This window comes from Protofrankia symbiont of Coriaria ruscifolia, from assembly GCF_900634745.1.
GTDB classification, from domain to species: Bacteria; Actinomycetota; Actinomycetes; order Frankiales; family Frankiaceae; genus Protofrankia; species Protofrankia californiensis.
Genome location: NZ_CAAAFR010000162.1, coordinates 1 through 57671 on the forward strand (window position 1 = coordinate 1; position 57671 = coordinate 57671).

Sequence of the window (57671 nt, forward strand, 5' to 3'; positions counted from 1 at the left end):
CCGACGTGCGGTCGCCGAGGCGGTTGCCCGGGGCCATCAGGTCACTGCGGTCGTGCGTGATCCGGCCAGGTACCGGGAACTGGCCGGTGACGGGGTGACGCTGGTCGCAGGCGATGTCACCCAGGCCGGCAGCGTGGCCACGGTCGCCGCCGGGCACGACGTCGCGATCAACGCCGCGGCCCGGATGGACGTGCCATCGCAGGCGTTCTTCGTGGGCGCGGCACATGCCCTGCTCGAAGGCCTGGCCCAGGCCGGCGTCGGCCGGCTGCTGGTGATCGGCATCGGCACCATATTGGAGACCGCGCCCGGGGTGCTGGTTCATGACGCTCCCGGTTTCCCGGCGCAGTGGCGCACGTTCTCGTTGGGGCACGCGGAGGAACTCGACGTGCTGCGCACGGCGGACACCGGGATCGACTGGCTGATGGTGGCGCCACCGCCGACCGTCCTCGACAGCGAAGCGACACGGACCGGCCGGTACCGGATCGGCGGCGAGCAGGTGTTGCCCACCGACGAGGACGCGGCGCCATTCTCCTACGCCGACCTCGCGGTCGCGCTGATCGACGAGATCGAGGCCCCGAAACACCATCGGACGCTGGTCGCCGTAGCGTCCTGACGGGCAGCAACGACGGACGTCCCATCAAGCGCTGGCGGTCCACGCGCGAACCGTTTCCTCCGGGCGGATCGAGCCGCCTGATATCTCACCGAGTTTGCCAGGCTCCGCCTCGACGACCGGATAACTATCGTTGTTCGCCTTGAATTTTCACGGTCACGACAGGACGGGGGCCTCACGACAGAAACGGGCTGAGGAAAGGGCTCGCGTGGCCCGACCAGGAGACCGTGAGCAGTTCACGAGCCCGGGTACAGGCGACGTACAGCAGGCATCGCTCACGCAAGGTGTCCTGCTCGTGTGCCTTCGGATCCGCATCCACCGGTGTGACAGCCCAGCGCAGGGGCACGGATGCCGCGGAGACGTCGATGACCGCCATCGCGCGGTACTCCAGCCCCTTCATGCGGTGCATGGTGCCGACCTCGACCCCGCCACGGGATTTGCGTTCCAGGTCACAGGCGTCGAGACCCGCGTCACGCAGGGTGCTGATCGCCGCGAGCACCGACTTCTTCATGCGGGCGGCAACACCGATCGCGACGGTGGTGACCTCGATATTGCCGTAGCCGTGCGAACCCGCGAGCGACCCCAGGCTTGATCGCAGGTTGTCCGCGAGTGTGCGGACGAACGTCGTGACAAGGACCGGCCGCGTCGAGCCGGCGGGAAGCCGGCCTGCCAGGTAGTACGCCCGGTGCACGGCCACCACGGTCTTCCCGGTACCCGCGCCGCCGGTGACCCGCACCGGCCCGCTGTAGGTCTCCCGGTAGGCGATCCGCCGCTGGGAAGGGTGAAGGAAGATCCTCCACAGATCCAGTGGACGGTTGAGGGCCTCCTGGAGCTCGGAAGCCCCACGAGGGAAGAAGACCGACGGCGAAGCCAGCAACGCCTGCACGCCGGACATCGCCTCGCGACGGGCCGTCCCGACGATCCCGAGTTCGGCCCGGGCCTCGCGGACGGAGTAGCCGGCGGCGAGCATCTGCAGCGCGTCCGCCTGGCTGGCCGCAAGCACGCCCGCCAACGCGGTGAGGTCGGCCTCGAAGCGGATCTGCCGGATGCTCTCGAGATGTTCTGCATCGACACCGAGAGAGAGGATGTCGAGATCGCTGAAAGCAGCGAACAGCGCCGCGCCAGTCTCCGGCGAGCCAGGCCCTCCATCGCTTCCGGCGAGCGCATCCTTGACGGCCCGCACCGCGCCGACGTCCACCACCTCGACGGCGTTGGTGGCCGTGTTCATGACGAATGTGTGGCACTCGCACCAGGTGTAGGCGTCGTCGTGCGGGAGGACGTCGAAGAGCACGTAGGTGTCCCCGTCGGTCGGCGCCATCACGACGCCCCGCCAGAAGTTGTTGATTCTGATCGTGCGTGCACGCGGGTCGGCGATCGTCTTCGGCTTCTCGAGATGGATTCCGGCGAGGGTACTCGCCTCGAACTTCGCCATCAGGCCGGGAATCTTCTTCTGGACATCCTTGGGAAGATCCGGATAGTGGGTGAAGAAACTGGGGGCGAATCCGAGCGAGGGCATGAAGAGGCGCTCCGTAGCGGGTCAGGTAACGGTCGGTGCGACGGGTTCGAGAATGCCTGTCACCGGGCGCGTCAGGGCGGTGCTGCCGGGCATGGCCGCCTGTTCGTCGGCGACGACGAGCTTGGCGTGCAGAGCGGGACGCCCCGACCGGACCGCCGGCCCGCTCATGCGGCGAAGAAGCCGGCTCCGCTGCCGTCGATCGTGTCGACCAGCAGGGCACGGTCCAGATAATGGTTGCCACGTTCGCAGGACGTTTCCGCCGCGAACAGGCATGCGTGGCAGGCCGCGGCGGAAAGCCGGCCATGTGTCCGCGGGTCGTGCTCGGCGCAGAGTGGGTCGGAGCTGCACAGCCGTGCCGTCTCCAGCGCCTGGTCCACCAGCGCGCCCAACCGGTCGCGGTCACCGAGCGAGACAAGACCGCCGAGGGTGCCCTCGCTGTCGGGCGCGGCGGTGTAGAGCAACACCCCGGCCATCGCATCCCGGCCGTCCGCGGCGGCCCTGGCGTAGACGTGTTCCGCGATGCCGGCAGCGTTGTAACCGCATTCGAGCGCAAACTGGCGGATCAGCACGTGAGCGAAGGTGTGCAGCAGGACGTACCTGATGCCGGGCCACTGGTCGGGTGGGAGTTTGTGTTGCGCCCGCCATGCGGCATGCGCTGCGAACAGGCGCCTTGCACGGTCGACAACAGGTGCTCTGGCCTCCCACGCGGCCACCTGCTCTTCGGTCAGTCGCAGGAACAGGCCCTCGCCGCGCATCTCGGCGCATGGCACCCAGCTCGGCGGCTCACCGCGCAGTGGTACCCGCTGCCGTTCGTCGGTCGTGACCACCTCCCATTCGGGCGCATCGATGCGGGTGAAGCCGTACAGCGCGGCGACCTCACGCAGCCGGGGGACGAGCACGACCTGACCGAGCCAGCTCCCTTTGCCGCGGGGAACCCTGCCGTTGCGGGTGGTGAAGGGCGGCTCCTCGATCGGGTCGTCCCCTTCACGTCGCAGCAGCAGCCGGATACCGGGCTCGACGTCCCGCAGCGACGTGGGGCAGGTCATCATCCGCCAGGGGCCGTCGTCGGGGCGGCGCAGGAGACCGGCGATGTTGTCGCTGTGCGCCGGCTGCTCGTAGGCCAGCTGGCGGGCGGGCTGGGCCCGTTCCCGCGCCCACAGGCCGAGCCGTTCGTCGAGCGCACGCTCCACATGATCACCCATACGGTTCTCACCGGCGACGTCGGCGGCCCGCCGTTTGAGGAAACGGACGACGTGGTCGGCGAGCTGGGAATGCCGGTCGACGTCCTGGGCACGCAGGTTGGCGTTGTAGGCGGGTTCAAGGTTGCGCAGCAGCGCGACGAGCACGCCGGTGAGGCCGCGGTCGACGGCGCGGTCCGCGAACGGGGTGACCGACAATGCCTCGATCTGACGGTAGAACGTGGCGTGGAAGTGATCGAACGTCTCGTAGTGCGACAGGTCGCGGGCTCTGGCCCAGTTGAAGACCGTGAAGACGAGCCTCGGGTCGTTGCGACCGACCCGGCTGGTGGCCTGGATGTACTCGGCGGTGGACTTGGGCTGCCCGGCGACGACCATGATCCCGAGCCGGGACACGTCCACCCCGACCGAGATCATGTTGGTGGCGAGCAGGACGTCGATCGGCCGCCGGTCGCCTTTCCCCCGGCTGGCCGTGAACGGGACCGCAAGCTGGTCGAGTACCGCGGGAATGTCCCCGGACGACAGCCGGGACGTCAGCTCGGTGACCAGTGGGTCGTACCGGCGCGCCAGACCCCGCTCCTGGGCACGGGTCAACCGGGTGGAGCGGATGCGGGTCCCGTGGGCGCAGATGCCGACGTAGCGGCGGCCCGGCCGGGCGTTCGGCGCATCGCGGGTGGGCCGCGCCCGGGCGAAGAAGCTGTCGTCGGCGTCGAGCCCGGACGGCGGGAACCCCTCGGTACGGCGGTAGAAGAGCGCCTCGATCTGGCGGGGGGCACGGCGGACCGTCGCGGTCGAGGCGATGACCTTCGGGCGGTCCTGGCGACCGGAACCGTTCTCCCAGGTGGCCAGCCGGTCGACCGCGGTCTTGTACAGCCCGGTGAGCGACCCGAGCGGTCCGGAGATCAGGTGCAGCTCGTCCTGGATAATCAGATCTGGTGGGCGAAGAGCGGTCACCCCTACGGTCCTGGCAGCGGGGGCGCCGGTCTTGCGGTCCGCCGGGTGGGAGGTGTTCTCCCAGTCGGTCTCGGCGAGGTCGTCGGTGACGTACCCGTGCCGCTCGCAGCGCCGGCTGACCCGCCCGAACAGGGCGAGCGTCTCCCCCTTCCAGGGGAGCTGGGCGAACTTGTCCACCGTCCCGATGATCATCGATGGGAGTAGCCGGTAGATCTCCTCGTCGACGACGACGACCGGCAGCCCCTCGCCGTCGCCGGCAACGGCGCCGAACGCGCAATCGAGGTCAGGGCAGATGATCATGGTGCGCCGGGCGACCGGGTCGACGGTGATGTCACGGCCGGGCTCGACGGTCGTCCCACACCACGGTCAGGACGTGAGCTGGTGCGAGGAGCCCCCGCCTCCTGCCCGCAGGCCGGTACCCCGTCGGCGTTCGGACAGCCAGACTTCGGCGCCGTCGGTGCGGTTCGGGGTGACCCGGCCGCCGACCCACAGGCCGATACGGAAGGGGGTGGCGCCCCAGCGGGAAGGGCCGGCCTGCCGCAGGGTCTCGCAGGCGCAGATCAGCGCCGTAGCCCGCTGGAACTGCTGGATGGTCAGCAGCCGCAGTGTGTAGCGCATGAGTACGGCAACGCCGGCCGTGGGGTCGAGCCCGCCGGATGCGGGCGCAAGACGGCAGACGGCGAGGGTGAACGCGGTCAGCCCGAGATACACCTTGGTCTTACCACCACCGGTCGGGAACCACAGCAGGTCCGCGACGGCGCTCCGGCGGTCGTCGGAGCGTTCGGGATGATCAGGGTCGGCGAGCGCCGGCAGGCACAGCAGGATGAACGCGAGCTGGAACGGCCGCCAGCTCCGGTTCGCCGGGACGTCGACCTCGGAGAGGACGTCGTCGAGCAGGCGGTCGGCCGCATTGTGGCGGCCCGCGGCGGCCTTGGTGTGGACACGCTGGAGGTGCATTGCACGGTTGGCGAAACCGAACGCGGCACGGGCCACCGGGTCGGTGGCGAGCCGGGAGATACCGGCGGAGATCCGGTCGGCGGCGTCGCGGGCCTTGCCGAGCGCGTCCGCCGCATCCAGCCGGTAGGGCCCCAGGTGGCTCGCCGGGTCGTCGACCGCGGCCTCCCGGCGGGCGATCCACGCCCGGTAGCCGTCGACCAGCGGCGCCAGCGCGGCGGTGAGCCGCTCCGGGGCGCCGTCGGCGAGTTTCGGCCAGCCGCCGCATGTCGGTGACGAGCCCGGCGAGTTCCGGCAGGTCGGGGTCGTCGTCGGCGTTCGGGACGTCGGTGGCGGGCACCTCGTGGGACGGGACAACGGTGGTACGGACGGTGACGGCACGCATCGGGTCGCCGGGAGCCCGGTCGGCGAGGACGCCGGTGGCGTGCCCGACGGCGAACTCGGGGCGGTAGCGGTACCCCATGGCCAGCCGGCGCTGTTCGGCCCGGTCGGACGGGTCACCACCGCCGTCGGACTCCGGCCGTGGCAGGAACACCGCGGCCGAGTCGTCCCTCCCGCCGGGACCAACCAGGGCCAGTTCGACCTGGAAGAGCCATGCGGACGCGGATCTCACCGGTGGCCGGGGCTGCGCGTTGAGGAGGAAGAGGGAGACGAGCCAGTCGCCCTGGTAGCGCCGTGCCCTCCCCCGGAGCACGACCTGCGGCTGGTCGGGGCGGATCCTGACCGGGCCGAGAAGCCCGTCGACGAGCGTGAGCGGAACGGCTCCCGAGAGCGGGACCCGCGACCACACCAGCCCGGAAGCGTCGCCGGCGGGAACCCGATTGTAGCGGGCCCACGACGCGCGGACGGTCAGGGCGCTCACCGACCCGTCGACCCGGCAGGTCAGCCCGAGCGAGGACGGCGCGAGACTCGGCACGTTCGGCGCGACGGGCTCGCCGGCTTCGGACGGGTCGTCGGATACCTCGACATCGGCGATGACGTCCTGCTCGGACGGATCAAGTACCGTTCCGCTCGGGGCAAGCCGGCCCAGCAGGTACCGGTCCACCGGGTCCTCGTCGAATTTCTCCTCGTCGCCAGCGAGCGGCCCGAGCAGGTCGGCGAGGACAAGCTGGTGCAGCTCGTCGCGGACCCGCGCCGGGTCCGGCGGAGCCAGGACCGTCGTATCCCCCAGTTCGGTCATGAAAAGGAGACTACGACCCGCTCCGAAGCGTTTCGTCCGGGCCCGTGCAGAGACGGATGCCAGTGGTCGAATCAATGGTTCAGGAAGAGGGTCGGCCCGTTCCGGTCTCGGCGGACGCTGCCGGTCTGCGGGGGCTGTTTCGGCGGTCGGAGCTGGTGGCCGCCGGGCCGAGGAGCCGCCGCTCTGGACAACCTTTCGTCGGACAGGCCCAGCTCCACGGGAAGCCCTTCTTCGCTGACGAGGAGCGCCGGGCCTCCATTACAGTGACATGCTGCTCGCACGATGGCGGTCGGGCAAGCTCCTCGGCGCGCTCATGCTGGAGCAACTGTTCGGCAAAACGCCGTCCCCGGTAACGCACCATGATTTCCCGCCGGTCGCGGCTGGAAAGAGTGTTGTAGCTTCCCAGGAACATGACCTCGCGATCGATGATAACGATCTTCTGATGCATCTGCCGTACCCGGGTGAGACGTGTCGCGACACCACGTAGTTCCGCCAGCCGGCGGTCCAGATCCGGCCCACGTGTCCGCTGGCTACGGACTACACTGTCGGAGTCGTCGACGATAAAAACGGTGATCTCGACGCCTCTGTCCCGCGCCAGCGCGAGTGTGGGCAGGATTTCGTCCTGCCTGGCACCGAACCATGGCGACCAGAGCCAGACAGACGACGTGGCGCGAGTGATCGCCTCTAATACCGCGGGGATATAGCCGAATTCGTCAAAGACCGCTTCGGCAACAACATGGCCGGCAAACGCTTCCCACAACTCACCAAGCAGCGGGTCTGGTGTCCATTTCTCGTTCAGTTCGCCTGCCGGCAATCCGAGCAGATCAGCTGCCCGGACCACGCGGATGGCGCCCTCGTCGACCAATGCCGCGAGCTGGCTGAACGTGGAGTCGGGCCGGGCTGAACGCACAGCATGTCCGCTCGTCAACAGGTACACACGGTGGCGCGCACGGGTGACCATGACGTTGATGAGTCGTGCGCCGTTGCGTTCGAAGGATGACGCCGACCGCATCGACGCCTTCGCTGACCAACCGGGAACCTCGCCATCCTCGACCAGGTCCGCGACGACTATGTCGAACTCCCGGCCCTGGAAGGTGTGGGCCGTCCCACCTTCGACTGGCGGATCACCGCCCAGGGACCCGAGGTCGTCGAGATGGTCGATCGTGGCGAGTGACTGGGCCCTGTACGGCGTGATGATTCCGACGCTCTCGCCCTGCTCGCGATGATGTTCGGCCAGTGCGCGGGAGAGCACGCTGCCGGCCAGCCACCACCGTCCGCCGTCCGCGGCCGGGGCTCGCACCCGGCCGAGGTCGCCGAGTCCGTCCGTGTCCAACAGGACGATCTGCGGGTCGTCGGCACTCGGGGGCCGGTCGGCCGGCGGTGCTGTGAGTAACCCGCCATAGGCGATCCGGTTGGCCAACGTCACCACGTGCGGTCCGAACCGTCGGGTGACCCGCAAGGTCACGCAACCCTCCCGGGCCAGCGCGTCTGCAGGGGTCGTAACCCCGACCAGGTCGAAGCAGTTTCGCAGAAGCCAGCGTGCGTGCGGGCCGGCAGGGTGGATCTTCCTCTCGTCGCGCACCGGCCCGAGTTGACAGAAGTCGCCAAGCAGAACGACGGTCTGTCTGGCTTTTGCGGCGGCGAGGAGAACTTCCGGTAGCTGCGCAGCCGCTGCCTCGTCGACGAACACAGCGTCGTACGGCGTGCCGTAGACGGTCGCATCGAGCCGGAAACGGGTGAGTGTCGCCGCGACCAGACGCGCCTGACTGATAATCGTTGGCTCGGCGCCGGCCCGCGCCCGGTCGATGTCCGCAAGGAGCTTCTCGTAGTGCTGTTCCAACGTCTGCCGGCGGGTGAGCAGCGGTGCGGCTTCCTGGGCCAGGCGGTCCCGCTCAGCCGCGAGCGGGGGAAGGCCGGCGCGGTCGGCGTCGTCGACGGTTGTCCGGTCCTCATCCGTCGCGCCCGAATTCGCGATCGCCTCGTCCAACGCAGCCCGGATGCGAGCGACCTTCTGCCCGGACGATCTGAGTACCCCGTCCGCTTCGCCGACCACGTTCCGCGCTGCGCCGACGGCCTTTTCCCGGCGAGTAACCTCCTCGGCCGTGACCGGTGCGGCGGCCTGCTCATGCTCGGTGATCAGCGGTGTGGCGAGTGTGCGGTGCTGTTCGGCCAGACGTTGGGCTTCGTCCCTGGCGGCGACCACGGGAGCGACGTCCGCCTGCCGGGCGGATACGGCTTTGTCAAGGCGTGACCGTTCCGCGCGGTACTGCAGCCAGGTGCGCGGGGAACCGCCTGGAACGGCCTCGCGTTCCTGTCGGGCTTTCCGTAGCCGCTGCTCGGCGGACAGCACCTCGCCCGCGGCTGCTGCGGCCAGGGCATCGAGCCGGTCGGATTCGGCGCGAAGCCGGCTGGCCGAGGCAAGTTCGGCGCGTGCCGTACTGATCGCGGCAAGCTCGGAAGCCGCGTTGTGGTAGGCGGACCGACGGCTGTCGCGGGCCTGCTCGACGTCTCCGTACCGGTGTTCGGCGCGCGAGAGGTCGGCGGTGAGCGCTTCGACGTGACGGTCTCGTTGGACGCGCGTGTAGGCAGCCCGGTAGCCAGCGGCGTCGAAGCCGTCGAGACGGCGGTCCAGTTCGCCGAGCCGCCGTATCTCGGGCGAAGTTGCCAGCTCCAAGAGCTGCCGCCCAACATCGTCCCGCTGCTCGGTCAGCGTCCGCAGGCGCGCTTGTACCAGCCGTGGAAGCGCAACACGGTCATCCTGGGCAATCTGCGTGAGGGCGGGTGCGCCGACCCGCACCAGCTCTCCGGCTGGAGGGCGGCGCATCTGTACGACAGCTGACAGGGCGTTGTCGACCGCGATGTTGGTAGCGGAGACCAGCAGGATCCGCTTCCCCCTGGCGAGTAGATCATCGATGGCCCGGGCGAGAACCGTCGTCTTGCCGGTGCCCGGTGGTCCCCAGACCAGCCGCACACCCGGGGTGGTACAGGCATAGTGGGCACGGGCTTGATCGCCGTGCAGGGCCCCGGCTTCGGGCACCATCGCGGGCACCGGATCCAACCGGCCATCCACCAGCCGTGCGGCCAGGCCGGGGTCGGTCAGGCCCTGCCATGCTTCGAGCAGACTGCGTTCGAGCGCCCCCGCGGCGCGTCCGGTGCCCCACAGCCACAGCCCACCCTCCGGAGCATGCGGACCGACGTGGACCCGCAACTCGCCGTGCCCTTCCTCGACCGCGATCACCCGGTAAGTTGCCCGATCGGGCCCATTGGAGCTCCGGTCAGCAAGGTGGAGCTCGACCATCGAATCGACCGAGATCTGCTCCCGCGCGGTGGACACGGCATACACTCCGGCGGCCACCTTGCGTGCCTGGCCCAGGGGACGTGGCCGTGAACGTGCTGCGCGCTCCCGGGGAACCAGCGTCTTCACTGCGTCAGTGACCTGCTCGATCCACTCCAGCGCCATGAGCGTCCCCAGTGTCAGCGGAGCAGCGTCGACTCACGATCACCAAACCGTACCCGACTATGACAGTACGAATCAATAATTTTACTCAAAGTAATATCTACTCGTGCCTGTATATACCCTTAGCGACCCGTTGACAGCTACAAACATCAGCGTAAACATCCCATATCGACCATTTGGTTACGGAGACAAATGAATATCCGCGATCTCGCCCGCCTCCGGGTCGTCGAGAAGGTTCACTGCCATCCGGTGGCGCAACGATGGGAGCGGCATGGCAGCCCCAAAACGACGAGGTCGGCCGCGATCACGCCGGTCACAGACGCGAACCCGTCGCACGACCGGGATGAGACGGCGTTCTGGACGGCCGATGAACCGCCGGGATCTCAAGAATGCCTACCGAATCTCGTTCGCCGTATCCCTGGTTATCGGCGTATGGCTCGCTTCCAGCGGCCTGTGGATCGCGGTGCCGCTGGCTGTCGCATGGATCGCTTTCTGCCTGGGATTCCTCTGGCCGACACGCTGCGGCGCCTATCGTACTAATGGCGTGGAATGTGAGGCGACTGTAAAGGGCTGGTTCGTCGGCTGTGGGAACCATGACCCTAACAAATGGCGCGACCTACGGGCAGTGGCAAATCCGCGTAACACCGTTTCGCCCTTCCACACGGCCGGACAGGCGCTGCGCATTCCTGCTCGTGATGTGACTCAACAGCCATTACTCGAAGGCGCCCCTCGCGAAGTCACCATCCGCAGCCTCAGGACAGCGGTGCTGCTCGCCCTCGCGATCTGTACTACCCTTGCCTGGCTCCTTGTCGCCTAAATAATCGTTCTGTGATGAGGCTGACGAATCGTCAGAACTCTTCCTCTCGCTCCGGCCAATCCGCCTCAATGCCACACGATTTGATCAATGTCAGATCGAAATTTCACGCCCGCCGCTGGTGCCCGCGCGCCGACATCGCCGCGGCGAGGAATTCCTCATACTCTTCGGCGGACAACGGCTCGGACAGTGCCAACTCATCCAGGCTTGTCAGTGGAGTGACACCTTGTTCCTCGGCGAGCTCATCGAGCGTCCGATGGGCAGTGCCATGCGGCATACCGTCCGTCATCGGTTCGCCTCCGTCTCTTGATGTCCGCCGCTTCTTAACCGAAAGTAACTGACCTCAGTATAATCTGTTGTCGGCGGTGACAGGGGCGAATCGGATGAAGCGGTCGGGTCAGGATCCCGGGTAGCGAGTGAACCACTCGGCAGGAGCCGCACCAAAGTCGTCAGAGATCTCCGCGGTACAGGCGATCTCCTTCACCAGGTCGTCGGCAACCTGGCCGACGAGGTCGTAGCCTTCGAGATCCTTGACCCAGTCGGCGGGCAAAGCATTCTCACCCAGCGAAACACCGACAAGGTTCCCGCAGATCGCGCCCGTGGAGTCACTGTCCCCGGAATGGTTCACCGCCGCGAGCAGCGCCGCCCGCGGGTCCTGCGGTGCTGCCGCGGCGCAGTAGACCGCGATGGCCAGTGCCTCCTCGGCCACCCACCCGGCACCGAGGGACTCCACCCGTTCGGGGGTCGGCACGCCGTCCGCCGCCGCGCCAAGGGCGGCCTGCAGAGTGGCCACGACCTCGCTACCCTCCCGTTCGGACGAAAGGCGGCCAAGTGCCGACTCCGCTGCCTCGATAACGGTGTGACCGTTCACCACCGCGTTGATGATCCAGGCGAATGCCGCCGCGGCGAGGTAGCCGGAAGGGTGTCCGTGGGTGAGCACGGCGCATTCGGCGGCGAGCGCCCACGCGGCTTCCGGCCCCTGTAATAGGAGCCCGAACGGCGCCGAACGCATCACCGCACCACACCCCTTGCTGGTCGGGTTCGCGGGATGTTCGGGGGTTCCCATCTCGGGCCGCCGCAGACCGGAGAGGCACGCGTTGCCGGGGGCACGTTGCGCGTAGAGCAATGGCTGGGCGGCAAGCCATCCGTCCGGATCCACCGGCGGCCCAGCCTGCTCCTGCGTCGCCAGCCAGCGCAGGTACGCCCGCCACACCACCGACGGCGGATGGCAGATTCCCCTGGAGCGGCTGCGTACCGACGCCCGGATGAGACCATCGGCCGTGAACAGCGTCATCTGTGTGTCGTCGGTGATCGGCGCGTGTACTCCGTAGGCAGAGGTCAGACTCGTCACCCCGGCCGGCCCGTGGACGCGCCGGATCTCGTCCAATGACAGGAATTCGATACCGGCCCCGAGCGCGTCCCCCAGCGCCCCGCCGAGAAGGCAGCCACGAACCCGGTCGCGGTAGGAAAGCTCGCTGCCTTGGTCCAGGGTCAGCACGGGTGCAATCTCCTCGACTGGCGGGTCGGCCTCGGATGCGGACCTGTAGGTAGAGACAGGCGCTGGGACGACGGAACCAACCTACGCGTTCCACCCATAGAGTTCGGGCAGGCCAACAGTCAACACTCGGTCACCATTGGCCGAGGTCTGTAGATCATGATCGAAACCGGCGCCACTGTAGCAGGCGATCACCGTCTCTCGGGTGTCGAATCCCTTGCCCGCCAACAGGTCGCGGGCTCGGCGGAGGCGTTCGACATGCCGGATGCCCATGACCTCGCCCCACTTCGCCTCACCCAGGGACAACACGCGGCGAGGTTCGCCCGGCTCCGCCGGTGCGAGCACGGCGACATCGACTTCTATCTGGCTCTTACGTGCCGGGTCCGCGACGACCCCGGCTCCGACCTCCGCAGGCAGGCCGCCGAACGTGTCGGACGGTGCCGCGACCGCGAACTCGCGGCAGATTTGTTCGAAGTGCGGCCCGACGACCTGAGCGGAGAACCGGGGCCTGGCATCCAGCCAGACGTTTGCCGCACGGCCGCTCTCCAACAGCCCCCATCGGGGGCGCATGACCACCTGGTAAAAGACGATCAGTGGTTCGGCGATCCGGTAGACCGAACGGCTCTGGCGGAACAGGTCGGGTTCCCGGCGGAGCAGTCCACAGTCCTCGAGCACGTTGAGGTGATGGCCGATGTCCGCGGCCTTGCGTCCGATGTAGCCGGCGATTCCGCCCCGGGTGTTGTTGCCGCCGGCCACCGCCGCGAGGACCGAATGGTACAAGGCCGTATCTCGGACGTCAGCCTCCTCCTCGAGGAGGTAGCGGGCTTCCCGGAACAGGGGGGTCGCCGGGTTGAGCACCGTTCGCAGCACCCAGTCGTTGAAGTCGTCCGGGTTCTCGGGGGAGTCGCCGTTGACGAACCTGCGATAGGCCGGCGTGCCGCCGACGACCGCGTGGTGCCGGACGGCCAGCCCGGGGTCGTCGATGTTCCAGAAACGCGCGGCCAAAGGGTAGTCGAACGGGCGTACCACCAGCTCAAGACTGGCTCTCGCCCGAAGCGGAGCATTGCCGGCCAGGATTTTTCCCATCACCGACATGGCCGAGCCGCACAGTAGTAGGCAGATGCTGTTCGCTCGCGCGACCGCCCGGTCGATCTCCCGCTGAAGAATCGATGGAAGCGCCGGCGACACCGCGCTCAGATAGGGGAACTCGTCGATGACGACTGGTCCAGGCCTGGTCCCGGCCACTGAGAACAGGTAGGTGACCGCTTCGTCCCAACTCACGAAACGAGGTGGCACGGGCGCTTCCAGATAATCGGCGAGGGCCTCGGTGAAGAGGTGGAGCGACTCCGCCTCCGTCGCCTGGGTCGCCCCGAAGTACATTCCTCCCGTCTCCCGGGCCAATGCCTCGGCCAGGAAGGTCTTCCCCTGGCGGCGCCGCCCGCTGACCACTCCCAGTCGCGGCTGTCCTCCATCGCGTGCGGCAAAGGCCGCCAGATGCCGCCACTCGAAGTCACGATCAAAGATGCGGTCCGGCTTGATCATTAATGACTCCAGGAGCGAGGAGCGTACTTCGTCGAAGTATACTCCTCGCTCTGGGGAACGGATCTGGTGTTGGTCCCTGACCGCTGTCGCATGCTCCCGTCGACCGTCAGGGGTCTGGCACGATCGGGCCCGCGGTACAGCCAGAGTCGGTAGAACAGCTTCAGGATGTCGCCGCCGCGCTGATCCGCCTCTTGTGTTCTCGTTCTGGTCCAGATCGGATCAGTCGATCGGCCAGCCGGCCTCGCGGCTGAGCTGGCGAAAAAAGGCGCGCTGGGTACGGCCGTTGCCCTCGCGGAACGGGTGGATCGCGTTGACCTCGGCGAAGTAGTACGTCAGCCGCTCGCGGAAGTCTTCTCGCGACAGTCCACGTAGGTACCGCTCCTTCGCCAAGGCTCCGAACACCTCGGCAGAGTACGTCTCTATGTGTTGCGGCAGGCAGAACGGGTCGGACTCGGCGATACCCACCACTCTGATTTCACCGGCCCACGGATAGATATCGCCGAAGATCTCCCGATGGAATGACCGCAGATGATCCAGGTCGTACCCACCCGACAGGATCCGGATACCAAGATCGGCCAACGCCGCCAGCGTCAAACCCGCCTCCACCTCCCGCAGACGCCAAGGATCAGCGATGCCGAGTCGGTTACGCAGCACACCGCTGTGAGCGTCGACGTACGGATCAACGGTCACGACGCATACAGCTGCCGAATCAGCTCGCGCATCCGCACCGTACTGATCTCGCCACGCACCCACCGCTCAGTGATCGCCTCGGCGTCGGCGCCCGCGGCGAGACCTTCGGCTCGCACCGACGCCACCGCCTGCGCCAGCGACTACGCTCGCTCGGCGGTCGTCACGGTCATGGCCGAACTCGGCATCGACCTGTCGCGGGCGGTCATGAGGCGACGGCCTTCGTGCCAAGCAGGCTCTTGAGGTCGCCCCAGAAGGCGGAGGACGCGTCGACCTCGGGTCCCAGACGCAGCAGGAGGTGAGTGCGGCGGGGGCTTTCCAGCCGTATGTGTACGGGGGTGCTCCCAGGATGGGTGGTGAGGATCAGACGCAGTTCGTCAATGAGGCCCGGAGTCACCTTGTGAGTGGGTAGGGAAATCAGCACGGGCGGTCCGGCGTCCGGATTCACGCTCACGTCGAGGGCTGTCAGCTCGTGGGCGAAGATACTGACGGATCCGTCGCGTTCGTTGACGCGTCCCCGTACGGAGACCACGGTGTCAGGCGTGAGCTGATCAGCATATACCTCGTAGCTTTTCGGGAAGAAGAGAACTTCGACTGCCGCGTCCAGGTCCTCGATGGTGACGATGGCCCAGAGGTTGCCGTTGTTCTTGTTGACCCGCCGATCGATCTTTGCGATCACACCGGCGATCTGTACATCGCCCTCGCTACGGCCGCTGTCGAGAAGGTCGATAATTCTCGTGTCCCGGTTGCGGTCCAGAATCCGCTGGGTGCCCTCCAGCGGATGGCTGGACACGTACAGGCCGAGCATCTCGCGTTCCTGTGCGAGAAGTTCCGGCCGCGGCCATTCGGCGGCGCTCAGATCCAGACCGAGCCCGATCTTGATCGATTCACCCTGCTCGTCGCTGTTGTCTCCGCCGAAAAGATCGAACTGACCGAAAGCCTCGTTGCGTTTCGTGCCGACGACAGCGTCGATCGCGGACTCGTGGACCTGCGCCAGTGCGCGGCGGTTGTGGCCGAGGGAGTCGAACGCACCCGCCTTGATCAGGGAGTCGACGACGCGTTTGTTGCAGACGCCGATCTCAACCTTCTCCAGGAAATCGGGGAACGACCCGTAAGCACCTTTCTGCTCGCGGGTGACGGCGATCGAGGCGACGACGTTTGTTCCCACGTTGCGGATCGCACCGAGACCGAAGCGGATGTCGCCGCCCACCGGGGTAAAGTAGAGCGTCGACTCGTTCACGTCGGGCGGCAGCACCCGGATACCCATTTTGCGGCACTCGGCGAGATACACGGCCATCTTGTCCTTGTCGTCCCCGACCGATGTCAGCAGCGCCGCCATGTACTCGGCCGGGAAGTTCGCCTTCAGGTAGGCGGTCCAGAACGAGACGACGCCGTAGCCGGCCGTGTGGGACTTGTTGAATCCGTATCCGGAGAAGGGAACCAGCACGTCCCACAGCGCCTGGGAGGCTTCGGTGGAGTAGTCCTTTTCCGCCATGCCGGCCATGAACTCCGCGTGGTTGGCATCCAGGACCTCCTTCTTCTTCTTGCCCATGGCGCGGCGCAGCAGGTCGGCCTTGCCCAGGCTGTAGCCGGCGAGCTCCCGCGCAATGGTCATGACCTGCTCCTGGTACACCACCAGGTGGTAGGTCTCGCCGAGGATTTCTTCCAGCGGATCCGCGAGATCGGCGTGGATAGGGGCGATGGGCTTGCGGCCGTTCTTACGGTCGGCGTACTCGATGTGGGAGTTGGCGGCCATCGGCCCCGGCCGGTACAACGCGAGGACGGCGGCGATGTCCTCGAACTTTGTCGGGGCCATGAGACGCAACAGGCTGCGCATGGGACCACCGTCGAGCTGGAAGACACCGAGGGTGTCCCCGCGGGCCATCAACTGGAAGGTCGGGGTGTCCAAAAGCGGAAGCTTCTGCAGGTCGATGTCGATGCCACGGTTCTTCCGCACGTTGACAATCGCATCGTCGATCACGGTGAGGTTCCGCAGGCCGAGGAAGTCCATCTTCAACAGGCCCATGTCCTCGCACTGGGGGAATGGAAAACCTGTGATGATGGCGCCGTCTGCGTCCCGCCGGTGGATCGGCAGGACGTCCAGGAGCGGCTCGGCGCACAGGATCACCCCGGCCGCGTGCACCCCGGTTCCGCGGGTGAGACCTTCCAGCCCCCGCGCGGTGTCGACGATCTTGCGGACGTCCTGATCGGTTTCGTAGAGGCCGCGCACCTCGGCGGCTTCGCTGTACCGCTCGTGGTCGGGGTCGAGGATGCCGGACAGCGGAATACCCTTGCCGAACACGTCCGGGGGCATCGCCTTCGTGATTTTGTCGCCGAGGGCGTAGGGGTAGCCCAGCACGCGGCATGAGTCCTTGACCGCAGCTTTTGCTTTGATTGTTCCGAAGGTGAGGATCTGACACACCCGGTCCTCGCCGTACCGCTCGGTGACATAGCGGATCATGTCGCCGCGGCGACGTTCGTCGAAGTCGAGGTCGATGTCCGGCGGCGTGACGCGTTCGGGGTTCAGGAACCGCTCGAAAATCAGCCGGTGCTCGATCGGGTCGAGTTCGGTGACGCCGAGGACGTAGGAGACCATTGAACCGGTTGCCGAACCACGTCCCGGGCCGACCCTAATACCCTTTTCCCGGGCGTACCGGCAAATGTCGGCGACGACAAGGAAGTAGGCCGGGAAACCCATGTTGGCGATGACACCGATCTCGTACTCGACTCGGTCGAGAACCTCTTGTGGCGGGTTCGCGCCGAACCGGTGCTCGACCCCGCGGGCCACCTCCTTACGCAGCCACGAAAGCTGGTCCTCCCCCTCCGGAACGGGGAAACGGGGCATACGGTCGACATATGCGAAGACGTCGTCGTACGGCTGGACCCGTTCGGCGATCAGCAGCGAGCTGTCGCATGCGCCGGGAACCTGGTCGTCCCACAGGACACGCATCTCGTCGGCGCTCTTCAAATAGTAGCCGTCGCCGTCGAACTTGAATCGCTTCGGGTCGTCGAGCCGCTTTCCGGTGCCGACGCACAGCAGGGCGCTGTGCGACTCGGCCTGGTCCTTGGTGACGTAGTGGCTGTCGTTTGTGGCCAGGGGCCGCAGATTGAGCCGGCGGGAAATATCGAGCAGCCCGTCCCGGACCTTCCGCTCGATCGCGAGCCCGTGGTCCATCAGCTCCAGGAAGTAGTTGTCCGGACCGAAGATGTCCTGATAGGTGGCCGCAGCCTGGAGCGCCTTGTCGAACTGGTTGAGCCGTAGCCGGGTCTGGACCACGCCGGACGGGCAGCCGGTCGTGGCAATGATGCCCTCGGCATGCTCGGCGATCAGCTCCTGGTCCATCCGGGGCTTACGATAATAGCCGTCGAGCGAGGCGATACTGCTCAGCCGGAACAAGTTACGCAGACCTGTCGAGTCGGCCGCCAGCATTGTCATGTGGGTGTAGGCGCCACTCCCCGAGACGTCGCCGCCCTCGCCGTCCGGGTCGGCGTCGCGCTGCGCACCATCACCCCAGAAGACGGGTTTCTTGTGGTGGCGGGCTTCCGGTGCAATGTAGGCTTCTATGCCGATGATCGGTTTGACGCCGGCTTTCTTTGCGGCCTGGTGGAACTCATAGGAACCGAACATGTTGCCGTGGTCGGTCATCCCCACCGCGGGCATGCCCAGACGGGCCGCTTCGGCGAACAGCAGGCCGACCTTCGCCGCACCGTCCAACATCGAGTACTCGGTGTGCACGTGAAGGTGGACGAAGGAATCAGCCTTGGACATTGGTCCCCTTTCGCGCCGTACGGCCTCGACGAAGACCTTAACGCCTCCGCGCGGGACCTCTCCACGCCACATGGCGGGCAGCCGCTTCCATTATCATAACTTGGCCGACAGTCGTGAGTCGGGATACTAATCTTACTCATCGTTACGTCCAGCCGGCCAAAGGCCGGAAGGTCAGTGATGGAAACCGACCACGCCGTTCTCGTCCGGCCATGGGCGCCCGCGCGGGCCGGACAGCCGGCTCATCACCCGGCGCAGATCCGCGACCAGCAGGCCGGCCAGGTCACGACTGAAACCGTTGCGCACGACCACCCTCAGCACCGCCAGCTCCTCCAACGCCGGTGGGAACCGATAGGCGGGGACCAGCCAGCCACGGGTACGCAGCAGCTCGGAGATGTCGAAGACCGTGTATCCGCTGATCTCCTCCCGCAACGCGAACGCGAACGCCGGGACGCCGCGTCCATCCGAGACCAGCTCGAACGGCCCCAGCTTCGCCACCTCGTCGGCGAGCCAACAGGCGTTGTCCCGGCAGGTCTGCACCACCCGCCGGTAGCCTTCCCGACCCAGTTGCAGCAGCGTGTAGTACTGCGCGACCACCTGAGCGCCCGGACGGGAGAAGTTCAACGCGAAGGTCGGCATGGTGCCGCCCAGGTAGTCCACCTCGAAGACCAGTTCGGACGGCAACGCCGACGCGTCCCGCCACAGCACCCAGCCGACTCCCGGGTAGACCAGCCCGTACTTGTGGCCGGAGGCGTTGATGGACGCCACCCGCCCCAACGCGAAGTCCCAGACCAGGTCCGGGTCGCAGAACGGGGCGACGAACCCGCCGGAGGCGGCGTCGACGTGCACCGGCACGTCCGGACCACCGTCGGCCGCGAGGCGGTCGAGCGCGGCGGCGATCTCGGCCACCGGCTCGTAGCTGCCGTCGAACGTCGATCCGAGGATCGCGACCACCCCGACCGTGTTCCCGTCACAACGCGCCACCGCCTCGTCCGCGGTCAGGTGGGTGCGTCCCGGCGCGAGCGGCACCAGCCGCGCCTCGACGTCCCAGTAGCGGGCGAACTTCTCCCAGCACACCTGCACGTTGGCGCCCATGACGATGTTCGGCCGGTCCGCCGGCAGGCCGGCCGACCGGCGGCGGGCCCGCCAGCGGCGGGTCAGCGCGAGCCCGGCGAGCATGCACGCCTCCGACGAGCCCGTTGTCGAGCAGCCGACCGCGTTCGCGGCGTCGGGAGCGTGCCACAGGTCGGCGAGGATGCTGACGCACCGCGACTCCAGCTCCGCCGTCTGCGGATACTCATCCTTGTCGATCATGTTCTTGGCGGCGCACTCACCCATCAACCGGTCCGCGTACGGGTCCATCCAGGTGGTCACGAACGTGGCCAGGTTCAGCCGGGCGTTACCGTCGAGCATCAGCTCGTCGTGCACGATCTGGTAGGCGCTCTCCGGCGCGATCGACGCCTGCGGCATCCGGAACCGCGGAACCACGACCTCCTCGCCCGGACGGACCGACTGCGGCCGGACGTCGACCGTCTCCTCCGCACGTTCGCCGCTCGCCTGACCGTGCAGAGCCATCACCGATGCACCTCGTTCTCTGGATTGTCGACGATAGAAGCTGATCGCACGATTGCTCCCTGACGAGTCCAAACCCTGGCCATGGGGTCACTTCTCAGGCCAGTAGGTCGGTGGGGCGCAAGGTGACGGGGAAGGGTTCAGCGATCTCGCAGCGGTCGTCGCCGCGGACGGTGGCGGCGATCTCGTAGACGCCGTGACGGCCGAGCAGGTGGACGGTCACCGACGGGACCTCCGGGTCGACGACCCAGTAGGAACGGATACCGGCGTCCTGGTAGGCGGTGCGCTTCTTCTGCGTGTCGTACGTGCGGCCGTACCGGGACAGGACCTCGACCGCGAGGACGGGCGGGGTCGCCTCCTGGTCGGACAGGACGAGGACGTCCGGCTGGAACTTCTTGTTCACCGACACGGGCACGTCGAACGGTGCGATCAGAGTCCGTGCCGGGCCGACTTCACTCATGCGGAGGGTCATCCCGAGATTGAGCACGACCCGTTGGTGGCGGTAGCTGGGAGCAGGGCTCACGACGACGACGCCGTCGAGGAGTTCCCAGCGCCGCTGGTCGTGAGGTGCGTGCTCGAGGTCGTCGACGGTGTAACCGCCGGAGTCGAGGGCGTGCAGGAACGCCAGGCCCTCGTCGAAGTCGATCCGGCTGACCGGCAGGGGCCAGCCGGCCAGGCCGGTGATGTCCAGCGGCCGGCCCGACGGCCCGCCGGTCGGCTCGTGGGAGACCGGATCATGCCTTACCGCCACAGCTGTCATGGTGCCACTCCTCCGCGGATCCGGACGGCACGTTTGCTGTGAAGCATACGCCATGCTGTGACTTTCTTGTGACGATGCGCCAGCGATGTCCGCCCGGCGGGCCGGACCGAAGGCAGCGCAATCATGCTTCCTTCACACTCGGACTTCCTACAGAAGCCGATCCGGAGAGCGGAATCGTCCTGTTCGCTGACACTTGCGCAGGAACGGTGGAATTCTCACCCGGTGAGCGTCGAGGGGACGGCGGCCATGACGGTTGCCCGCATCGACGGGAGCACGCCCAGACATGGTCCTGCAGGATGCGGCACCGCTACTGGCGCCAGCCGCTCCAACAATGGGTCGAGGAGTTCACCGCTGCGGGCTTCGCCATCGAACACCTCGTGGAACACCGTCCCGCTCCAGGGATGGCCCACCAGCATCCCCTCGAATACGCCAAAAACTGTCCCGCAAGCCCGGATTCATCGCGTTCCGGCTCGCCAAAAACATCATGCCCGCACTCGCCCCCAACTGACCAACGAACGCCATGAACGGATACTTCGCCATGCTGAACTGCGAGAACGCGCTGTGACATCTATCCCCACGCTGGCCGTCGTGAGCGGCGGACCCGGAACCGGCAAGACGACCCTCGCCCACGAACTCGCCCACGAACTCGGGTGCCCCGCGATCATCCGCGACGAGATCAAACAGGGCATGGTCATGGCCACCCCCGGCTACCAGAGCGGCGGCGGCGACCCCCTCAACTACCCGACGCTGGACGCGTTCTTCGGCGTGCTGAAAGTGCTCCTCCAAGCCGGCGTGACGGTCGTCGCCGAGGCCGCCTTCCAGGATCGGCTGTGGCGGCCGAACCTGGAACCACTCACCGACTTCGCACAGATCCGCGTCATCCGCTGCACCACTCCCGCAGCCATCGCCCACGACCGCATCGCCCACCGCGCGCAGGACAGCGCCCACAGGACCGCGCACGCCGACCACGACCTGCTCGAAGCCATCGCCGCGGGAGAGCACTCACTCGACTCCTTCGTGCCGATCTCCCTGGACGTCCCCACGCTGACGGTGGACACCTCGAACGGCTACAGCCCGAGCCTTCGAGACACTACCTCTTTCATCCGAGCATCCGCCCAGGACGGGTCGCCCGCCAGAGCAAGGTAACGACCAGATCGGACCTTCGGTGGTCACCGGCCGCTGAAATGCTCCCGACGTGCGCTCGATCGTCTGGAACTCCATGGAGTCCAAAGAAGATCGGTACGGAAATTAGCGGTGGGATTGGATTTCTGCGAGACGTCGGTGGGGTCGATCGCTACGCGCCTCTGGACCCCGAGCGGCTCCGCGTGGCTGGCACACGGCCGACGTACTTGCCTGTGACAAAGATCGTCACTATGGAGCCCGTACCAGCGCCCATGACGATGGCGCCGTTGATCGGTGAGCCGATGTCGGCGTAGTGATGGCCGTGTGGGCGTGATGGCCGGGCAGGTTGTCCCACACCACCATGATCTTCCCGTTGAGCTGGTGGTGAGCGGCGGTCACCAGCCGGGTGAAGTCGGTGGCGACGAAGCCCTTCTGTTCGCCGCGCCGGGCGCGGCGGATCCCCGGGCGCCGCAACGGGGGAACGGTGGCCGGAGGCTGGCGGCGAGCCGGCAGCGTGCCGAGCAGCCGCTGGACCGCGGCGGTCACGTCGGTTACAGCCGCCTCGAACGCATCCCCGGCTGCCGGTGGCGGCTGGCGCAACCCGCTGACCTTCCGGATGAACTGGAGGGCGGCCGCCTCGATCTCCTCGTCGGTCGCCGGTGGCTCGAGGCCCCGAAGCTCGGTGATGTTGCGACACATATCCTCACCGTCCCTCTTCGGGCTCTTCCTCACTGCCGGGCCGCGCTACGAAAGGGATCGTAGATCCGTCTGTCCGGAAATAAACACTGTTTGATCTGGTCAATTTGCGACGCCGACGGTTTTCTTGATCGAAACAGGACGCGCGGCTACCCGGCCGGCGTCCTGAAGATCATGGACGTGCATGTGAACGCAGCCGCTGCAGCTGCGGGCCGACCGCCGGTCGGCCGCGAGCGTTCCTTCGGCCAGCCCGCGGGATCAGCCCGCGGGATCAGCCCGCGGGATCAGCCCGCGGGATCAGCCCGCGGGTTCGACCTGGCTGGCCTCGCGGATGCCGGCGGACCATTTCTCCTCGATCCGCCCGTACTTCCACACCAGCAGGGCGGCGGCCCAGGTGATGACGAACAGGCCGACGATGAGGTAGCCGACGACGTTCAGGTCCAGGTTCGAGATCCAGTCCCAGAAGCCGCCGGTGAGGTTCGCCTTCTCGGCGAGGATGCCGAGCAGCTCGATACTGCCGATGATGAACGCGACCGCCACTGACAGCCCGGTGATAGTGATGTTGTAGTAGACCTTGCGGACCGGTTTGGACAACGCCCAGCCGTAGGCGAAGTTCATGAACGAGCCGTCGATGGTGTCCAGCAGGCTCATGCCGGCGGCGAACAGCACCGGCAGCACCAGGATGGCGTACCAGGGCAGGCCCGCGCCGGCGGCGCCGGTGGCGATGAACAGCAGGGCGACCTCGGTGGCGGTGTCGAAGCCCAGCCCGAACAGCACGCCGAGCGGGTACATCTGCCATGGCCGTGTGATCGCCCTGCTGAAGCGGCCGAGGAACCGGTTCATCAGCCCCCGGGAGTTCAACTGCTCCTCCAGCCCGGCCTCGTCGTAGGTGCCGCGACGCATGTCCCGGAACACCTTCACGATGCCGATCAGGATGATCAGATTAATCACGGCGATGGCGTAGAGGAAGCCGCCGGAGACGGTGGTGCCGATCCAGCCGGTCACGTCGTGCAGGGTGGAGCCGTCGTCGGCAACCTGCCCGGCCAGCGAGCGCACACCGACGCTGAACAGGAACGCCAGTGCGAACACGATCGTGGAGTGGCCGAGGGAGAAGAAGAAGCCGACCGACAGCGGCCGCTGACCGTCGGTCATCAGCTTGCGGGTGGTGTTGTCGATCGCGGCGATGTGGTCGGCGTCGAACGCATGGCGCAGGCCGAGGGTGTAGGCGGTCAGGCCCAGGCCGACACCGAACACCTGACTGTCGGCGCCGAAACGGTAGTGGTGCGGGGCAATGATCGCGACCAGGGTGAACCAACCGATCACATGGAGCCCGACGATCACTGCGGCCATGCCGGCGACCGTCGCCCACTCCCCCGGCCCGAGCGCCCGGCGGACCCGCTCGTACAGCCCCGTACCGGGCCTGGTGGCGGCGTCGACGGCCACAGCGTCCCCTTTCGATCATTATGTTCCACTTGCGGTCGCAACCCGCCGGCGTCCCCATCCGGCCGGGCTGGTCGGCTGGGACTGGTCGGCCGATGTTCGACGATAAGCGGTACACATACGCTTCTGCAAGAACTTTGCAGTAGCTTGCTTTTCGCAGATTCATGCGCTGCGCACCGCGGACGGTGCACGCCGCCCCGACTTGCGGCGTGCCTGCGATACGCGGCCTGCACATGGCTGACGGCTGGGAGATGGTTGACGGCTGACCAGCAAGATGGCAGGAGAGACAAGGAGCGGACGATGCCCAAGACCACGCCGTGCCTGTGGTTCGACACGCAAGCGGAAGAGGCCGCCCAGTTCTACGCTTCGATCTTCCCCAGTTCCACGATCGTGGACGTCACCCACTACGGCCCGGGCGGACCGCGCCCGGAGGGCATGGTCATGACCGTCACCTTCGTGCTGGACGGGCAGGAGTACGTCGCCCTGAACGGCGGGCCCGAGTTCACCTTCTCCGAGGCGATCTCGTTCCAGGTCAGCTGCACTTCCCAGGCCGAGGTCGACGAGTACTGGAGCAGACTGACCGACGGCGGGGAGGAAGGACCCTGCGGCTGGCTCAAGGACCGGTACGGGCTGTCGTGGCAGATCGTCCCGACCGCATTGCGCGAACTGCTCACCGATCCCGACCCCGGGCGGTCCCAGCGCGCCATGCGGGCGATGCTGCAGATGAAGAAGATCGATGTTACGGAGCTGCGGCGAGCCGCCGACCAGGCATAGCTCCCCCGGGAAAGACCCCCGGAGAAAAGAAAGATCATTCCAGGCGGACGCCGCACCGAACGAGGACGCCATACCGAACAAGATCGCGACCGGACAAGATGGCAGCGCTGCCTGCCTGTCCGACGGTGATGGCATGCCTGTGCGCTGTGCGCGTCGAGCCGGTGGAATCGATCCTGCGGAGGAGCGCCGTGACCATTGTCGACCTGGGCCCGGTTCCGGACGGCTCGACGACGCTGTCGGGGTACCTGGCCCGTCCGGACGGGCCAGGCCCCTGGCCGGGGGTGGTGGCGATCCACGAGGTGTGGGGCCTGGACGACGTGATCCGCCGGCACGCCGACCGGCTGGCACGGGCAGGTTATCTGACCCTGGCACCGGACCTGTTCAGCGACGGCGGCCCGCGCCGGTGCATCGTCAGCACCTTTCGCGCGCTGCGCCGCGGGCAGGGACGCCCCCTGCACGACATCGAGGCCGCGCGGACATACCTGGCCCGGCACCCGGACTGCACCGGCAAGGTAGGTGTGATCGGCTTCTGCATGGGCGGCGGATTCGCGCTGCTCGTCGCCAACCGTGGATTCGACGTCGCCGCCGACAACTACGGCCCGCTGCCCAGGGACCTGCCCGCGGCCGTCACCGACGCCTGCCCGATCGTCGCGAGCTACGGCGGCCGGGGGCCGGAACGGACGTCGGCGCGGACCGTACCGAAGCTGGTCGCCGCGCTGGAGGAAGCGGGCGTCCCGCACGACGTCAGGCGCTACCCCGAGGCGGGGCACTCGTTCCTCAACGACACGGCCGCCGGCCCGAAGCTGCTCCAGCCGCTGCTGAAGGTCACGCGGACGGGCCCGGAACCCGCCTCCGCCGCCGACGCCTGGACCCGTATCGAGACCTTCTTCGGCACGTACCTGCGTGACGCGCGGTAGACCGTGTACGCCACACTGAGCTGACAACGCGTATCCGACCAATGACAACACACATCCCGCCGTCAGGGCACATCCCACCGTCAGGGCACATCCCACCGTCAGGCGACCAGCAGACCCCTCAGCAGCCGGGGGATCCCGGGCTTCCCGGACCTCAGCCGGGCAGGACACCCGATCAGGACGTGCAGCCCGTCGTCGACGTCCCAGTTGAACCCGGCCTGCGCTACACGGAAACGATCGAGTCGGGGGCGGACGGCCATCCGGTGCGCTACTGCCAGCTCGTGGGCGACGAGGACACACCCGTCGGCGAGCTCGAGGTGCATTCCTTCCGCTGGCGGTTCGGCGCCGTCTCCGTGGCCGCCGAGGGTATCGGCGGTGTGGAGATCCAGCCGCGTTTCCGCCGCCGGGGAAACATGGGGAAACTTCTCCGCCGGGCGCTGGACGGAATGTCGCGCAGAGTGGATGTCGCGACCGTCTCCGACGGCATTCAGGGCGTGTACGAGAAATTCGGTTTCGTCACGTCCGTCGCCGAAGGTCACCTTCTGGTGCGGCTTCGCGACATCGAGCGTGCGGCCACCGCCGTGCCGTCGGCGGGTGAAATCACCCGGCCCGGCTCGACCGACGACCTGCCGGCGATAGCGAGTCTGTACAACGCGACGCACGCCCGCCGGCCGTGGACCCACGAGCGTCCCGCGGGCTGGAACCGCCTGGTGCGCCGGACAACATGGCGGCCGGGGTCGGAGGTCCTTGTCGTGGAGTCCGATGGATCCGATGGAAAGGTCACGGGATACGCGATTGTGGCGGCCGGTCTTTCGGTGACAGCCGCTTCTCGCTTATCGTCGAGGAGATGGCGGCCGACAGCGTGGGTGCCGCCCGGCGTCTGCTCTCCGACATCGCCAGGTCCGCCTGGCAGATGCGTATCGGTGAGTTCACGGTGCGGGAACCGCTGGACAGCCTTGTCGGGCGTCTCGCGCGTCACCTGGGCTGTACCTACGAGCAGGAGTTCCCGCCTACCGGCGGGATGATGGCCGCGATCCTGAACCGGCCCGGACTGCTGGCGAAGCTGCAGCCCGAACTTCGACGCAGGGATGGCGGTGACGCGGCCGACCACGGCGAGGGAAACGGCGGTAAGCGCGGCGTGCCGGCGGTACCGGCTGTGGCAGACCACGCCGACGCGGTGTTGGCCGAACTGTCGCGCGGCGAACTCATTTCCGACGACCGGCTCCTGATCCGCCTGCTACTCGGATACTCCTCAGCCGCCGATGCACCGATGCTCGGGACAGTGATTCCGGAGCGCTACCGGAGAATATTCTCGGAATGGTTTCCGGGCGGCGGATCCGCACGCCTACCAGTATCCTATGCGCACACGTTGGACCGGTACTGACCGCCGCAGCGGTCACATATACCACGTCCCACATCCACGTGAACAACGGGACGAGCACGCCGGCGCCGCGCTGTTCCCTGACGACGCGCGTTGCCGGACCCGATAGGCCGTGGAGAGAGGCTGAAGGAGTGACGACCACCCCTGCCCTGCCCTGCGCTGTATAGGGCTGACCAAGCGCTTCGGTGCGCTCACCGCGCTCGACAACCTCGACCTGGAGGTCGCCGCCGGCTCCGTGTACGGCTACCTGGGTCCCAACGGCGCGGGCAAGAGCACCACCATCCGGATGCTGCTCGGGTTGTCCAGGCCCACCGCGGGACACGTGGAGTTGCTCGGTGGCAGCCCCACCGACCCGCTGGTCCAGGCGGAATTCCTGACCATGGTCACCGAGGTGGAGGCGGCGGGCTCGACCGTGTTCCTGTCCTCACACATCCTGTCCGAGGTACAGCACGTCGCCAGCCGGGTGGCCGTGCTCCGCCGCTGCAGGCTGGTCGCGCAGGACACGGTCGACAACCTGCGGCACGACGCCCGCCAGCATTTCGAGGCGTACTTCGACGGCCCCGTGCCGCTCGCCGACCTCAAGGCACTCCCCGGCGTCGCCGACCTGCACGTCAACGACGGCCACGCCCGGTGGACGGCCGTCGGCCCGCTGCAACCGGTGCTGGCCGTGCTGGCGGCCCACCCCGTCCGTACCCTCGTCGGCCCCCGAGGCCGACCCCGAGGCCGACCCCGAGGCCGACCTCGAGGACGCGTTCTTCGCCATCTACCGCCGCGACGTCTCCCACGAGGGAAATCGGTCATGACCGGATCCGTCCGCACACTCCCCTCCCGCGTCCGTCACGTGGCCCCGTCATGACCGAGGCCACCTTCGCGCTGCGGCGGCAGCAACGCGCCGTGCTGTCCTGGGTGGCGACCGTCGCCTTCTACACCGCGCTGCTGATGTCGGTATGGCCGGCAATGCACCGCTCCGGATCCATCCAGGCCTACGTCGACTCGCTGCCCAAGGGTTTGATCAGGGCATTCGGCATCACCGATCTGACTACGGCGGCCGGCTACCTGGGCGGCGAGCTGTTCAGCTTCATCCTGCCGCTGCTGCTGACAGCCGCCGCGGTCACCACCACGGTCACGCTCACCGCGGCCTACGAGGAGGCCGGCTACTTCGAGACCGGGCCCCGAGGCGCTCTGCCCGTGAGACGATCAGGGCCGGGGTTACTCGAAGGCGGCGGCGGCTTCGCGCAACGTGCGGACCAGCGTTTCGGGGTCGTCCGGGGCGGGCGGTCCCGGAATGTAGGTCACGGATCGCAGGCGGCCGGTGTAGCGGAAGCTGCGGTGGCGTTCGTGGATGGGCCAGGAGACCGGGGACTTGCGGTCCACGCCGACGCTGATTCCCTGCAGGGGAGCCATGCCGATCAGCTGGTGCACGTCGGCCAGCCGGCCGGTTTCGGTGCCGTCGACGAGGATCCGCCAGTCCCAGCGCAGACCCGGGATGGCCTGCGCGCGGACGCGGACGGTGTGCCGCCCGGCGGGCAGCGGCCCGGCGTCGGCCTCGTACAGCACGCCGTACTCGTTGTATGCGAAGCGCAGCCGCCCATCCTCCACATACACGCTGTAACCGCCGCCCTGGTCGCCGTGCGACACGAGCACTCCTTCGTCGCCGGCGGCGTGCTCGTCCAGTTCGATGGCGATGTCGAAGGAGCGGAAGGTGATGAGCTTGGCGGAGCGGTAGCGCTCCAGCTCGGGCGTGCCGGCCAGCAGGGTCACCGGCCGCCGCAGCCGTTCCTCCGCGGGATTGCGGATGACCAGCGCGCCGCTACCGTCGACGAGCGGGAAGACGCCGTTGCGCCACGCCGCGTTCTCCCATGCCGCGGCCAGCTCCTTGACCACGTCGGGGTGGGCGGCGGACAGGTCGACGATCTCCGTCGGGTCTCGCGTCACGTCGTAGAGCGCCCATTCGCCGTCGTCGTAGGGGGCACCGGGCCGGTGTAGCGTGACCAGCTTCCAACCGTCCCGGTAGTAGCTGCGGTTGCCGATCATCTCGCAGTACTGCTCGTAGTGGGTGCTGGGTTCGTCCGGGTCCGCGAGGACGGCGGCGAAGCTGAATCCGTCGAGCTCCTGGACCGGCTGCCCGCGGCGCTGTTCCGGCCGCGCCACCCCGGCCAGGTCGAGCAGCGTCGGGGTGATGTCGGTGACGTACTGGTACTGCGTGCGGATGCCGGTGTCCCCGGCGGGTGTGCGCAGGCCGGCCGGCCAGGACAGGACGAGCGGCACCCGCACCCCCCCCGGCGTAGGTCTGGCCCTTGTACAGCCGGAACGGCGTGTTGGAGGCCATCCCCCAGCCACGCGGGTAGTGCACCAGACTGCGCGGGCCGCCGATCAGTTCGGGGTCGCGTTCGACGTCGGGGTCCCAGTCGGCGGGCAGTTCCGGATGTTGGACGAAGCGCTTGAAGTAGCTGCGGGTGCCCTCCGCGCCGCCTTCGCCCGTGCCTCCGTTGTCGGAGGTGAAGACGACGATCGTGTTGTCCAGGTCACCGAGCGCGGCGAGGGTGTCCAGCAGCCGCCCGAGGTTCTGGTCGATGTTGTCGACCATGGCGGCGTAGACCTCCATGTACCGCGCGTACAGCCGCTGCTGCTCCGGGGAGAGCTCCGCCCAGGCGCCCACCTCGTGTCCGGCCTCGAAGTTGCGCCGCGGCAGCCGGGTGTCGGCGGAGAAGAGGCCGGCCGCGAGCTGCCGGCCGAAGCGGGTCTCCCGCAGCGCGTCCCAGCCGCCGTCATAGCGGCCCCGGTAGCGCAGGACGTCCTCGGGCTTGGCCTGCAACGGACCGTGTACGGCGTTGTGCGCGACGTAGAGGAAGAACGGCTTGTCGGCGTCGTGCGCCCGCAGCGACGTCACCATCGAGATCGCCTGGTCGGTGATGTCGTCGGTGTAGTAGTAGCCGTCGGGCAGGTCGTCGATGTCCAGCGGGCTGTTGTCCCGTACCAGCTGATGCGGGTGGAACAGGCTGGTGAGCCCTTCCAGGACGCCGTAGTACTGGTCGAAGCCCTTCTGCAGCGGCCAGTTGCGCCGGTCGTCGGCCGCGTTGGACGCCGAGTCGCGCGCCAGGTGCCACTTGCCGACCGCATAGGTGGCGTATCCGGTGTCGTGCAGCAGTTCGGCCAGGGTGGGGATGTCTTCGGCGATCTCCATCCCGTAGCCGGGAAATCCGGGGTCGGCGTTCGCCACCATGGCGTAGCCGACGCGGTGCGGGTTGAGCCCGGTCAGCAGAGCTGCTCGGGCCGGTGAACACAGCGGCATGGTGTGGTAGTTGGTCAGCCGCAGGCCCTGCTCGGCGAGCCGGTCCAGGGCCGGCGTGGCGATCTCGGCGCCGAACGGGCCGATGTCGCTGTAACCCATGTCGTCGACCAGCACCACGATGATGTTGGGTGCGCGGCCCTCCGGGCGGACGCGGGACGGCCACGCCGGTTCCGACTCGCCGAAGGTGCGCCCGATCCGACCGCCGAAGCCCGCGTACGGGTCGCGCCGCGTACCGGTGGGAGCGGGATGCGGGGCGGGCCGGAGCCCGGGCTCGCGGGACGTCGACATGTGGCTGTTTCCTGCCTCGTCGCTGGTCGGATCGTGGGTCATCTTCGGTCTTCGGCCGTCGGTCATCTACTGTCGACTATCCGCTTTCGGTAATCGTCTTTTTGCTTTTGGTAGCCACCAGTGTCCGTTGTCGGAGTCCCCACCTGTCTCACCGGCCGGGTGCCTCCGGTGCCGCGCTGAAGCGTGCGGTGAAGACGTGGTTGCGATCCATCAGGCTGCCAGGTCGGCGGCCGTGGCCCCAGCCGAGCCAGCGCCGGTACTCCCCGAACCGGTTGTGGGCTTCGAGGAACGCCTCGTCCCGCAGCGACGACCCGGCCGGCGCCGGACCCACCAGCGGCGCCACGAACAGCGCGTCGGCGGGGCAGTGGGCCTCGCACATGAAGCAGGTCTGGCATTCGGGCTGCCGGGCTATCACCGGATGGCCGCCGTCGACCGCGTCGAAGACGTTGGTGGGACACACCTCGACGCAGATGTTGCAGTCTATGCACCGGCTGCCGCTGACCACCTCGATCACGGGACCGGCACCTCCTCGGCGCGACGAAGGCCAGGAATGGTGATGGTCTCGGCGGTCGTCCACACCTGGTCGAGACCACCGACACGGATCCGGTGGGCCAGGGCCGGGTCGGCCTCCGGCCGGTCCTGGCGGACCTGCAGCCCGCGGCTCTCCGGCCGCGACAGCGCGCTGCGATACATCCACCGCGCGTGCGCGAGCATCGCCGCGGCCTCCCGGATGGGGGTGACGGTGTGGCCGTCGCCGCTTGGCGCGAGCCCGTCGACGACGGCCAACCACAGCGAATCGAGGACGGCCAGTGACTCACGCAGGTCCGTCCCGGTCCTGAACCTGTTGTGCCGCAGCGGCAGCACCCGATCCTGGACGGTGGCCACCACCTCCTCGTACCGCAGGTCGCCACGGCCTTCCCGGGCACGCAGCCCCGCGCCCCCGGCGGGTGTGAGGGGCGCTGACGGCCAGCCGACCGGGCGCCCGGCGGCGAACCCGGCTGCCGCCGCACCGGCCCAGCTACCGGAGGAGATCGCCCAGGAGCCGTTGTGGCTGCCACCTCCACTGATCGCGCCGGTGACGAGCTCACGGGACGCGGCGTCACCGGCCACGAACAGTCCGGGGACGGTGGTCGCGCATCCGTCGTCGACCAGGCGTAGCCCGCCCGTCCCGCGGACGGTGCCCTCCATGACGAAACGGATCGGGAAACGCTGGGTGAACGGGTCGATGCCCAGCTTGTCGAACGGCAGGAAGAAGTTCGGCTGCGACCACCGCATCGCCTCCTGAAGGTGCGGCTCGGCCCGCTCGAGCCGGGCGTACACCTGCGTGTGCAGCGCCGCCCGCTGCACGTCGAGGAGACCGCCGGGGAACGCGGCAGTGGCCAGTTCGGTGCCGTCGGCGTCGGTGAACACGGCGAACTGGTACATCAGGCCCTTGGTCTGCGCGCCGAAGGCGGGCGCGATGCCGTACTGGCAGGAGAACTCCATCCCGGAGAGTTCGGCGCCGAGCTCCGCGGCCATCAGCGCGCCGTCACCGGTGTCCACGTTGAGCCCCAGTGCGCCGGAACGGAACGCGCAGCCTCCGGTCGCCAGAACCACGGCACCGGCACGCACCTGCCAGCGTTCGCCGGCCTGCTGGCGCCGGACGCCGGCGGCGCCGGTGACGACACCGTCGGGGTCGGCCAGGAGCTCGAGGGCCGGCGACTGGTCGAGGATGACGACACCGGCGCGCCGGACCTGGCGGCGCATCAACCGCATGTACTCCGGGCCCTGCAGGCTGCCGCGCTGCCGGGTGCCGTCGTCGGCCACCGGGAACGGGTAGCCCCACCCGGCCAGCTGCTCGACCGCCTCCCACGTCCGGTCGAGGACGCGTGCCATCCACTGCCGGTCGGTGAGGTGGCCGCCGGCGATCTCGCGGGCGGCCATGGCCTCCGTCCGGGAGCGCCCGCCCGGTGGCAGGTACCACAGGTTGTTACCGGCCGCTGCCGTCGAGCCGCTGGTGCCGCAGTAGCCCTTGTCCGCGAGCGTCACCCGCCGGCCGCGGCCCGCTGCCGCCAGCGCCGCCCAAGTCCCGGCTGGGCCTCCCCCGAGCACGAGGACGTCGGTCTCGGCGGGGACGGCGACCAGCCGCGGACGGCGTCTCGACACGACGCTCACCGCAGGACGCCGACCCGGCCGGCGCGCGTCAGGAACGCGTCGCGGTGTCGGTGTGGCTGGTGGGGCTGGTCGCTCATCGGATCCCTATTCTTGGCGGCATTCTCGGCGGCCGGCCGGAGCACGGTCAGGACAGGCGGACACAGATGTGCGCCCGGCCGCGGACGTGGGTGACGGCAGTAATCTTCGACAATCCTCGATATCTCGGCCGGGCCGGAAACAAGCACGAAAACCAGCGGAGGAACAGATGGTGCTGCCAGGTCGCCGAGGGCGCGGCAGGGTCACTGTGAAAAGCCCCGTCATTTCATCGACCACCCACAGGTAGATACCACTGCGGATACCACCACGGTACGAACAATGGATCGCCGCTGCTACCGTCGGTGGCAGGAACGACCATCTGCCGGATAACTACGGACGTGCTCACGACCGGTGCTACGAAAATGTCAGGACGGGTCAGCCCCGACACAGGTCGCTGGCAACACGGACATAGTCCACCGCCCGCCGGACCGACAGCCTTCTCCCCGACACGTTGGCGACTATGTCGGTGGGAATGGCCAGTTGTCAACCCGCTGGGAGGGCCTCCGGCAGCGCGATCATGGTTTTCTCGCGCTGCCGGAGGCCCAGGTCCCCGGGTCACCGGGTCACCGGGTCACCGGACGGCCGGTACCGGCTCCTGCGGCGCTGTCCGCCGCGGCGCATCCGCTGCCTGGCGCAGCGACCCCTGCCCCAGGCAGCGGATGCCGGTCGACCACCATGGCTCTCACCCGGGACGCGCCACCAGGCCGGCGAAGACCCGATCATCGGACTCGATCCGAGATTCTGTAACTCGTCCCACCGGTGTTGCGGCTCGTCCCACCGGGCTGTGGCTCATCGTGCCCGCATTGTCTGTCGATACGGACGTCGTCCAATTATTTTCACCGGAGCGCTAAATATTGACCCGATCCGCGGCAAACATGACCATGGCGTCATGAGCCGACGGGAAACCGTCAGCGCCGGTCACCGGACAGTTCTTCCCGGTCAACCGATCAGAAAGCCAAAGGCGGCGCGACCATGCTTCTTCCGCGCCGCCAAAGGCCCACGCCCCGGATCACTAAGGAGCGACATGGCCGTCGTCAGTACGGATCTCGACATCCGCAAGGTAACCGGGCGGATCGGCGCCGAGGTGGTCGGCGTGGACCTTCGCGACGAGCTCGACGACGACACCGTCGCGTCGATCCGGGCCGCGCTCGTCGAACACAAGGCGCTGTTCTTCCGCGGGCAGGAACTCGACGACCAGAGGCAGCAGCGCTTCGCCGCCCGCTTCGGCGAGCTCACCACGGCGCACCCCACCGTCCCGTCCCTGGCCGGCAGCCCGAACGTGCTGCGGGTGGACTCGACCGAGGGCAGGGCCAACAACTGGCACACCGACGTCACGTTCGTCGTCAGTCCGCCGGCCGCGAGCACCCTGCGCAGCATCGTGATCCCCCCGTTCGGCGGGGACACCCTCATCGCCAACGCCGCGACCGCCTATCAGGACCTCCCGGGCGACCTGCGTGAACTGGCCGACCGGATCTGGGCGGAGCACACCAACGACTACGACTACGCGATACCGCCGGCCGAGACAACGCAGACGAAGGCGTACCGCGAGATCTTCGTCTCCCGGAAGTACCGGACCGCCCACCCTGTGGTCCGCGTCCACCCCGAGACGGGCGAACGGGGCCTGTTCATCGGCGGGTTCGCACAGCGCATCGTCGGCCTGTCCGTGACCGAGTCGCGCGACATTCTCCGCCTGTTGCAGACCTATATCACCCGGCCGGAGAACACCGTCCGGTGGCGGTGGGCCCCCGGCGACCTCGCCTTCTTCGACAATCGCATCACCCAGCACTACGGCGTCGACGACTACGGCGACCTCCCACGGCTGCTACACCGGGTCACCGTCGCCGGCGGCGTACCGGTCGGGGTGGACGGCCGGCGCAGCCACGCCATCGAGGGCGACGACGCCTCCCACTACACCCCGATCGCCGCATAGCCCCGGCCGCACAAGCGCGGCGCCGCCGTGGCCGGCAGCGTGGCCACAGCGGCGCCGACCACAGATGCTGCGCAGAGTATGGACACAGCCAGCGACATCCGCGTCCGCCGGCCCGCGCCGGCCCGGCACCCGGAGGACTGATGGCCCAGCCCGGCGCCCAGACGGGCGGATGACCCGGCCTCGGTAGCCGGACTGGTGGATGGCCGGGAGACGATCCGCTGGACCAGCCGGACGGGATCAGTAGTAGATCGGCCCGCGGCTCCCGCCGCCGCAGGCGATCGTCTCGCCCGTGATCGACACGCTCAGCGGGGACGCGAGGAACGTCACCAGCGTGGCCACCTCCTCGGCGGTGATCACCCGACCGATCGTCAGCGTCGCGGTGATGGCGTCCAGCCGGCCGGGCTCGTTGCCGACCAGGTCGGCGAACCGTTCGGTGACGGTGGGGCCGGGGTGAACGGCGACGACGTTGATCCCGTGCGGACCGAGCTCGTCCGCGAGGTTCTTGGTGAGCGCGGTGACGCTGGCGTTGCGGATGGACGCGGCCACCCGCCCGGTCGAACGGGCCGCGAGACCGCCGATGTTGATGATGCGGCCCCAGCCGGCCCGGACGAGATGCGGTGCGACCGCCTGGGCGGTGCGCAGATAACCGATGACCTTCACGTCGATGTCGTCGGCGAGATCGACGGTGTCCAGCTCGGGGAATCCACCGGGACCGCCGGCGCCGCCCGGCTGGGCGGCGTTGTTGACCAGGATGTCGACCCCGCCGAACTCCGCGACCGTCCGCTCGGCCAGCCGCGCCACGGCAGCCCCGTCGCGGGTGTCGGCGACGACCGGCAGCACGGTGCCGCCGGTCTCGGCCTCGAGCTGCTTGACGGCCACCTCCAGGGTGTCGACGTCACGCGCGGCAATCGCGACCTTGACCCCCTCGGCGGCCAGCGACCTCGCGATGGCCCGGCCGATGCCGCGACTACCGCCGGTCACGATCGCCCGCCGCCCGTCCAGCTGTAGATCCACGTGTCGCTCCGTCAGCTCTCGATGAATCTCGGTTCTCGGTGTTCTCGATGGATGTTGAGCGCCAGGACGGCACTGGGCCGCCCAAGTCGACGATCTTCTGGGGGTCGCGGTCACGCTCACGCGGCCGACCATCGCCCGACGCCCGGCGACACGTACGGTGCGGGCGAAAATCCAGCGGTGATCGGCGTCCGGCAAAGCCGGGATGAAACGGCGCAGTCAGGCAGGCGGACGTTGTCAGCTGGGCGAACAGAGCACGCTCGCCACCCCGCTGACGTGGACGTGGACGTGGACGCGGAAAGCCGGATAACGGCAAACCAGGTGGTAGGTATGCCGGCTCATGCAGGCGACATTAGGTACACCCACAAGGCTTGTCAACCGAGCCGGTGGAAAAGGGAAACTGGCAGGTCGGGCCGGGAGGACGCGCTGAAGCGCCTTTCGCGGGGAGCCCGACTTGCCGGTCCTGACTTGGCGGGCCCGGTTCGGCGGACCCGCGGCGGCCCCGGTTCGGCGGACCCGCTCGGCTCTGGAACACCCACGTCGGTTCTGGACCAAAGGCCACCGTGGAGTTACATTCAGGCTGTGCGCACAGGGCGTCGACTGCCAGCGGTGATTCTCGACCCGTTCTGGATCTCCCGTCGTGCGCACCACTTCGACCAGATCTGTTACTGATCCTGAAAATCCGGTGAGCGCGCCGGTATCACGGCGGCTACCCGCCGGGACGGTTTCACGTCGACGGTCGCCGGGCCGGTATCCATATCCGTTACCGGCGACGGCTCGCGAACCCAGGTCCGGCCGGCGCGGCGGTGGTCCTCCCGCACGGTGAGGCAGCCGACCTCGCGCCAGCCGACCCGCACCCGATCCGCTGACATCCGACCCGGTCACAGCCCGCAACTACAGCCACCAACGTCCGCCCTGTCGCACCGGCTCCGGGCGACGCTGAGCGGCCCCGGCGGTGTTGCCGGCTGTGGCCTGTGGCTGTGGCCGAAGGCTTTCCAGGAGAAGGCAGTTGATGAAGATCAGATCGCTCACCGGCGCGGTGGCCCTGGCGGGAATGGTGCTCACAGCCTGCGGTTCGGGCGGTTCCGGCGGCACGGCAGCGAACGCGGCGGGTGGCACGGCCGGCGCGGCCGGCAAGGCCAACCCGGACGCCACCGTGACCATCGGACTCGTTCTCGAGCCGGGCAGCCTCGACATCACCAAGGCCTCCGGCGCCGCCATCGGCCAGGTCCTGCTCAACAACGTCTACCAGGGGCTGCTCCAGCGGGACGACAAGGGCGCCGTCACCCCGGCGCTGGCCACGTCCTACCAGGTCTCCCACGACGGGAAGACCTACACCTTCACCCTGCGCGACAACGTGACCTTCCAGGACGGTTCGCCGCTGCGCGCCGCCGACGTGGTGGCGTCCCTGAACAAGGTCATCGCGCCGGGATCGGTGAATCCCAACGCCTCCGACCTAGCCTCGGTGGCCTCGGTGGCCGCACCCGACGCGAAAACCGTCGTGCTCACCCTGAAGGAGCGCGACACCAACCTGACTTACCGTCTCACCGGAGCCGCCGGCGCCGTCATCCGGGAGGGCGCCACCGACCTGGACACCAGACCGGTCGGCACCGGCCCGTTCCGGTTCGACAGCTGGCGGCGCGGCGACAGCATCACGCTCGTCCGCAACGACCAGTACTGGGGGACGAAGGCCGGTGTCACCAAGGTCGTCTTCCGCTACATCACCGACCCGAACGCGCAGAACAACGCGGTGAAGACCGGGCAGGTCGACATCGGCACCATCGCCGAGAGCGAGCTGGTCAACTCCTACCAGGGCAACCCGAACTTCGTCGTCGTCACGGGCACCAGCACCGACAAGTTCATCCTCGGGGTCAACCATGCGCGCACACCGCTGTCCGACGCCCGGGTCCGGCACGCGATCCGGCAGGGCATCAACAAGGACGGTCTGATCAAGATACTCGGTGGCGGTACCCGGATCGGCAGCTCCGTCCCACCGTTGGACCCCTGGTACGAGGACCTCACCGGAATCGACAGGTACGACCCGGCGAACGCCCGGAAGCTGCTCGCCGACGCCGGCTACGCCGGCGGGCTGAACCTCACCCTGACGGTTGCGAACATCTACCCGCCGAGCGTCTCCGAATACGTCCGCTCCCAGCTTCAGGACGTCGGGATCACCGTGAAGATAACCAGTGTCGAGTTCCCCACCTGGCTCACCCAGGTGTACAAGAACGCCGACTACGACCTGAGCATCGTCGACCACGCCGAACCACGAGATCTGGGTAACTACGCGAAGCCGGGCTACTACTGGCGTTACGACAGCCCGGCGGCCCAGCAGGACTATCGAGCCGCGGTGACGGCGTCCTCCGACGCCGAGCGTGACCAGAACCTGCGCAAGCTCGCCCGGCAGATCTCCGAGGACGCGGCCAGCGACTGGTTGCTCCTCGGCCCGGCCCGGCAGGTCGCCCGGGTCGGCGTCACCGGGTTCCCGACCAACAACCTGTCGTCCCTCTACGACGCTTCGAAGATCGAGGCCAGGAAGTCTTGACCCCGCCGCCCGCCGTCGTGTTCGGCGCACCGCCGGTGCGGGGGGCGGGAACATGGCGATGATCCTGCTGCGGCGCCTCGTTCTCCTGGCCCTGTCGCTGGTTGTCGCGAGCCTGCTCGTCTTCCTGCTGCTGCGGCTGCTGCCCGGCAACGTGGCCGACGTGATCGCGGGGACCACGGCCACCCCGGACCAGGTTGCCAGGATCAGCCATCAGCTCGGCACCGACCGGCCGCTGGCCGCCCAGTACGCCAGCTGGGTCGGCGGTGTCCTCACCGGTGACTTCGGCGTCTCGGCGGTGAACGGGGTGTCGGTGTCAGCGGAACTCGGCGAGAAGCTGACGGTGACCGCGCCGCTGGTGGCCGGCGCGACCATCCTGGCCGTCGCGGTCGCGCTGCCGCTGGGGATCATCGCGGCGGCCCGCCACCGGCAGGCCGGCGGACTGGCCCTGTCCGTACTCGGCCAGCTCGGCATAGCGGTACCCAGCTTCTGGGTGGGGCTGATGCTCACCTCCCTGTTCGCGGTCGAGTGGGGCGTGCTGCCCGCCGGCGGCTTCCCGACGGACGGCTGGGACGATCCGGCGGCGGCCGTCCGCAGCCTGGTGCTGCCCGTGGTCACATTGGCGCTGGTGGAGGGCGCGGTGCTGATGCGGTTCACCCGGTCGGCGACGCTGGAGGTGCTGCACGCGGACTTCATCCGCACCGCCCGGGCGAAGGGGCTGACCCGCGGCCGGGCGTTGCTGCGGCACGGGGTCCGCAACGCGGCCCTGCCGGTCCTGTCCGTGCTGGGCCTGGAGTTCGCGACCCTGCTCGCCGGTACGGTCGTGATCGAGAACGTGTTCGCGCTGCCCGGCGTCGGGCAGATGCTGGTCGTCGACATCGGCAACCGCGATCTGGTCAAGGTCCAGGGCACGGTCCTGCTGATCACCGCTGTCGTGCTGGCCATCGGCTTCCTCGTCGACGTCGGCCATCGGCTGCTGGACCCGAGGCTGCTGGACCCGAGACTGCGAGGCCTTCGATGACGGCTCTGCTGCGCAGCCGTCCGGGCCGGTTCGGCGCCGCCCTGTCCTCGATCGTCGTCGCCGCCGCGGCGGTGTCCCTGGTCTGGACGCCGTACGACCCGACCCGGGTGGATCCGGACGCGTCCTGGCTGCCGATCAGCGGGCAGCACTGGTTCGGCACCGACAAGCTCGGCCGGGACCTGTTCAGTCAGATCCTGGTCGGAGCCCGGGTCACGGTGTTCGCCGCGGTGGCGGCCACGGCCGTCGCCGCGGTACTGGGGGTGGGGCTGGCGCTGCTCGCCACCGTCACACCGCGGCTGGTCGGCGAGTCCTTCGCCCACCTGGTCGACATCCTGGTCGCCTTCCCGACCCTGCTGCTCGCGATGGTGCTCGCCGCCGTGTTCGGCGGTTCGACCTGGATCGCTGTCACCGCGATAGGCGTCGGGACCGGCGTCCAGGTCGGCCGGGTGACACGGGGGGAGATCGCCTGGGTGCTGGCGTCCGACTACGTCCTGGCCGCGCATGCGGCCGGCGCCGGCACCAGGCGGATCATCCGGCGGCACATCCTGCCGAACATCACGCCCACCCTGTACGTCCAGCTGTCCCTGGCGCTCGGGATCGCCGTGCTCGCCGAATCGGCACTGTCGTACCTGGGCCTGGGAACCCCGCCGCCGACGCCGTCGTGGGGCCGGATGCTGCAGGAGCTGCAGCCGTACATCACGCTGCGGCCGCTGGTGCTGCTCTGGCCGGGTCTCGCCGTGGTGCTGACGGTGCTCGGGTTCAACCTGCTCGGCGACGGGATCCGCGAGGCGACCGATCCGCGGCTGTCGGGCGGCCGGGCAGCGCCGGGAGGCTCACGGAAAGGTTCCCGGGGAGCCCGGCCGGCGGCACCGGACGGCGATCCGGCCACCACGCCGTCCGCCGCGAGCTGGTCGCAGCCCGATGCCGCGGGGACGCCACGGTGAGCGCGCCGACACCACCGTTGACACCAGCGCCGGGCGGACCGCCGTCCAGGCTTCTCGAGGTCACCGAGCTCAACGTCCGCTTCGGCGACACCGTGGTCGTCGAGCGGGTCGGCTTCGGCCTCGACGCCGGCGGGCGGCTCGGCCTCATCGGCGAGTCCGGGTCCGGCAAATCGATCACTGCGCTGGCCGTCCTCGGGCTGCTGCCCGACGGCGCGACCGCCAGCGGAAGCATCCGCTTCGACGGGCAGGAGCTGCTCGGCCGGTCCGACCGGGAGTTGTCCCGCATCCGCGGCGACAAGATTGCCATGGTCTTCCAGGAGCCGCTCACCGCGCTGAATCCACTGTGGCGGGTGGGCCGCCAGATCGGCGAGCCGCTGCGCCTGCACCGCGGGCTGTCCCGCCGGGCGGCGGGCGCGGCCGCGGTCGAGCTCGCCGCGAAGGTCGGGCTGCCCGACCCGGAAAGGCTCGTCCGCGCATATCCGCACCAACTCTCCGGCGGTCAACGCCAGCGGGTCGGCATCGCCATCGCGCTCGCCTGCCGTCCCGCGCTTCTCATCGCGGACGAGCCGACCACCGCGCTCGACGTCAGCGTCCAGGCGGACGTGCTGGCCCTGCTCGACCGGCTTGTCGACGAGGCCGGCACCGCCCTGCTGTACATCACCCACGACCTCGCGGTGGTGGCCTCGGTCGCCCGAAAGCTCGCGGTCATGCACGGCGGGCGGCTGGTGGAGACCGGGCCGACCGGGGCCGTCCTGCGGGATCCGCAGCATCCCTATACCCGGCGGCTGCTGGCGGCGGCGCGCCGCACGAGCTGGACCGGCCCCGCGGCCGACCCCGCCGCCGATCCCACAGCTGACCCGGCAGCTGATCCGGCAGCTGATCCCACCAGCGACCCGGCTACCGACCCCGCAGCCAGCCCGGCTCCCGGCCCCGCGGGCGGTCCGGCCGGGCCCGCGGGCGGACGGCCGGACCGGATGTCGAAGGCGGGCACATGACGCTGTTCGAGGCCAGCGGACTGACCCGCGGCTACCGGCTGCCGCGCACGTCGCTGTTCGGCCCTGCCGGGGTCCGGCACGCCGTCCACAACGTCGATCTTTCCCTGCCCGACGGTCACAACCTCGGCATCGTCGGTGAGTCCGGGTCAGGCAAGTCGACCCTGGTACGGCTGCTGCTCGGGCTGGACCGTCCGGACGCGGGGACGGTGCACTACCGGGGCCGGCAGGTCCGGCCCGGACGCCCCCGCGACCTGCGCTGGCTGCGCCGCGAGGTGCAGGTCGTCCTGCAGGATCCGCTCAGCTCGCTGAACCCCCGGATGCCCGTCGGCGCGATCGTCGCCGAACCGCTGGAATGCCTCGGCGTCGACGGCGACCACCACGCCCGCGCCGACGAGGTGCTGCACGCGGTCGGCCTCGACCCGGACGTCCGCACGCGCTACCCGCACGAGTTCTCCGGCGGGCAGCGGCAGCGCATCGCCATCGCCCGGGCGCTCGCGCCCCGCCCGCGGGTGCTGGTCGGCGACGAACCGGTGAGCGCGCTGGACGTGTCGGTCCGGGCGCAGATCCTGGACCTGCTGCAGGAGCTCGCCACGAGCTACCGGCTCAGCCTGGTCGTCGTCTCCCACGACATCGGCGTCGTCGCCCGGCTGTGCGACCAGGTGATCGTCATGCACGGCGGCGAGGTGGTGGAGCGGGGCGCCACCGAGACGGTGCTGTCCGGGCCGGCCCATGCCTACACCCGGACGCTGGTGGCGGCGGTACCACGGCTGCCGCCGACCGGGTAAGCCGCAGGCCCGGCAAACCGGAAAGCCAGGAAAGACGGGCAAACCCAGAAAACCGGTAACCCGGTAACCCTGAAAACCTGGCAAGGAGGATGCGGATGACGACAGGCCCGGCTGACGGCCACCCGTTCAAGGACGACCGTCCGTCCAGGGAGGACCGCCCGTTCAAGCTGGGCTTTCTGACCCACGTGTTCGGCCGGGAGGAGCCGGCGGAGCTGTTGCGCCGGCTCGTGGAGCTGTTCGTCGCGGGCGAGGAGCTCGGGTTCGACGGTGGCTGGATCTCCCAGCACCATTTCTCCCCCCGGTACGGCCGGCTGCCTTCACCGCTGGTGCTGCTCGCCGCAGCCGCGCAGGCGACCCGGCGGATCGAGCTCGGCACAGCGGTGGTGGTGCTGCCGCTGGAGAACCCGATCAGGGTCGCCGAGGACGCGGCCGTCGTCGACGCTCTCAGCGGCGGACGGCTGCAGCTCGGGTTGGGAACGGGCGGGCCGAGCTCACCGGCCTTCGCCGCCTTCGGCCGGGACGCCGACGCGCGCCGGGAGTCGTTCACGCAGGCCATCGGCCTGCTGCGGGACCTGCTGCGCGGCGGCGACGTCCCGGGCACCGACGGGTTGCGGCTGCAGCCGCCGGCTCCGGCGCTGGCCAGCCGACTGTGGGACTCCACCTCCAACGCCGCGGGCGCGGCGGCCGCGGCGCTCGCCGGGGACGGGTTGCTGCTCGGTGTCGGGCCCGCCGGGTCGGCGCAGCGTCCACTGGCCGACATGTACCTGCGCGCACACGCCGCGGCCCACTCGGCCGCGACCACCAAGTCGGACGATACGGCCTTCTCGGCCGAGACGGCTCACCCGGGCAACCGTCCGGCGGCCCGGATCGCCGTCGCGCACGGTGTGTTCCCCGGGCCCGGCCGGCTCACCGCGCAGCGGGACCTGGCTGCCGACATCGCCTGCTACCGGCCGTATCTGGCCCACTTCGGGCTGCCCGACACCGCCGACGACGCCGCCGTGCTCGACGCCATGAACGTCCACCACGGCCCGGTCGACATGATCGTCGAGAGCCTCACGGCGAACCCGGTGGGACCGGGGTTCGCGTCCTACTTCATCGCCGCCGTCCAGGGTGAGGCCGGCGAGGCGGCGAGCTTCGACGCGACGCTGCGGCGCATGGAGCTCATCGCAACCGAGATCGCCCCGGCGCTGGGATGGCGGCCGGCGACCGCCGAACCGGTCCGGGCCGGTGTGGACGGACGCCCGGCCGAGCACGTGGGATCCGCCGATGGGATCCGCAGACAGTCATCGGGACCTGGAACGCCGGTCAAGTGACGCAGATCCATTCCAAAATGGATCAAGAATTCATGATCGAAAATCGTTGAACCACGAAAGTGAGGGAATAGACGGTCGTGATAGCAGCCGTTTTCACACTCACTTTCCTGATTGAAACAGGACGTGTGGCTCCCTGGCCGGTGCTCCAGTCGACCTGTCCGCGGGCGCGGGCGCAGCCAGGCGTGCTGACCTGTTGGGTCGAGCCGCAACGGGGAAAGAACCAAGGAGGGGCGGGGAGAGAACACGACGAAGGAGTTGGCGATGCCGCGGGCTGTCCGGTTCGACGGGTACGGCGGGGTAGAGACGCTGCGGGTGGTGGATGTGCCGCGGCCGGCGCCCGGGGCGGGTGAGGTTCTCGTCCGGGTGAAGGCCGCTGGGATCAATCCCGGTGAGGCGAAGATCCGCGAGGGGCTGCTGCACGACCGGTGGCCGGCCGTGTTCCCCTCGGGTCAGGGCAGTGATCTGGCCGGAGTCGTCGAGGAGACGGGTCCGCAGGTGGCCGGCTTCTCCGTCGGGGACGAGGTCCTGGGGTTCACGAACCGGCGCGCCAGCCACGCCGAGTACGTGGTCGTGGCGGCGGACAACCTGACGGCGAAGCCGGAGAAGGTCTCCTGGGAGGTCGCGGGATCACTGTTCGTGGCCGGGACAACGGCCTATGCCGCGGTGCGCGCGGTCTCGTCGCGCCAGGGTGACACGGTGGTCGTCGCCGGCGCCGCGGGCGGGGTGGGGTCGATCGCCGTGCAGCTGGCCAGGCTCGCCGGCGAGCGCGTGATCGGAATCGCCGGGCCGGCCAACCATACCTGGCTCGCCGACCACGGAGTGAGCCCGATCTCCTACGGGGACGGGGTCGCCGACCGCATCCGGCAGGAGGCGAGCCGTGTCGACGCCTTCATCGACACGTTCGGCCAGGGCTACGTGGACCTGGCGCTCGAGCTCGGGGTGGCTCCCACCCGGATCGACACCATCGTCGACTTCGACGCGGTCAGCCGGCACGGGGTGAAGGCGGACGGCAGCGCGGCGGCGGCCACTGCCGGCGTCCTCGCCGAGCTGGCGCAGCTGGTGGCCGACGGCCGCCTGGATATCCCGATCGCCGGGACCTATCCCCTGGCCGAGGTCCAGGACGCCTTCCGCGAACTCGAACGCGGCCACGTCCGAGGCAAGATCGTGCTCGTGCCCTGACAACCGTTCCCATGACTTCCGCGCACGTGACTTCCGCAAGGTGCTGCGCGCTACTCTCCTCAGTCTCTGATTCCTGACGAGTAAGAGCGACCGGCAATAGGCTCACTTGAGCCGGCGGGTGGTGGGTCGGCTGGCCCAGCGGTACCTCGCCCGCGCCTCCTGGATCAGACGACGGACAGTGAGGAACGCCGCCGCCAGGTACAGGTAGAAATCGACTACCTTGCCGTTCTTCTCGGTGCAGCGGCGCTGCTTGCCAAAGCCGTTCATCCACGCGTGGGTGCGCTCCCCGACCCAGCGCCCGCCGAACTGGACCGGGTCCGCTCCCCCTTCAGGACGATCTCACCGGCCAGGCCGTGGGCGGCGAGCACGTCGCGGGAAGGTTGGCCGTCGTAGCCGGAGTCCAGGTGCACGATGGCGCCCTCGGGCAGGCCGCCTGTCTGCTGTTCCATCTGGGTGAGGGTGGGGTCGAGCAGGGGGCGTCGTGCCGGTTGGCCCCCGCCGAGACCAGCCCGAGCGGCACGCCGGCGCCGTCGGTGCCAGCCGAGCGCTTCAGGCCGCCCGTGCGCCGGTCGACCGGGGACGGGCCGGCTTTCTCGCCGCCGCAGGGGGCCTTGGTGGTGCAGCCGTCGCCGGTGAGGCCGTCGAGGTCGAGGCCGATCATCGTGTCGTAGGCGGCCAGGGTGGCTGCGTGCAGGCCCTCGGCCAGCCCGGCCTCGGCCCAGTCGGCCAGGCGGCGGCGGATGGTGCGGTCCGAGTAGCCGGGGGTGGCGATGCGCTCGTAGCCCGAGCCGTGCACGAGTGCGTCCGCCATGTGCTCGAAGACGACCCGGTCGGGGACGCGGCAGCGGTGGCAGCCCCACGGGTGGGCGGGGTCGAACTCGGGCGGCGGCCCGCTGGTGTGCTCGGCCAGCAGGGCCTCGAACTCGCTCCAGATCGGGTCGGTCAACCAGACGCTCAAGGGGCAGCTTGACCTGGAACGACACGGCGGGCGGACCTTCGAGGGTGTGGCGATCCGGGTCGCCCAGCGCATCCTGGCGATGGCCGCAGCGATCTGGCACAACAACAAGATCGGCGCACCGGTCACCCGATCATTGATCGCTTACAACCACTGAGCACATAGGACTTACTCGTCTATGGTGGGAGACCTCAGTGAGCGGGTGCGAGGATCCGGGATGGCGACGCGCTGGAGTGACTTCGAGGCGGCCGAACCGGAGCTCGCCGGGATCTACGGGAGCGGTTCGGCAGGTACCGGCACCACGTCCTGGCCACGCTGCGGACGGACGGTTCGCCGCAGGTGTGTGGCATCGGGGCGGACTTCCGCTTCGGTGAGTTGTGGCTTGGCAGTATGCTGGACGCGCAAGTCGCGGGACCTCGTGCGCGACGGGGGTTTCACCCTGCACGCGAACCCCGGTCCGGGAAGGTTGAGCGCCCTGCGCGACCCCAGGGGTGGCCTGATCTCGCCCGCCCGCAAATTCCAGGCGTCGCCTCGACGGCCACACGTCCGTCGAGCGCCTGAATACCCGTCCGGGATGCAACCTGGGTCCCGCCCCGGGTTGAGACCCTCCGCCTTTTCTTCCCGGGCGTTCGACGCGGCGCGCCGCGCGGACGGCCGGATTCCGTAATCCGCACCCACGTCCCGCCGCGTTTCGGTCAGGTAATAACACGATGACCGGCATATTGACGGCCACCTTCATGGCGGTGGGTAACAGCCACGAGATTTCAGCGAAACCGTCCGGGCCGCCTGCAGCTGTCTCCCCGCGGTAACGGACCCACCCGCGGATACCCACCCGCGGCATCCGTCACCGCAGATCAGGGTATGAACCCATGTATTGCGGCGACCTGGTACGGGCCTTGCACCTACCCGGGATCCGCGCGACCCCCGCAGCCTCCCCAGTATGGCGACCCTATGCTCCAGCGGCGGGGAACACGGGTATTCCGACCTATGGACATCCCGACCACCGTACCCCCGAACCGGCCTTTCGCAGCGCGATCGGCACATCGACGCCGTCCACGCCACCACCGTTGTGCGGATAGAATCTCCTGGACATCACGACGAATGCGAGATGTGCTGTGGCAAGCGAAAAGCGTCAACTTCCCATGAACGTCGAGGGGCTATTCTTCGTCGACTCGGAGTGCACTGACCGTGAAAACTGCCAGGGTATCGCGGGCGTTGCGCGGGTTCCGGGCGTCGCCCAAAGCACCCGACTACGGGTCCGGGAGGCTGCCGCGCAGCCGCGGTATGTGGCGTCGCCGCTGGCGTCCCGGCTTGCCAGCGGGCGCGGAGTGGTCGTGCCCCGTATATGACCAGGTGGTTCTTCGCCCAGGTCGTCAGCGGGGCCGAGGCGGTACTGCGGGCAGCCGGGCTGGACCTGCTGCTGTACAACCTCGGCGACGACGCGGGCCGGTGCGCTTCTTCGACCCGCTGCCGCTGCGCAAGCGGGTCGATGCGGTCACACTCAGCATCCAGACGGTCGCGCCCGCGTGCGGGCCGCAGGCGGCGGCGATCAACCTGGCGCGGTCGGCCACGATCGACTACGGCTACCAGAATATCCGGATCAACGCGATCGCACCGGGCATCACCGACACGCCGCGCACTGCGCCGGTGCGGCAGGATCCCCGGCCGGATGCCAACATCCGCCGGCGCATCCCGCTCGGCCGGTGGGGCGACTCGCACGAGCAGGCCAAGGTGATCTGGTTCCTCGCGACCCCGGAATCCTTCTACATCACCGGCGCCGTGATCCCGAACGACGGCGGGCTGAGCGCGAGCAACGGCTTCCTGCTGGCGCCCACCTATGACGGCGAACCGATGCGGACCCACTCCCCGCGGGCATCCCCTGAAGGCTGCGAGACGCCAGGCGCACCGACCTGGATGCAGCAACGGCAAAACATGTCCTCGACCGAAAGGCCACCCGTGACCAGCACGACCGACATCGACGTCCACCCAGCCGGACGTCGAGGCGAACAAGACCGTTGCCCGCCGCCTCCTACGAGAAGGTCATCAACTCCGGCCGGCTCGACCTGCTGCGACTGAACGGTCGGCGGCGCACACGGCGGCACCGGCCGCGCAACAATCCGATCGGCGTGTCGACAACAACGAACACCAGCATAGGAGCACAAGATGGGGATCGACGAAGCGAAGCTGGCCGAGCTTCGGCACCGGTTCATGGGTGACCTCGGCGCCACGCTTGCGGCCGGCTGCGTGGTCGTGGGGGACCGGCTGGGCCTGTACCGCGCGCTGGCGGGCAGGCCGCAACGCCCGCAGGAACTGGCCGACCGTACCGGGACCGCCGCGCGGTACGTCGAGGAATGGCTGCGTTCACAGGCCGCGGGCAGCTATGTGGAGTACAACCCGACCGCCGGCACGTACTCGTTGACCGAGGAGCAGGCGCTCGCGCTCACCAACCCGGACGTGCTGGGTGCGTTCCAGTCGGCGTTGGCCATGCTGCGCGCGGCGCCCGAGATCACGCGGGCCTTCCGGACCAGTGAGGGGTTCACCGGCTGCGAGCAGTTCTTCCGCTCCGGCTACAACGCCAACCTGCTGCCTACCTGGATTGCGGCCCTGGACGGCGTTGAGGTGTCGATCGACAAAGCGAAGCTGGGCGAGCTTCGGCACCGGTTCGTGGGTGACCTCGGTGCCACGCGTGCGGCCCTCGGCGTGGTCCTGGGAGACCAGCTGGGCCTGTACCGCGCGCTGGCGGACAGGCCACAGCGCACGCAGGAACTGGCCGACCGTACCGGGACCACCGCGCGGTTCCTCGAGGAGGAATGGCTGCGTTCACAGGCCGCAGGCGGCTATGTGGAGCACGACCCGACCGCCGGCACGTACTCGTTGACCGAGGAGCAGGCGCTCATACTCACCAACCCGGACGGACCGGTCTCCGCGCCGGGCGCGTTCCAGTTGGCGTTGGGCGTGCTGCGCGCGGTGCCCGAGATCGCGCGGGTGTTCCGGACCGGTGAGGGGTTCGGCTGGCATCAGCACGACCCCGAGGTGTCCACCGGCTGCGAGCGGTTCTTCCGCCCCGGCTACAACGCCAACCTGCTGACCACCTGGATTCCGGCCCTGGACGGCGTTGAGGCGAAGCTGCGCACCGGCGCCCGGGTGGCCGACATCGGCTGCGGCCAAGGCACGTCCACGATACTGATGGCCAAGGCGTTCCCGCGTTCGCGGTTCGTCGGGTCCGACTACCACGAGGGCTCGATCGAGCGGGCTCGGCAGCGGGCCGACGCTGCCGAAGTGACCGGCCGGGTGAGCTTCGAGGTGGCGTCCGCGCAGGCGTTCGGCGGCGGCCCGTACGACCTGGTCACCACGTTCGACGCACTGCACGACATGGGGGACCCGCTCGGCGCGGCCCGCCACGTCCTCGAGTCGCTGGCCGACGACGGCACTTGGATGATCGTCGAGCCGTATGCCGGTGGCGCGGTGGTGGACAACCTGAATCCGGTCGGCCGGATCTACTACTCGCTCTCGATGATCCTGTGCGTTCCGGGCGCGCTGTCCCAGACCGGTGGCTACTCCCTCGGCGCACAGGCCGGGGAGGCACCCATCCACCGGCTGACCGCCGACGCCGGGTTCACCCGCTTCCGCCGGGTCGCCGAGACACCATTCAATATCGTTTACGAGGCACACCCGTGATCACTGCCCGCGTTCGTCACGGGCAAGGCATACTCGCTCGCGCCCCCGTACCCGATGGTCGCGACGTTACAAGCTATCTCGCACCGCTGGCCAACCTGCCGGCGATCGGCACCCCCGTCCGCTGCGGCACCCGCGTTACCGCGATCGGCCGGGTCAGAATCGCCGACAGCAATCCTCGCTCTTTCACCGCTGATCGTCGGGCGGTCGTATCTGAGTCTCAGAAGCAGGCAGGGTCAGGTCGCCCGGAGGAATCTCGCCCCGGGCTCCCGTAGAGTCGGGTAGGCCGCCGGCGAGGTACCGTGCTGGACGAACCGCTATGCGGTCGCTGCTGTGTTTCCTGCACGTCGAAGGGCTCGCGCTAGGCCCATTGACTGAGCCGTCCCGACGGTTAGAGCCCGGAAATAAATAAGTGGGATTCTTGCAGGCCCATGACCTGGGCAAATGATGCCAGATTGTTCTAGTTAATTAATTCCGGGCTCTTACCGGCTGGCGCCTGGCCGGGCTGCCGAGTGGTTCGCCAGCCAGCCAGGTGGATGCACGCAGGTGTATTGACGATCCGCGACTCGAAGTTCGGCAAGTCGCGGGAGGTTGTCATCCATCCCAGCACCGTCCGGGCGCTGCGCGGCTACGATCGCGACCGCAACCGGCTGTGTCCCACCCGACTACGTCGGCGTTCTTCGTCTCCACCGATCGCCGGATGGTGACGACTCCTCGAACCGACGACACTGCGAGCAAAGACCTGTAGATCGCCCGGACGTCTACACGGAGGCCAGCGTGATCGACCACAAGCTCGGCGTAGCGCCGTACTTCGTCCGCTCCTTCACCTCCTGACAAACCACCCCACCGGCCTCAGCGTGCCGCTGCCGGCAGGAAGGGGCGGTTACCCGCATCGGAGACGCCGCGGTCGGCGGTGAGACCCAGGCGGGCGAGCTGCGGCAGGACGCCCTCGCCGAACCAGTACAGCTCCTCCAGATGCGGGTAGCCGGAGAACACGAACTCGTCGATGCCGAGCGCGGCGTACTCGGCGATCCGGTCGGCGACCTCGGTGTGGCTGCCCACCAGGGCGGTGCCGGCCCCGCCGCGGACAAGACCGACGCCGGCCCACAGGTTCGGGGCGATCTCGAGCGCCCGGGGGTTGCGCCAGCTCCCGTCGGCGCGGCCGCGTTCGTGCAGGGCCCGCATCCGGGCCTGCCCGGTGGACTCGCTGCGGGCCAGTCCGGCCTGCGCGGCGGCCACGACGTCCTCGCCGAGCGTGTCGAGGAGCCGGCCGGCCTGTTGCCAGGCGTCGTCAGCACTGTCGCGGGTGATGACGTGCAGCCGGATCCCGAACCGGAGGCTGCGTCCGCGCTCGGCGGCGAGGCCACGGATCCAGTCGATCTTGTCTGCTACCGTGTCCAGCGACTCGCCCCAGGTCAGATAGACGTCGGCGTGCGTGGCCGCGACCGGGCCGGCCGCGGCCGACGACCCGCCGAAGTACAGCGGCGGGACGGGGTCGGGCAGCGTCGGCAGGTGCGCGGATTCGACGTGGAGATGGGTGCCGCGGTGGGTGACCGCCTCCCCCGCCCACAGCCGGCGCACGATCGAGAGGAACTCGTCGCAGCGGACGTAGCGGGCGGCCTTGTCAAGGTGGTCGCCGTAGGCGCGCTGTTCGTCCGCCTCTCCCCCGGTGACCACGTTGAGCAGCAGCCTGCCGGGGGCGTGGGTGCTGAACGTCGCGGCCATCTGTGCGGCGAGGGTCGGGCTGATCAGGCCGGGACGGAACGCGATGAGAAAGGCAAGCTGTTCCGATTCGCGGGCCAGCATCGCGGTTGTCAGCCAGGCATCCTCACACCATGCCCCGGTCGGGGTCAGAACGCCGGTGAAGCCGAACTCCTCGGCGGCGCGCGCGATCGAGGAGAGGTAGCCGATCGAGGCACGGCGATCACCCGACGCGGTGCCGGCGGGCAGACCATGACCCCCGCCGACGATGAACCGCGAGTCACCGTAGGTGGGCAGGAACCAGTGCAGCCGCAGGGCCATTCGGGAAACGCCTCCAGGATCGCCGGGTGCCGTGCCGTCCGAGCTGTCAGAACCGTTCGTGCCGTCAGAGCTGTCCGTGCCGTCAGAGCTGTCCGTGCCGTGGTGGGGGCGTGCCGGACAGCAACCAGCGTCCGATGTGCTGGATCTTCCACCGGACGGGATCGTGCAGGGTGTGGGTGCGCCCGTCACGCCAGTGGCGCGAAAGGTTCAGCGAACCGGCGGCCGACCGCGTGCCGCCGAGCTCGAACAACTCCCCCGCCGCCTGTACCGCCGCCCGGGCGGCGGCGACCTTGGCGACGGCCGTCGCCACCGACGCCCGCGCCGTGCTCGCCTCGGTCAGGTCGTGTTCGGCCGCGTCGATGCTTGCCGCGGCCTCCCGCAGCAGAGCCTCGGCCGCCCGGACCACGATCTCCAGCTCGCCGGCCTGCTGGACGAGCAACGGATCGTCGGCGGCCCGGTCCGCGCCGCTTTCGAACCACGGCCGGGCCCTGGCCACCTGGCCGACGGCGGCGTCCAGCGCGCCGCGGGCGATGCCGGCGTCCAGCGCGGCGTGCAGGACCTGGGCGCGGGCGCCGTAGGTGGTGGGGCCATCGAAGATCGACAAAAAGCCGACCACCTGGTCGGCGGTGACCGGGACGTCGTCCAACCGGACGGTGCCGCTGGCGGTGGTGCGCTGGCCCATGCCGTCCCAGTCGTCCTCGACGCTCACTCCGGGTGAGTCCCGACGGATGTAGGCCAGCGCCTTGGGGACGGCTCCGCCGGCGCGCGGCGGCTCGTCGGGCAGCACGGCGCGGACGACCAGCCAGTGCGCGAACAGCGCACCGGTGCAGTAGTACTTCTCGCCACGCAGGACGTAGCCGCCCCCGGGCCGGCGCCGCAGTGTGGTGGCGTCATCCGCGATGGTCCGCCCGCCGCGCTCGGACTGTGCGTTGGCGAAGCGCCGACCGGCCAGCGCCTGCCCGAAGTAGAAGGCCTGCTGGTCGTCGCTGCCCTGCCTGCGCAGGGCGTCGAGGAAGACAAAGTGGCTGTGCGGGATCTGGGCCAGGCTCGCGTCGGCGACCGCGAGGATGCGGAACACCCCCGTCAGCGTCGCCGCCGAGACGTCGGCGCCGCCGAACCTCGCCGGGACGGTGATCCCGAGCAGCCCCGACGCGGACAGCTCGTCGACCTCGGCCTCGGGCAGCCGCCGGTCCCGGTCACGGGCGTCGGCGCGCACCGCGAAGCCGGCCGCGACTTTCCGCGCGATCTCCAGCGCCTCGGCGTCCGAGCGCACGACAGCGTACGGGCCGGCCCCGGCGTCGGATGGTCGATCGGTCACCACAGCGCTCCAGACGGTCGGCTTCCAGACGGTGGACGCCGGGGCACCCGGCGTCCACCACCTTTGGTCATGGGGGCTTCGGCCTCTCCGGCGACGCAAAAAACATGATCGCGCCGCCGGAGACCCTCTCGTCAGCGGTACGGCAGGCTCAGCGGCACAGCAAGCCTGGTCAGCGGTACAGCGAGAACTCGGGGGCGCGGCGGTTGAGCGTCCAGTCTCCGACCTCGCGTGCCTTGTAGGCCACCGGATCGTGGACGGTGTGGGTACGCAGGTTGCGCCAGTGCCGGTCGAATCCGTAGACGCTGGTGGTCGCCCGGGCGCCCTGGATCTCGAACAACCGGCTCGCCACCGCCAGCGACACCTTGGTGGTGAGGTACTTCGCCTCGTATATGGCGATCGCGGCCTCGGCCCGCTGCTCCGCGGTCAGCGACGGACCGATGTCAAGCGCCGCCTGCAGCGACTGCCCAGCACGGTCGGCCAGCAGCGCGGCGGCCCTGATCTCGCTCTGCAGTTCGCCGACGGCCTGCAGGATGTAGGCGTCGTCGGTCGCCTGCTCGACACCGGAAGTCTCCCACGGCGCGGCATACAGGCGCGTCCAGTCCAGCGCCTCCTCGAACGCGCCCTCCGCGGTTCCGATGTAGAAGTTGACGAAGGCGAGCTGCCAGTGCGGGGTCACCAGCGTCTGGTACGGCGACGGCGTGCGGCCGGTGAGCGGGTCGTCGCCGAGGATCTCCGAGCGCTCGACGCGGACGTTGTCGAAGACGACCCCGCCGGAGTCGGTGAGCCGCTGGCCGATGTTGTCCCAGTCCTCCAGCGCGCGGAATCCCTCGCGTCCGGCGGGCAGCGAGACGAACACGAGCGCACCGTCGTAGGTGGCGGTGACCGACAGCTGGCCGCCGAGGCTGGCACCGGAGGCGAACGAGCGGCGACCGTTGAGCCGGAACCCGTCACCGTCACGGGTGAGGACGATGTCGGAGCCACCGCGCGGGTTCTGCACACCGCCCCAGAACAGCTTGCCCTCGGCGTTGCGGCGGGACTGCTCGGCTGCCTGCTCCGGCGTGCCGAACAGGGGCGCGATCCGGGTCTGCGCGTAGTGGTAGCCGATCAGATGGGCGATGGAGGTGTCGCCGCGGGCGATGCGGCGGGTGATCGCGGCCGCCTGTGCGTAGTTGAGGCCGGAACCACCGTAAGCGACGGGCTCCTGGACCTGCAGCAGGTCGTGCCCGCGCAGCAACTCGACCTCCGCGCGGGGTGTCTTGTTGGCGTGGTCGCGCTCGGCGGCGGTCGCGCGCAGCTCGGCAGTGACCAGGTCTGCGCGCTCCAGCGCCGCCGTGAACTGCGCGGCGTTGTCGTCGGTGTCAGGCGTGGTGGCCGTGGCAGTGGGGCTGTCCAGCCGGTTGTCGGCGTCAAGGGACACGTTGAGCTCCTTGTCACGTAAGACGTGGGACGTGAGGGGTGTGGTGCGGATCGGGACGCCGGCCCGAGCCGGGATATCGGCTTGAGCCGGGATATCGGCCCGGGTCGGGCCGGGCTGCGGAAGAAGGTCACCAACACAGCGCACTGCACGTCCGGACGAAGTCGATGTATCGCCGCCTGACCAGGCGCATCCTTTAGGAGGCTTCCCGGACCAGCTCGCCGCGGTCGGCGGCGTCGGCTTCGAGTTCGCGCACGAGCGGCAGCACCCGCCGTCCGAAGTACTCCACGTCTTCGAGGTAGTGCAGGAATCCGAGCAGCAGCAGGTCCACACCGCGCTTGCTGTAGGCGACGATGCGTTCGGCGATCCGCTCCGGCGTGCCGATGAGACCGGTACGGAAACCGTCGTTGTACTGGACCAGGTCGGCAAACTCCGAGTCCTGCCACATGCCCTTGCGGTCGGCGGTCGACTGACCGGCCTGCTTGACCGCCGATCCGAAACCCTCGACCGCCTGCCGGTCGGCCTTGGCGATGATCTCCCGCAGTACCTCGCGGGCCTCGGCGTCGGTGTCGCGGGCGATCAGGAAACCGTTCAGCCCGAAACGCACCCGCCGTCTGTGCAGTGCCGCCTCGGCGTTGACGTCGGCGATCTGCTCGCTGACGCCGTCGAGATCCTTGCCGTTGCTGAAGTACCAGTCCGACACCCGGCCCGCCATCGCCCGGGCGCTCGTCGAGTTACCACCCTGAAAGATCTCCGGATGCGGGCGTCCGGGCCCTTCGATGGGCTTGGGCCGCAGGTCGAAGTCGTGCAGCCGGTAGAAATCGCCGTTGAACTCGGCGTGGTCACTGGTCCAGATCTCGCGCAGCACACGGATGAACTCCTCGCTGCGCCGGTACCGCTCGTCGTGTTCCAGCCAGGGCTCGCCCAGTTTGGTGAACTCGTCCTTGAACCAGCCGCTGACGACGTTGACCGCCGCGCGACCGCCGGAGAGCTGGTCGGCCGTGGCGATGAACTTGGCCAGCACGCCCGGATGCCACAACCCCGGATGGATCGCCGCGATCACCTTCAGCCGCTGGGTGGCCAGCAGCAATGCCAGGCTGAATCCCGTCGACTCGTGCTGGTAGGCCGCACCGTAGGAGGCGATATAGCGGACCTGGCTCAGGGCGTAGTCGAACCCGTTGTTCTCCGCCAGCACGGCCAGCTTCCGGTTGTACTCATACCCCCAGTCGGTGCGCTGCTCGATCTTACTCACCACCAGGCCACCGCTGACGTTCGGCACCCAGTAGGCGAACTTCACGGGTTCGCGACCCGCTTCAACGGCATCGGACATGCAATTCTCCCTGCGATGTGAACGGCTGTGCGATCCCAGCCGGCGGCGATATCACGGCGCCGCGTACGAGACGATTTCTTTCGACGGCTGCTTTCGACGGTTACTTTCAAAAGAAGACGCCCGAACCGCGTCGAATCATCGAATGATCGGCCGGGCGACCGGTCGGCGTGCGTGGTCGCTCTAACCGGTGACGCAGCACCCACATCGCTCGGGACGGCGACAGAACCACCGATTCGGGACGGCGGCTGCGCGGCTGCGCACGTCGACGGACAACCGGCTGCGCCTGGCAATCCCTATAATGTCCATCGACATGATGCCGAGTGTGCCTTCATGGGTGACGCCGGTCAACCAGGCGTCGACGAGGGTGCGATAGGGCAACCCTGTCACGGCGTCAACGGCGGGAAGGGCCCGGTGCGGATCGAACAGTTGGAGTGCCTCGCCGCGGTCACGCGCCTGGGGTCGATGCGGGCCGCCAGCGAGGCGCTGCACATGTCGCAGCCGGCACTGAGCGAGACCATCCGCAACCTCGAGCGGGAACTCGGGCTGACGCTCCTCGACCGCCGCCGCACCGGCGCCACGATCAGCGCGACCGGCGGTGAACTGCTGCCATACATCATCGATGTCCTGGAGTCGGTCGACCGGCTCCGCGCCGCCGCCGGCGACCAGCAGCGCTCCAGCCGTATGATCCGGATCGGCACCGTCAACGCCGCCACCGTGCCACTGGTTACCCCCGCCATGCGTGACTTCCACGCCGCCCACCCCACGACGCAGGTGGAGATCGTCAACACCCAGCAGGCCGACATCCATCGCCTGCTGCTCGACGGTGGCCTCGACCTCGGTCTGGTCAACCTGATGGACGGCGACGACGTCTCCCCCGATCTGGAGACCGTCGAGCTGTTCCGCGGCCGGGCCGTGCTGTGCTGCCGCAGCGACAGCACGCTCGCCCAGCTGCCGACCGTCAGTCCCCAGCAGCTCCTGACCGAGCCGTTCATCGCCATGCGCTCCGGCTATGTCATGCACCGATACGTCCACCGGTTGTTCCGTGACAAACCACCGGCATTCTCCTATTCCACCGACGGCGCGGAAATGGGAAAGCTCATGGTCGCCCAGGGCCTCGGGGTGACCGTCCTGCCCGACTACAGCGTCGCGGGCGACCCCCTCGAACGCAGCGGCATCATCACCTACCGCCCGCTGGAAACCGACGACGCAACGGTCATCCTGGTCATCCAGCGGCGCCGCACCCGCCACCTTCCCACCGCCGTACGCCAGCTACAGACCATCCTCCTCAAACACGCCGTGGACTACCGTTCGACTCATCAGATCCCCTGTTTCCACAACAACAGCGGTAAACCGTGATCATGGTAGCGCGAGCTCGGACATGGCCAAAAAGTGAGAAAAAGTGGACGAAACAAGCCGTATCGTGCGGGCACGGTGGTGGTCCGGCCACTGCCGCGGAGGGCATGACCTGCGGCGTGTCTGCCGGCCTGCCCCTGCTCGAAGCCTGCGACGCGGACGGCTGCCTGACCCTGATGGCCGCCGTCCGCTGTGATGTCGGCGGCTGCGACACAGCCAGGCCTCGTCCGCGAACGCGCCAACACATCCGATTTATCACTGAGCTGATCCATGATCCCTGGTCCCTGGGACAGACCCCATGCCATGCGGAGGGTGTGTTGTGGAGTCATTGCCGGGGTGTTGTTCAGGAGCGGGATGTGTTTGCCGTCCGCAGGATGGCCGTGATGTTGTTGACGGTGTCGAGCGCGCCCGAAGCAACACTCATGACCAGGTCGTAGGCGGCGTCGTTGGTGAGTATGAGCCGGCGTCCGTTGAGGCCGTAGAAGGCGATGACGGCGACGAGCGCGAGGCGCTTGTTGCCGTCGACGAGCGCGTGGTTGCGTGCCAGCGAGTGCAGCAGCGCGGCGGCCTTGTCGTCGATCGTGGGGCAGGCGTCGTTACCGAACACGCTTGCCTGCGGACGTGCGGTAGCCGATGCCAACAGGCCGTGGTCACGGACGAGTGGCGCGGTCCCCAACGTTCGTTCGGCCACGCGCAGCAGATCCGCGAGCGTCAGGTAGATCATTCGCCGAGGCGCCGCAGGGCCTCGGCGTAACGCGGGAGATCCTCGTCGAGAACCCGGTCGAGCAGGTCGGTACGGCTGTGGGTCTCGATGTATTCCCGAATCGCCTGTCGGACGACGTCCTGCATGGACCGCTGCTCCAGCTCGGAGCGGCGCCGCAGCGCGTCCGTCTCGTCGTCGGTAAGCCGCAGTGTCATCGCCATATCAGCATGGTATCAGTCGTGATACCACTCCGATGCAGCTCCCGGCGGATCCCGGAGGTGGACGTCCATAGCCGAAGGTTACGACGGCGGGTCTTGGACGGATGGCGTGTGCCGCCGCACGATCGGTCGTGTGGACGCGGCCATCGGCGGTTGTTCCGTGCTGCCGTCGTCCCGGTCGAAGAGTCGTCCCGATCAAGGAGATCAAGGAGATCAAGAAGGAGGTGGGTACTCGTGGAGCTCGGTGTCATGGGGCTGAACGCCAAGGCGACGTTGGGTCCGGCCGAGATGGTCCGGCTGGCCCGGCGGGCGGAAGAGCTGGGA

At 68.7% G+C, this 57671-nt stretch carries 43 protein-coding genes and 6 pseudogenes (1 of these 49 running past the window's edge); 22 read left to right on the top strand and 27 right to left on the bottom strand.

Features of this window, described 5'->3' with window-relative positions:
• The coding region (locus CV1CTNOD_RS17845; protein WP_131787174.1) for an NAD(P)-dependent oxidoreductase at positions 1–613 on the top strand (613 nt) is incomplete at its 5' end.
• A 172-nt stretch (positions 614–785) separates the two neighbouring features.
• Here the strand turns inward: CV1CTNOD_RS17845 and CV1CTNOD_RS17850 are convergent.
• From CV1CTNOD_RS17850 to CV1CTNOD_RS17860, 5 genes are all read right to left on the bottom strand, one after another.
• Complete coding sequence (locus CV1CTNOD_RS17850; protein ID WP_131787175.1) at positions 786–2126, bottom strand: 3'-5' exonuclease; 1341 nt, start codon at positions 2124–2126, stop codon at positions 786–788.
• 21 nt (positions 2127–2147) lie between these two features.
• Positions 2148–2294: a hypothetical protein gene (locus tag CV1CTNOD_RS24935; protein ID WP_165485597.1), complete on the bottom strand. Its 147-nt coding sequence runs from the start codon at positions 2292–2294 to the stop codon at positions 2148–2150.
• The gene (gene drmB / locus CV1CTNOD_RS24940) at positions 2291–4576 is read right to left on the bottom strand and encodes a DrmB family protein (RefSeq protein WP_207386522.1); all 2286 of its coding nucleotides are present in this window, start codon (positions 4574–4576) and stop codon (positions 2291–2293) included. Before drmB ends, CV1CTNOD_RS24935 begins: the two co-directional genes overlap by 4 nt.
• A 66-nt stretch (positions 4577–4642) precedes the next feature.
• On the bottom strand, positions 4643–5731 hold the full coding sequence (locus CV1CTNOD_RS24945; RefSeq protein WP_207386523.1) for a hypothetical protein: 1089 nt from the start codon (positions 5729–5731) through the stop codon (positions 4643–4645).
• A gap of 758 nt (positions 5732–6489) precedes the next feature.
• Entirely contained in the window at positions 6490–9870 is a 3381-nt protein-coding gene (locus CV1CTNOD_RS17860) for an AAA domain-containing protein (RefSeq protein WP_131787176.1), read from the bottom strand.
• Positions 9871–10234: 364 nt separating this feature from the next.
• Here CV1CTNOD_RS17860 and CV1CTNOD_RS17865 point away from each other — a divergent pair, with 364 nt between their 5' ends.
• Entirely contained in the window at positions 10235–10684 is a 450-nt protein-coding gene (locus CV1CTNOD_RS17865; RefSeq protein ID WP_131787177.1) for a hypothetical protein, read from the top strand.
• A 103-nt stretch (positions 10685–10787) separates the two neighbouring features.
• Here CV1CTNOD_RS17865 and CV1CTNOD_RS17870 read toward each other — a convergent pair whose 3' ends face one another.
• From CV1CTNOD_RS17870 to CV1CTNOD_RS26895, 9 genes are all read right to left on the bottom strand, one after another.
• Positions 10788–10970, bottom strand: a complete 183-nt coding sequence (locus tag CV1CTNOD_RS17870; RefSeq protein WP_131787178.1) for a hypothetical protein — start codon at positions 10968–10970, stop codon at positions 10788–10790.
• Between the two features lie 108 nt (positions 10971–11078).
• Positions 11079–12179 carry an ADP-ribosylglycohydrolase family protein gene (locus tag CV1CTNOD_RS17875; RefSeq protein ID WP_242606787.1) on the bottom strand — a complete coding sequence of 367 codons (1101 nt, stop codon included), beginning with the start codon at positions 12177–12179 and terminating at the stop codon, positions 11079–11081.
• 81 nt (positions 12180–12260) lie between these two features.
• Entirely contained in the window at positions 12261–13718 is a 1458-nt protein-coding gene (locus CV1CTNOD_RS17880) for an AAA family ATPase (RefSeq protein ID WP_131787180.1), read from the bottom strand.
• Positions 13719–13937: 219 nt separating this feature from the next.
• Positions 13938–14408: a Fic/DOC family protein gene (locus tag CV1CTNOD_RS17885; protein WP_165485599.1), complete on the bottom strand. Its 471-nt coding sequence runs from the start codon at positions 14406–14408 to the stop codon at positions 13938–13940.
• On the bottom strand, positions 14405–14533 hold the full coding sequence (locus tag CV1CTNOD_RS24950; protein ID WP_278043933.1) for an antitoxin VbhA family protein: 129 nt from the start codon (positions 14531–14533) through the stop codon (positions 14405–14407). The genes CV1CTNOD_RS17885 and CV1CTNOD_RS24950 overlap by 4 nt, the downstream gene beginning before the upstream one ends.
• A gap of 77 nt (positions 14534–14610) precedes the next feature.
• Positions 14611–18174, bottom strand: coding sequence for a DNA polymerase III subunit alpha (dnaE, locus tag CV1CTNOD_RS17890; protein ID WP_131787182.1), 3564 nt, complete (start codon positions 18172–18174; stop codon positions 14611–14613).
• Positions 18175–18345: 171 nt separating this feature from the next.
• Complete coding sequence (locus CV1CTNOD_RS17895) at positions 18346–19746, bottom strand: glutamate decarboxylase (RefSeq protein WP_131787205.1); 1401 nt, start codon at positions 19744–19746, stop codon at positions 18346–18348.
• A gap of 94 nt (positions 19747–19840) precedes the next feature.
• Positions 19841–20503, bottom strand: coding sequence for a Uma2 family endonuclease (locus tag CV1CTNOD_RS17900; protein ID WP_165485601.1), 663 nt, complete (start codon positions 20501–20503; stop codon positions 19841–19843).
• A 215-nt stretch (positions 20504–20718) separates the two neighbouring features.
• A complete protein-coding gene (locus CV1CTNOD_RS26895; protein WP_165485602.1) occupies positions 20719–20913 on the bottom strand; it encodes a hypothetical protein in 195 nt (64 codons plus the stop codon).
• Positions 20914–21064: 151 nt separating this feature from the next.
• Here CV1CTNOD_RS26895 and CV1CTNOD_RS17910 point away from each other — a divergent pair, with 151 nt between their 5' ends.
• Positions 21065–21649, top strand: a complete 585-nt coding sequence (locus CV1CTNOD_RS17910; protein WP_131787184.1) for an AAA family ATPase — start codon at positions 21065–21067, stop codon at positions 21647–21649.
• 414 nt (positions 21650–22063) lie between these two features.
• Here the strand turns inward: CV1CTNOD_RS17910 and CV1CTNOD_RS25825 are convergent.
• Together CV1CTNOD_RS25825 and CV1CTNOD_RS17920 are read right to left on the bottom strand one after the other, a co-directional pair.
• A pseudogene (locus tag CV1CTNOD_RS25825) lies at positions 22064–22324 on the bottom strand (DUF2277 domain-containing protein); the annotation flags it as partial.
• Positions 22325–22618: 294 nt separating this feature from the next.
• Positions 22619–23671: a HoxN/HupN/NixA family nickel/cobalt transporter gene (locus CV1CTNOD_RS17920; RefSeq protein ID WP_131787206.1), complete on the bottom strand. Its 1053-nt coding sequence runs from the start codon at positions 23669–23671 to the stop codon at positions 22619–22621.
• Between the two features lie 390 nt (positions 23672–24061).
• Here CV1CTNOD_RS17920 and CV1CTNOD_RS17925 point away from each other — a divergent pair, with 390 nt between their 5' ends.
• The 5 genes and pseudogenes from CV1CTNOD_RS17925 (at position 24062) to CV1CTNOD_RS17940 (ending at position 27686) form a co-directional block, all read left to right on the top strand.
• A complete protein-coding gene (locus CV1CTNOD_RS17925) occupies positions 24062–24535 on the top strand; it encodes a VOC family protein (RefSeq protein WP_131787186.1) in 474 nt (157 codons plus the stop codon).
• A gap of 128 nt (positions 24536–24663) precedes the next feature.
• Entirely contained in the window at positions 24664–25452 is a 789-nt protein-coding gene (locus CV1CTNOD_RS17930; protein WP_131787207.1) for a dienelactone hydrolase family protein, read from the top strand.
• 41 nt (positions 25453–25493) lie between these two features.
• Positions 25494–25904: pseudogene (locus CV1CTNOD_RS26905) on the top strand (GNAT family N-acetyltransferase); the annotation flags it as partial.
• A gap of 392 nt (positions 25905–26296) precedes the next feature.
• On the top strand, positions 26297–26833 hold the full coding sequence (locus CV1CTNOD_RS26910; protein WP_242606801.1) for a hypothetical protein: 537 nt from the start codon (positions 26297–26299) through the stop codon (positions 26831–26833).
• 232 nt (positions 26834–27065) lie between these two features.
• A complete protein-coding gene (locus tag CV1CTNOD_RS17940; RefSeq protein WP_242606789.1) occupies positions 27066–27686 on the top strand; it encodes an ATP-binding cassette domain-containing protein in 621 nt (206 codons plus the stop codon).
• Positions 27687–28039: 353 nt separating this feature from the next.
• Here the strand turns inward: CV1CTNOD_RS17940 and CV1CTNOD_RS17945 are convergent.
• The 3 genes and pseudogenes from CV1CTNOD_RS17945 to CV1CTNOD_RS17955 form a co-directional block, all read right to left on the bottom strand.
• Positions 28040–30410, bottom strand: a pseudogene (locus tag CV1CTNOD_RS17945) (arylsulfatase).
• Positions 30411–30558: 148 nt separating this feature from the next.
• Positions 30559–30924: a 4Fe-4S dicluster domain-containing protein gene (locus CV1CTNOD_RS17950; protein WP_131787187.1), complete on the bottom strand. Its 366-nt coding sequence runs from the start codon at positions 30922–30924 to the stop codon at positions 30559–30561.
• The gene (locus CV1CTNOD_RS17955) at positions 30921–32564 is read right to left on the bottom strand and encodes an FAD-dependent oxidoreductase (protein ID WP_207386524.1); all 1644 of its coding nucleotides are present in this window, start codon (positions 32562–32564) and stop codon (positions 30921–30923) included. Before CV1CTNOD_RS17955 ends, CV1CTNOD_RS17950 begins: the two co-directional genes overlap by 4 nt.
• 1099 nt (positions 32565–33663) lie before the next feature.
• On the opposite strand from CV1CTNOD_RS17955, the gene CV1CTNOD_RS17960 reads away from it, so the two are divergent.
• A complete protein-coding gene (locus CV1CTNOD_RS17960; protein WP_131787188.1) occupies positions 33664–34569 on the top strand; it encodes a TauD/TfdA dioxygenase family protein in 906 nt (301 codons plus the stop codon).
• A 237-nt stretch (positions 34570–34806) separates the two neighbouring features.
• On the opposite strand, the gene CV1CTNOD_RS17965 is transcribed toward CV1CTNOD_RS17960, so the two are convergent.
• Positions 34807–35583 carry an SDR family NAD(P)-dependent oxidoreductase gene (locus CV1CTNOD_RS17965; RefSeq protein WP_131787189.1) on the bottom strand — a complete coding sequence of 259 codons (777 nt, stop codon included), beginning with the start codon at positions 35581–35583 and terminating at the stop codon, positions 34807–34809.
• Positions 35584–36592: 1009 nt separating this feature from the next.
• On the opposite strand from CV1CTNOD_RS17965, the gene CV1CTNOD_RS17970 reads away from it, so the two are divergent.
• From CV1CTNOD_RS17970 to CV1CTNOD_RS18005, 7 genes are all read left to right on the top strand, one after another.
• A complete protein-coding gene (locus tag CV1CTNOD_RS17970; RefSeq protein ID WP_131787190.1) occupies positions 36593–38125 on the top strand; it encodes an ABC transporter substrate-binding protein in 1533 nt (510 codons plus the stop codon).
• Between the two features lie 52 nt (positions 38126–38177).
• Complete coding sequence (locus CV1CTNOD_RS17975; RefSeq protein ID WP_131787191.1) at positions 38178–39143, top strand: ABC transporter permease; 966 nt, start codon at positions 38178–38180, stop codon at positions 39141–39143.
• Entirely contained in the window at positions 39140–40087 is a 948-nt protein-coding gene (locus tag CV1CTNOD_RS17980; protein ID WP_131787192.1) for an ABC transporter permease, read from the top strand. The genes CV1CTNOD_RS17975 and CV1CTNOD_RS17980 overlap by 4 nt, the downstream gene beginning before the upstream one ends.
• Positions 40084–41082 carry an ATP-binding cassette domain-containing protein gene (locus tag CV1CTNOD_RS17985; RefSeq protein ID WP_242606792.1) on the top strand — a complete coding sequence of 333 codons (999 nt, stop codon included), beginning with the start codon at positions 40084–40086 and terminating at the stop codon, positions 41080–41082. The genes CV1CTNOD_RS17980 and CV1CTNOD_RS17985 overlap by 4 nt, the downstream gene beginning before the upstream one ends.
• Positions 41079–41867 carry an ABC transporter ATP-binding protein gene (locus tag CV1CTNOD_RS17995; protein ID WP_131787193.1) on the top strand — a complete coding sequence of 263 codons (789 nt, stop codon included), beginning with the start codon at positions 41079–41081 and terminating at the stop codon, positions 41865–41867. The genes CV1CTNOD_RS17985 and CV1CTNOD_RS17995 overlap by 4 nt, the downstream gene beginning before the upstream one ends.
• 95 nt (positions 41868–41962) lie before the next feature.
• Positions 41963–43180, top strand: coding sequence for an LLM class flavin-dependent oxidoreductase (locus tag CV1CTNOD_RS18000; protein ID WP_131787194.1), 1218 nt, complete (start codon positions 41963–41965; stop codon positions 43178–43180).
• A 261-nt stretch (positions 43181–43441) separates the two neighbouring features.
• On the top strand, positions 43442–44359 hold the full coding sequence (locus CV1CTNOD_RS18005) for an NADP-dependent oxidoreductase (RefSeq protein WP_131787195.1): 918 nt from the start codon (positions 43442–43444) through the stop codon (positions 44357–44359).
• Between the two features lie 102 nt (positions 44360–44461).
• Here CV1CTNOD_RS18005 and CV1CTNOD_RS18010 read toward each other — a convergent pair.
• A pseudogene (locus CV1CTNOD_RS18010) lies at positions 44462–45317 on the bottom strand (IS5 family transposase).
• Here CV1CTNOD_RS18010 and CV1CTNOD_RS26915 point away from each other — a divergent pair.
• The 4 genes and pseudogenes from CV1CTNOD_RS26915 to CV1CTNOD_RS18035 form a co-directional block, all read left to right on the top strand.
• Positions 45292–45471 (top strand): annotated as a pseudogene (locus tag CV1CTNOD_RS26915) (IS982 family transposase); the annotation flags it as partial. The pseudogenes CV1CTNOD_RS18010 and CV1CTNOD_RS26915 overlap by 26 nt on opposite strands.
• 1292 nt (positions 45472–46763) lie before the next feature.
• On the top strand, positions 46764–47390 hold the full coding sequence (locus CV1CTNOD_RS26925; protein WP_242606793.1) for an SDR family NAD(P)-dependent oxidoreductase: 627 nt from the start codon (positions 46764–46766) through the stop codon (positions 47388–47390).
• A 132-nt stretch (positions 47391–47522) separates the two neighbouring features.
• Positions 47523–47747: pseudogene (locus CV1CTNOD_RS27935) on the top strand (SAM-dependent methyltransferase); the annotation flags it as partial.
• 192 nt (positions 47748–47939) lie between these two features.
• Positions 47940–48992 (top strand): class I SAM-dependent methyltransferase, encoded by a 1053-nt coding sequence (locus CV1CTNOD_RS18035; RefSeq protein ID WP_207386527.1) that lies wholly within the window; start codon positions 47940–47942, stop codon positions 48990–48992.
• Positions 48993–49841: 849 nt separating this feature from the next.
• On the opposite strand, the gene CV1CTNOD_RS18040 is transcribed toward CV1CTNOD_RS18035, so the two are convergent.
• From CV1CTNOD_RS18040 to sfnG, 4 genes are all read right to left on the bottom strand, one after another.
• Positions 49842–51011: an LLM class flavin-dependent oxidoreductase gene (locus tag CV1CTNOD_RS18040; protein ID WP_131787196.1), complete on the bottom strand. Its 1170-nt coding sequence runs from the start codon at positions 51009–51011 to the stop codon at positions 49842–49844.
• An 82-nt stretch (positions 51012–51093) separates the two neighbouring features.
• Positions 51094–52329 carry an SfnB family sulfur acquisition oxidoreductase gene (locus CV1CTNOD_RS18045; protein ID WP_131787197.1) on the bottom strand — a complete coding sequence of 412 codons (1236 nt, stop codon included), beginning with the start codon at positions 52327–52329 and terminating at the stop codon, positions 51094–51096.
• A 169-nt stretch (positions 52330–52498) separates the two neighbouring features.
• On the bottom strand, positions 52499–53746 hold the full coding sequence (locus tag CV1CTNOD_RS18050) for an acyl-CoA dehydrogenase family protein (RefSeq protein WP_131787198.1): 1248 nt from the start codon (positions 53744–53746) through the stop codon (positions 52499–52501).
• Between the two features lie 193 nt (positions 53747–53939).
• On the bottom strand, positions 53940–55073 hold the full coding sequence (gene sfnG, locus CV1CTNOD_RS18055; RefSeq protein WP_131787199.1) for a dimethylsulfone monooxygenase SfnG: 1134 nt from the start codon (positions 55071–55073) through the stop codon (positions 53940–53942).
• Positions 55074–55484: 411 nt separating this feature from the next.
• Between sfnG and CV1CTNOD_RS18065 the strand changes: the two genes are divergently transcribed.
• Positions 55485–56429, top strand: coding sequence for a LysR substrate-binding domain-containing protein (locus tag CV1CTNOD_RS18065; RefSeq protein WP_207386528.1), 945 nt, complete (start codon positions 55485–55487; stop codon positions 56427–56429).
• Between the two features lie 340 nt (positions 56430–56769).
• Here CV1CTNOD_RS18065 and CV1CTNOD_RS18070 read toward each other — a convergent pair whose 3' ends face one another.
• The gene (locus CV1CTNOD_RS18070; protein ID WP_131787201.1) at positions 56770–57150 is read right to left on the bottom strand and encodes a type II toxin-antitoxin system death-on-curing family toxin; all 381 of its coding nucleotides are present in this window, start codon (positions 57148–57150) and stop codon (positions 56770–56772) included.
• Positions 57147–57344: a ribbon-helix-helix protein, CopG family gene (locus CV1CTNOD_RS18075; RefSeq protein ID WP_131787202.1), complete on the bottom strand. Its 198-nt coding sequence runs from the start codon at positions 57342–57344 to the stop codon at positions 57147–57149. Before CV1CTNOD_RS18075 ends, CV1CTNOD_RS18070 begins: the two co-directional genes overlap by 4 nt.
• Before the next feature lie 237 nt (positions 57345–57581).
• Between CV1CTNOD_RS18075 and CV1CTNOD_RS18080 the strand changes: the two genes are divergently transcribed.
• Positions 57582–57671 carry the 5' end (the start) of an LLM class F420-dependent oxidoreductase gene (locus CV1CTNOD_RS18080; RefSeq protein ID WP_242606797.1) on the top strand. The gene runs 534 nt beyond the window's last position, so 90 of the gene's 624 nt are visible here — the first part of the coding sequence; it begins with the start codon at positions 57582–57584; its stop codon lies beyond the right edge, outside the window.

What these genes read in the sequence shown, in the direction of transcription:
- CV1CTNOD_RS17900 (WP_165485601.1), bottom strand. Translation starts at nt 20,503, where the DNA reads ATGACAGCTGTGGCGGTAAGGCATGATCCGGTCTCCCACGAGCCGACC.
- drmB (WP_207386522.1), bottom strand. Translation starts at nt 4,576, where the DNA reads ATGATCATCTGCCCTGACCTCGATTGCGCGTTCGGCGCCGTTGCCGGC.
- CV1CTNOD_RS17860 (WP_131787176.1), bottom strand. Translation starts at nt 9,870, where the DNA reads ATGGCGCTGGAGTGGATCGAGCAGGTCACTGACGCAGTGAAGACGCTG.
- CV1CTNOD_RS17995 (WP_131787193.1), top strand. Translation starts at nt 41,079, where the DNA reads ATGACGCTGTTCGAGGCCAGCGGACTGACCCGCGGCTACCGGCTGCCG.
- CV1CTNOD_RS17960 (WP_131787188.1), top strand. Translation starts at nt 33,664, where the DNA reads ATGGCCGTCGTCAGTACGGATCTCGACATCCGCAAGGTAACCGGGCGG.
- CV1CTNOD_RS17870 (WP_131787178.1), bottom strand. Translation starts at nt 10,970, where the DNA reads ATGACGGACGGTATGCCGCATGGCACTGCCCATCGGACGCTCGATGAG.
- CV1CTNOD_RS17925 (WP_131787186.1), top strand. Translation starts at nt 24,062, where the DNA reads ATGCCCAAGACCACGCCGTGCCTGTGGTTCGACACGCAAGCGGAAGAG.
- CV1CTNOD_RS17880 (WP_131787180.1), bottom strand. Translation starts at nt 13,718, where the DNA reads ATGATCAAGCCGGACCGCATCTTTGATCGTGACTTCGAGTGGCGGCAT.
- CV1CTNOD_RS17850 (WP_131787175.1), bottom strand. Translation starts at nt 2,126, where the DNA reads ATGCCCTCGCTCGGATTCGCCCCCAGTTTCTTCACCCACTATCCGGAT.
- CV1CTNOD_RS17895 (WP_131787205.1), bottom strand. Translation starts at nt 19,746, where the DNA reads ATGGCTCTGCACGGTCAGGCGAGCGGCGAACGTGCGGAGGAGACGGTC.
- CV1CTNOD_RS17920 (WP_131787206.1), bottom strand. Translation starts at nt 23,671, where the DNA reads ATGGCCGCAGTGATCGTCGGGCTCCATGTGATCGGTTGGTTCACCCTG.
- CV1CTNOD_RS18040 (WP_131787196.1), bottom strand. Translation starts at nt 51,011, where the DNA reads ATGGCCCTGCGGCTGCACTGGTTCCTGCCCACCTACGGTGACTCGCGG.
- CV1CTNOD_RS24935 (WP_165485597.1), bottom strand. Translation starts at nt 2,294, where the DNA reads ATGAGCGGGCCGGCGGTCCGGTCGGGGCGTCCCGCTCTGCACGCCAAG.
- dnaE (WP_131787182.1), bottom strand. Translation starts at nt 18,174, where the DNA reads ATGTCCAAGGCTGATTCCTTCGTCCACCTTCACGTGCACACCGAGTAC.
- CV1CTNOD_RS17975 (WP_131787191.1), top strand. Translation starts at nt 38,178, where the DNA reads ATGGCGATGATCCTGCTGCGGCGCCTCGTTCTCCTGGCCCTGTCGCTG.
- CV1CTNOD_RS17970 (WP_131787190.1), top strand. Translation starts at nt 36,593, where the DNA reads ATGAAGATCAGATCGCTCACCGGCGCGGTGGCCCTGGCGGGAATGGTG.
- CV1CTNOD_RS18005 (WP_131787195.1), top strand. Translation starts at nt 43,442, where the DNA reads ATGCCGCGGGCTGTCCGGTTCGACGGGTACGGCGGGGTAGAGACGCTG.
- CV1CTNOD_RS18000 (WP_131787194.1), top strand. Translation starts at nt 41,963, where the DNA reads ATGACGACAGGCCCGGCTGACGGCCACCCGTTCAAGGACGACCGTCCG.
- CV1CTNOD_RS17930 (WP_131787207.1), top strand. Translation starts at nt 24,664, where the DNA reads ATGGCATGCCTGTGCGCTGTGCGCGTCGAGCCGGTGGAATCGATCCTG.
- sfnG (WP_131787199.1), bottom strand. Translation starts at nt 55,073, where the DNA reads ATGTCCGATGCCGTTGAAGCGGGTCGCGAACCCGTGAAGTTCGCCTAC.
- CV1CTNOD_RS17980 (WP_131787192.1), top strand. Translation starts at nt 39,140, where the DNA reads ATGACGGCTCTGCTGCGCAGCCGTCCGGGCCGGTTCGGCGCCGCCCTG.
- CV1CTNOD_RS18075 (WP_131787202.1), bottom strand. Translation starts at nt 57,344, where the DNA reads ATGACACTGCGGCTTACCGACGACGAGACGGACGCGCTGCGGCGCCGC.
- CV1CTNOD_RS18070 (WP_131787201.1), bottom strand. Translation starts at nt 57,150, where the DNA reads ATGATCTACCTGACGCTCGCGGATCTGCTGCGCGTGGCCGAACGAACG.
- CV1CTNOD_RS26910 (WP_242606801.1), top strand. Translation starts at nt 26,297, where the DNA reads ATGGCGGCCGACAGCGTGGGTGCCGCCCGGCGTCTGCTCTCCGACATC.
- CV1CTNOD_RS17865 (WP_131787177.1), top strand. Translation starts at nt 10,235, where the DNA reads ATGAACCGCCGGGATCTCAAGAATGCCTACCGAATCTCGTTCGCCGTA.